The organism is Solirubrobacter soli DSM 22325 (assembly GCF_000423665.1).
GTDB classification, from domain to species: Bacteria; Actinomycetota; Thermoleophilia; order Solirubrobacterales; family Solirubrobacteraceae; genus Solirubrobacter; species Solirubrobacter soli.
Genome location: NZ_AUIK01000021.1, coordinates 1 through 56,519, shown reverse-complemented (window position 1 = coordinate 56,519; position 56,519 = coordinate 1). Strand labels below are relative to the sequence as shown.

Annotated in this window: 51 protein-coding genes and 1 pseudogene (1 of these 52 running past the window's edge); 29 read left to right on the top strand and 23 right to left on the bottom strand. The window is 72.2% G+C overall.

Annotated elements, in window-relative coordinates; genetic code table 11:
* Together G569_RS0115530 and G569_RS0115525 are read left to right on the top strand one after the other, a co-directional pair.
* Positions 1 to 325, top strand: the 3' portion of a protein-coding gene (locus tag G569_RS0115530; RefSeq protein WP_028064071.1) for a pyridoxamine 5'-phosphate oxidase family protein. It extends 323 nt beyond the left edge of the window; 325 of the gene's 648 nt are visible here — the last part of the coding sequence; its start codon lies off the left edge, out of view; the stop codon is at positions 323 to 325.
* Positions 322 to 993 carry an MBL fold metallo-hydrolase gene (locus G569_RS0115525; protein WP_028064070.1) on the top strand — a complete coding sequence of 224 codons (672 nt, stop codon included), beginning with the start codon at positions 322 to 324 and terminating at the stop codon, positions 991 to 993. The genes G569_RS0115530 and G569_RS0115525 overlap by 4 nt, the downstream gene beginning before the upstream one ends.
* Positions 994 to 1,008: 15 nt before the next feature.
* On the opposite strand, the gene G569_RS0115520 is transcribed toward G569_RS0115525, so the two are convergent.
* Positions 1,009 to 2,091, bottom strand: a complete 1,083-nt coding sequence (locus G569_RS0115520) for a zinc-dependent alcohol dehydrogenase (protein WP_028064069.1) — start codon at positions 2,089 to 2,091, stop codon at positions 1,009 to 1,011.
* Complete coding sequence (locus G569_RS0115515) at positions 2,091 to 2,531, bottom strand: MarR family winged helix-turn-helix transcriptional regulator (RefSeq protein WP_028064068.1); 441 nt, start codon at positions 2,529 to 2,531, stop codon at positions 2,091 to 2,093. Before G569_RS0115515 ends, G569_RS0115520 begins: the two co-directional genes overlap by 1 nt.
* A gap of 69 nt (positions 2,532 to 2,600) precedes the next feature.
* On the opposite strand from G569_RS0115515, the gene G569_RS0115510 reads away from it, so the two are divergent.
* Complete coding sequence (locus G569_RS0115510; protein WP_028064067.1) at positions 2,601 to 3,245, top strand: FMN-dependent NADH-azoreductase; 645 nt, start codon at positions 2,601 to 2,603, stop codon at positions 3,243 to 3,245.
* Here G569_RS0115510 and G569_RS48810 read toward each other — a convergent pair.
* Genes G569_RS48810 through G569_RS48800 form a run of 3 tightly spaced genes read right to left on the bottom strand, consistent with a single transcriptional unit; the run spans position 3,235 to position 6,079 of the window.
* Positions 3,235 to 3,924: a hydroxypyruvate isomerase family protein gene (locus G569_RS48810; RefSeq protein WP_053226425.1), complete on the bottom strand. Its 690-nt coding sequence runs from the start codon at positions 3,922 to 3,924 to the stop codon at positions 3,235 to 3,237. The genes G569_RS0115510 and G569_RS48810 overlap by 11 nt on opposite strands.
* Positions 3,924 to 5,156 carry an amidase gene (locus tag G569_RS48805; RefSeq protein WP_053226424.1) on the bottom strand — a complete coding sequence of 411 codons (1,233 nt, stop codon included), beginning with the start codon at positions 5,154 to 5,156 and terminating at the stop codon, positions 3,924 to 3,926. The genes G569_RS48810 and G569_RS48805 overlap by 1 nt, the downstream gene beginning before the upstream one ends.
* Positions 5,153 to 6,079 carry a LysR family transcriptional regulator gene (locus tag G569_RS48800; protein ID WP_037496923.1) on the bottom strand — a complete coding sequence of 309 codons (927 nt, stop codon included), beginning with the start codon at positions 6,077 to 6,079 and terminating at the stop codon, positions 5,153 to 5,155. Before G569_RS48800 ends, G569_RS48805 begins: the two co-directional genes overlap by 4 nt.
* 103 nt (positions 6,080 to 6,182) lie before the next feature.
* Between G569_RS48800 and hisD the strand changes: the two genes are divergently transcribed.
* Positions 6,183 to 7,448, top strand: coding sequence for a histidinol dehydrogenase (hisD, locus tag G569_RS48795; protein WP_037497010.1), 1,266 nt, complete (start codon positions 6,183 to 6,185; stop codon positions 7,446 to 7,448).
* 15 nt (positions 7,449 to 7,463) lie between these two features.
* Positions 7,464 to 8,717 carry a branched-chain amino acid ABC transporter substrate-binding protein gene (locus G569_RS48790; RefSeq protein ID WP_053226423.1) on the top strand — a complete coding sequence of 418 codons (1,254 nt, stop codon included), beginning with the start codon at positions 7,464 to 7,466 and terminating at the stop codon, positions 8,715 to 8,717.
* On the opposite strand, the gene G569_RS48785 is transcribed toward G569_RS48790, so the two are convergent.
* From G569_RS48785 to G569_RS58085, 3 genes are read right to left on the bottom strand one after another with little or no spacing between them, the layout of a single operon-like run.
* Positions 8,660 to 9,718, bottom strand: a complete 1,059-nt coding sequence (locus G569_RS48785; protein WP_053226422.1) for an MBL fold metallo-hydrolase — start codon at positions 9,716 to 9,718, stop codon at positions 8,660 to 8,662. The genes G569_RS48790 and G569_RS48785 overlap by 58 nt on opposite strands.
* Positions 9,715 to 10,965 (bottom strand): nickel-dependent lactate racemase, encoded by a 1,251-nt coding sequence (gene larA, locus G569_RS0115475; RefSeq protein ID WP_028064066.1) that lies wholly within the window; start codon positions 10,963 to 10,965, stop codon positions 9,715 to 9,717. The genes G569_RS48785 and larA overlap by 4 nt, the downstream gene beginning before the upstream one ends.
* A gap of 12 nt (positions 10,966 to 10,977) precedes the next feature.
* Positions 10,978 to 13,170, bottom strand: a complete 2,193-nt coding sequence (locus tag G569_RS58085; protein WP_053226421.1) for a PAS domain-containing hybrid sensor histidine kinase/response regulator — start codon at positions 13,168 to 13,170, stop codon at positions 10,978 to 10,980.
* A gap of 42 nt (positions 13,171 to 13,212) precedes the next feature.
* On the opposite strand from G569_RS58085, the gene G569_RS48775 reads away from it, so the two are divergent.
* Positions 13,213 to 13,629 (top strand): cupin domain-containing protein, encoded by a 417-nt coding sequence (locus G569_RS48775; protein ID WP_169542150.1) that lies wholly within the window; start codon positions 13,213 to 13,215, stop codon positions 13,627 to 13,629.
* On the opposite strand, the gene G569_RS0115460 is transcribed toward G569_RS48775, so the two are convergent.
* Complete coding sequence (locus G569_RS0115460; RefSeq protein ID WP_028064065.1) at positions 13,626 to 14,261, bottom strand: TetR/AcrR family transcriptional regulator; 636 nt, start codon at positions 14,259 to 14,261, stop codon at positions 13,626 to 13,628. The two genes, G569_RS48775 and G569_RS0115460, sit on opposite strands and share 4 nt — an antisense overlap.
* 107 nt (positions 14,262 to 14,368) lie before the next feature.
* Between G569_RS0115460 and G569_RS0115455 the strand changes: the two genes are divergently transcribed.
* The 3 genes from G569_RS0115455 (at position 14,369) to G569_RS0115440 (ending at position 17,894) form a co-directional block, all read left to right on the top strand.
* Positions 14,369 to 15,826 (top strand): MFS transporter, encoded by a 1,458-nt coding sequence (locus tag G569_RS0115455; protein WP_028064064.1) that lies wholly within the window; start codon positions 14,369 to 14,371, stop codon positions 15,824 to 15,826.
* Between the two features lie 9 nt (positions 15,827 to 15,835).
* A complete protein-coding gene (locus G569_RS58080; RefSeq protein ID WP_053226420.1) occupies positions 15,836 to 16,150 on the top strand; it encodes a cupin domain-containing protein in 315 nt (104 codons plus the stop codon).
* Positions 16,151 to 16,361: 211 nt separating this feature from the next.
* Entirely contained in the window at positions 16,362 to 17,894 is a 1,533-nt protein-coding gene (locus tag G569_RS0115440) for a hypothetical protein (protein WP_028064063.1), read from the top strand.
* Here the strand turns inward: G569_RS0115440 and G569_RS0115435 are convergent.
* A complete protein-coding gene (locus G569_RS0115435) occupies positions 17,882 to 19,513 on the bottom strand; it encodes a DEAD/DEAH box helicase (RefSeq protein WP_028064062.1) in 1,632 nt (543 codons plus the stop codon). The two genes, G569_RS0115440 and G569_RS0115435, sit on opposite strands and share 13 nt — an antisense overlap.
* Before the next feature lie 188 nt (positions 19,514 to 19,701).
* On the bottom strand, positions 19,702 to 19,908 hold the full coding sequence (locus G569_RS0115425; protein ID WP_157592068.1) for a hypothetical protein: 207 nt from the start codon (positions 19,906 to 19,908) through the stop codon (positions 19,702 to 19,704).
* 101 nt (positions 19,909 to 20,009) lie between these two features.
* Here G569_RS0115425 and G569_RS0115420 point away from each other — a divergent pair, with 101 nt between their 5' ends.
* The 6 genes from G569_RS0115420 to G569_RS0115395 all read left to right on the top strand — a co-directional run bounded on the left by G569_RS0115420 (position 20,010) and on the right by G569_RS0115395 (position 30,655).
* Positions 20,010 to 21,638 (top strand): ABC-F family ATP-binding cassette domain-containing protein, encoded by a 1,629-nt coding sequence (locus G569_RS0115420; protein ID WP_028064060.1) that lies wholly within the window; start codon positions 20,010 to 20,012, stop codon positions 21,636 to 21,638.
* Entirely contained in the window at positions 21,635 to 23,332 is a 1,698-nt protein-coding gene (locus G569_RS0115415; RefSeq protein ID WP_028064059.1) for a dihydroxy-acid dehydratase, read from the top strand. Before G569_RS0115420 ends, G569_RS0115415 begins: the two co-directional genes overlap by 4 nt.
* A 133-nt stretch (positions 23,333 to 23,465) precedes the next feature.
* Positions 23,466 to 25,220 carry a hypothetical protein gene (locus G569_RS0115410; protein WP_028064058.1) on the top strand — a complete coding sequence of 585 codons (1,755 nt, stop codon included), beginning with the start codon at positions 23,466 to 23,468 and terminating at the stop codon, positions 25,218 to 25,220.
* A complete protein-coding gene (locus tag G569_RS0115405; protein WP_157592067.1) occupies positions 25,217 to 26,206 on the top strand; it encodes a hypothetical protein in 990 nt (329 codons plus the stop codon). Before G569_RS0115410 ends, G569_RS0115405 begins: the two co-directional genes overlap by 4 nt.
* 104 nt (positions 26,207 to 26,310) lie before the next feature.
* Positions 26,311 to 28,464, top strand: coding sequence for an ATP-binding protein (locus G569_RS0115400; RefSeq protein WP_028064056.1), 2,154 nt, complete (start codon positions 26,311 to 26,313; stop codon positions 28,462 to 28,464).
* Positions 28,465 to 28,471: 7 nt separating this feature from the next.
* Positions 28,472 to 30,655 carry a winged helix-turn-helix domain-containing protein gene (locus G569_RS0115395; RefSeq protein WP_028064055.1) on the top strand — a complete coding sequence of 728 codons (2,184 nt, stop codon included), beginning with the start codon at positions 28,472 to 28,474 and terminating at the stop codon, positions 30,653 to 30,655.
* Position 30,656: 1 nt separating this feature from the next.
* Here the strand turns inward: G569_RS0115395 and G569_RS48765 are convergent, their stop codons facing one another.
* Positions 30,657 to 32,519 (bottom strand): MDR family MFS transporter, encoded by a 1,863-nt coding sequence (locus G569_RS48765; protein ID WP_037496915.1) that lies wholly within the window; start codon positions 32,517 to 32,519, stop codon positions 30,657 to 30,659.
* A complete protein-coding gene (locus G569_RS58075; protein ID WP_053226419.1) occupies positions 32,520 to 33,155 on the bottom strand; it encodes a pentapeptide repeat-containing protein in 636 nt (211 codons plus the stop codon).
* A 63-nt stretch (positions 33,156 to 33,218) separates the two neighbouring features.
* On the opposite strand from G569_RS58075, the gene G569_RS0115380 reads away from it, so the two are divergent.
* Genes G569_RS0115380 through G569_RS58070 form a run of 5 tightly spaced genes read left to right on the top strand, consistent with a single transcriptional unit; the run spans position 33,219 to position 37,500 of the window.
* Positions 33,219 to 33,899, top strand: coding sequence for a winged helix-turn-helix domain-containing protein (locus G569_RS0115380; protein WP_028064054.1), 681 nt, complete (start codon positions 33,219 to 33,221; stop codon positions 33,897 to 33,899).
* Positions 33,869 to 34,909, top strand: a complete 1,041-nt coding sequence (locus tag G569_RS48755; protein WP_053226418.1) for a sensor histidine kinase — start codon at positions 33,869 to 33,871, stop codon at positions 34,907 to 34,909. Before G569_RS0115380 ends, G569_RS48755 begins: the two co-directional genes overlap by 31 nt.
* Positions 34,910 to 34,961: 52 nt before the next feature.
* On the top strand, positions 34,962 to 35,300 hold the full coding sequence (locus G569_RS0115370; RefSeq protein ID WP_028064053.1) for a YciI family protein: 339 nt from the start codon (positions 34,962 to 34,964) through the stop codon (positions 35,298 to 35,300).
* Entirely contained in the window at positions 35,297 to 36,499 is a 1,203-nt protein-coding gene (locus G569_RS0115365) for an RNA polymerase sigma factor (protein WP_028064052.1), read from the top strand. The genes G569_RS0115370 and G569_RS0115365 overlap by 4 nt, the downstream gene beginning before the upstream one ends.
* Positions 36,496 to 37,500: a DUF4253 domain-containing protein gene (locus tag G569_RS58070; protein WP_157592066.1), complete on the top strand. Its 1,005-nt coding sequence runs from the start codon at positions 36,496 to 36,498 to the stop codon at positions 37,498 to 37,500. The genes G569_RS0115365 and G569_RS58070 overlap by 4 nt, the downstream gene beginning before the upstream one ends.
* Here G569_RS58070 and G569_RS0115355 read toward each other — a convergent pair.
* Positions 37,497 to 40,430: an ATP-binding protein gene (locus tag G569_RS0115355; protein ID WP_028064050.1), complete on the bottom strand. Its 2,934-nt coding sequence runs from the start codon at positions 40,428 to 40,430 to the stop codon at positions 37,497 to 37,499. The genes G569_RS58070 and G569_RS0115355 overlap by 4 nt on opposite strands.
* A gap of 146 nt (positions 40,431 to 40,576) precedes the next feature.
* Here G569_RS0115355 and G569_RS0115350 point away from each other — a divergent pair, with 146 nt between their 5' ends.
* From G569_RS0115350 to G569_RS62630, 3 genes are all read left to right on the top strand, one after another.
* Positions 40,577 to 40,831: a hypothetical protein gene (locus G569_RS0115350; protein WP_028064049.1), complete on the top strand. Its 255-nt coding sequence runs from the start codon at positions 40,577 to 40,579 to the stop codon at positions 40,829 to 40,831.
* 187 nt (positions 40,832 to 41,018) lie between these two features.
* The gene (locus tag G569_RS62635; RefSeq protein ID WP_064750364.1) at positions 41,019 to 42,539 is read left to right on the top strand and encodes an alkaline phosphatase D family protein; all 1,521 of its coding nucleotides are present in this window, start codon (positions 41,019 to 41,021) and stop codon (positions 42,537 to 42,539) included.
* Positions 42,539 to 43,468 carry a hypothetical protein gene (locus G569_RS62630; protein WP_028064048.1) on the top strand — a complete coding sequence of 310 codons (930 nt, stop codon included), beginning with the start codon at positions 42,539 to 42,541 and terminating at the stop codon, positions 43,466 to 43,468. The genes G569_RS62635 and G569_RS62630 overlap by 1 nt, the downstream gene beginning before the upstream one ends.
* Before the next feature lie 49 nt (positions 43,469 to 43,517).
* Here the strand turns inward: G569_RS62630 and G569_RS0115335 are convergent, their stop codons facing one another.
* The 4 genes from G569_RS0115335 to G569_RS0115320 form a co-directional block, all read right to left on the bottom strand.
* A complete protein-coding gene (locus G569_RS0115335) occupies positions 43,518 to 44,408 on the bottom strand; it encodes a hypothetical protein (protein ID WP_157592064.1) in 891 nt (296 codons plus the stop codon).
* A 122-nt stretch (positions 44,409 to 44,530) separates the two neighbouring features.
* Positions 44,531 to 44,785: a hypothetical protein gene (locus G569_RS0115330; protein ID WP_028064046.1), complete on the bottom strand. Its 255-nt coding sequence runs from the start codon at positions 44,783 to 44,785 to the stop codon at positions 44,531 to 44,533.
* 43 nt (positions 44,786 to 44,828) lie between these two features.
* On the bottom strand, positions 44,829 to 45,713 hold the full coding sequence (locus G569_RS48740; protein WP_053226417.1) for a WD40/YVTN/BNR-like repeat-containing protein: 885 nt from the start codon (positions 45,711 to 45,713) through the stop codon (positions 44,829 to 44,831).
* A 63-nt stretch (positions 45,714 to 45,776) separates the two neighbouring features.
* A complete protein-coding gene (locus tag G569_RS0115320) occupies positions 45,777 to 47,630 on the bottom strand; it encodes an LVIVD repeat-containing protein (RefSeq protein WP_028064044.1) in 1,854 nt (617 codons plus the stop codon).
* A 140-nt stretch (positions 47,631 to 47,770) separates the two neighbouring features.
* On the opposite strand from G569_RS0115320, the gene G569_RS0115315 reads away from it, so the two are divergent.
* The 3 genes from G569_RS0115315 to G569_RS0115305 are packed head-to-tail and all read left to right on the top strand — an operon-like array spanning position 47,771 to position 49,374.
* Positions 47,771 to 48,427 (top strand): Crp/Fnr family transcriptional regulator, encoded by a 657-nt coding sequence (locus G569_RS0115315; protein WP_028064043.1) that lies wholly within the window; start codon positions 47,771 to 47,773, stop codon positions 48,425 to 48,427.
* A gap of 7 nt (positions 48,428 to 48,434) precedes the next feature.
* Entirely contained in the window at positions 48,435 to 48,995 is a 561-nt protein-coding gene (locus tag G569_RS0115310) for a hypothetical protein (protein ID WP_028064042.1), read from the top strand.
* A 1-nt stretch (position 48,996) separates the two neighbouring features.
* On the top strand, positions 48,997 to 49,374 hold the full coding sequence (locus tag G569_RS0115305; RefSeq protein ID WP_037496906.1) for a DUF2203 domain-containing protein: 378 nt from the start codon (positions 48,997 to 48,999) through the stop codon (positions 49,372 to 49,374).
* Here G569_RS0115305 and G569_RS0115300 read toward each other — a convergent pair.
* Complete coding sequence (locus G569_RS0115300) at positions 49,371 to 49,895, bottom strand: TetR/AcrR family transcriptional regulator (protein WP_028064040.1); 525 nt, start codon at positions 49,893 to 49,895, stop codon at positions 49,371 to 49,373. The genes G569_RS0115305 and G569_RS0115300 overlap by 4 nt on opposite strands.
* Before the next feature lie 71 nt (positions 49,896 to 49,966).
* Here G569_RS0115300 and G569_RS0115295 point away from each other — a divergent pair, with 71 nt between their 5' ends.
* Complete coding sequence (locus tag G569_RS0115295) at positions 49,967 to 51,010, top strand: aldo/keto reductase (protein WP_028064039.1); 1,044 nt, start codon at positions 49,967 to 49,969, stop codon at positions 51,008 to 51,010.
* On the opposite strand, the gene G569_RS0115290 is transcribed toward G569_RS0115295, so the two are convergent.
* Positions 50,992 to 51,888 (bottom strand): AraC family transcriptional regulator, encoded by an 897-nt coding sequence (locus G569_RS0115290; protein WP_028064038.1) that lies wholly within the window; start codon positions 51,886 to 51,888, stop codon positions 50,992 to 50,994. The genes G569_RS0115295 and G569_RS0115290 overlap by 19 nt on opposite strands.
* A 60-nt stretch (positions 51,889 to 51,948) precedes the next feature.
* Here G569_RS0115290 and G569_RS0115285 point away from each other — a divergent pair, with 60 nt between their 5' ends.
* Complete coding sequence (locus tag G569_RS0115285; protein WP_028064037.1) at positions 51,949 to 52,599, top strand: SDR family oxidoreductase; 651 nt, start codon at positions 51,949 to 51,951, stop codon at positions 52,597 to 52,599.
* Here the strand turns inward: G569_RS0115285 and G569_RS0115280 are convergent.
* From G569_RS0115280 to G569_RS0115270, 3 genes are read right to left on the bottom strand one after another with little or no spacing between them, the layout of a single operon-like run.
* The gene (locus tag G569_RS0115280; protein WP_028064036.1) at positions 52,584 to 54,008 is read right to left on the bottom strand and encodes a flavin-containing monooxygenase; all 1,425 of its coding nucleotides are present in this window, start codon (positions 54,006 to 54,008) and stop codon (positions 52,584 to 52,586) included. The two genes, G569_RS0115285 and G569_RS0115280, sit on opposite strands and share 16 nt — an antisense overlap.
* Before the next feature lie 9 nt (positions 54,009 to 54,017).
* On the bottom strand, positions 54,018 to 54,725 hold the full coding sequence (locus G569_RS0115275; RefSeq protein WP_028064035.1) for a hypothetical protein: 708 nt from the start codon (positions 54,723 to 54,725) through the stop codon (positions 54,018 to 54,020).
* Positions 54,689 to 55,066: a CBS domain-containing protein gene (locus G569_RS0115270; RefSeq protein ID WP_245602494.1), complete on the bottom strand. Its 378-nt coding sequence runs from the start codon at positions 55,064 to 55,066 to the stop codon at positions 54,689 to 54,691. Before G569_RS0115270 ends, G569_RS0115275 begins: the two co-directional genes overlap by 37 nt.
* A 232-nt stretch (positions 55,067 to 55,298) precedes the next feature.
* Between G569_RS0115270 and G569_RS48730 the strand changes: the two are divergent.
* Positions 55,299 to 56,519 (top strand): annotated as a pseudogene (locus tag G569_RS48730) (hypothetical protein); the annotation flags it as partial.

The window sequence follows — 56,519 nt, the reverse complement described above, 5'->3', positions numbered from 1 at the left end:
CGGCGAGGCGCGGCCGGTCGAGGGCGTCGACGAGCGGCTGACGGCGCTCGAGGCGTTCACCGAACGGCTGGTGCCGGGGCGCTGGGATGAGGTCCGCCCGCCCACGGCGCAGGAGCTCAAGGGCACACGCGTGCTCGCGTTCGACCTCGACGAGGCCTCGGCCAAGGTCCGCTCCGGCCCGCCCGTCGACGATGACGAGGACTACGACCTCGACGTCTGGGCGGGCGTGGTCCCGCTCACGCTCACCCCGGGACCACTGACGCCCGATCCAAAACTGACACCGGGCATCGAGCCGTCGGAGGCCGTGCGAAGCTGGGGGCGGTGAACGCCTGGCTGCTCGGCTGTGGCGGGTGGGTGCCGACGGCGACCCGCGAGACGATGTGCGTGCTCCTGCGCGAGGGCGAACACGCGCTGCTGCTCGACGCGGGTTCCGGAATGCGCCGCGCGCCGGGGTATCTCGACGGGGTCACCCGCATCGACATCGCGCTCACGCACTTCCACCTCGACCACGTCAGCGGGCTGCACTACCTGTCCACGCTCCCCGTCGTGCCGACGATCTGGGCGCCCGGCGCCTGGCTCTACGGCCGCGCGAGCGAGGAGATCCTCGACCCGTTCGTGCCGGCGGAGAAGACGATCGCCGAACTGGGTGAGGCCCAAGACCTCGGTCCGTTCCTCCTGCGCGCCCGCGCCCAGCCACGTCACTGGCATCCGACCGCCGGCCTCCGCGTCGGCGACCGCCTCGCGCTGATCACCGACACCGCCTACGACCCCGGCTCCGCCCCGTTCGCCCGTGGCGTCGACCACCTCCTCCACGAGGCGTATTCGACCGTCGGCGACGAAGGCGACGCGAGCGCCGCGCAGGCGGCGCAAGTCGCGCACGAAGCCGAAATCGCGCGGCTGACGCTCGTCCACATGGCCCCGGACGCCGACGAGGCCGCGCTCCTCGCCCAAGCGCCAGGAGCGACCCTCGGCCGTGACCTCGCCCGAATCTAAAGGGGTCAGGCCCCTTTAGGTTCGGTGGAGGACGAGCTTGGTGGTGCGCGTCGCGTACGCGGTCGGCGCGTCGTCGAACGCGGCGAGGTGGGTGGTGACGCGCTCGGCCGGAAACCCCGTCTCGTGCACCCACGCGAGCAGTTCGGGGAGCACCGCGCGCGGGTGGGAGATGCCGAGGTGCAACGTGATGTCGGTCGCGTACATGTGCATCAGCGGCACGCCGGTGTTGCGGGCGAGGTAGTAGCCGATCGCGGTGCAGATACCGCCCGGGGCGGTCGAGCGGAGCGCGGAGCGTAGGCCGCGCGTGCGGCTCGTCGCCTCGACGACGATGTCATACACGCCGTGCGCTTCCGTCCCGGCGCCGAGCGACGCCGCGATCGCGCGACGATCGCCGCCCGCGTCGACGTAGGCCACTTCGCCCGCCCCGTGCGCGACCGCCAGACCCGCCGCATAGAGACCGATCGACTGCGCCCCGCCGCCGAGGACCAGCACGCGCGCGCCGGGCCGCCGCGACAGGTGGGGGACGACGGTGCGCCAGGCGTCGGCGAGGTTGTCGGACGCCGCCGCGACGCGCAAAGGGTCGAGACCGGCCGGGAGCTTGACGAGCATGTGGTCGGCGAACGGGACGCGCACCAGGTCGCTGACCATGCCGCCGTACGGTCCACACGCGGGCCCGAACCCGTACGCCGCGAGCGTACGTCCCGCGGTCGTCGTCCGGCACTTGGACGTCAGGCCACGACGGCACGCCTCGCACGTCCCGCACGAGACCGACCAGGGAACGACGACGCGGTCGCCCACATCCACAGCGCGCACGCCGGCGCCGACCTCGACGACCTCCGCGATGCACTCGTGACCGATCGCGAACGGGCCGGCGAACGGGACGGCGCCGCAGATGTGGCCGACAGCCGGGTCGATCGCACCCGCCTTCAGCCCCGCCTGCAGCGCCCGCGAGACGCGCCGGTGGACCGGCAGCGTGTCGCCGTCGCAGCGGCTGACGACGATCGGCCGCACGATCGCGTCCGCCGGCGACTCCAGCTCGGGCTCCGGCCGTTCGACCCACTCGAGCCGGCCGGCGGCGATCAGGTTCAGCTCGCGCACTAACAGCCGGCGGCGGTGGCCTTGGCCAGCAGCTCGTACAGCGTGTCGCGCTGCTTGGCGGTGAGGTTCGCCAACACAATGTCCTCGGCGGCGGCGAGGACGAACTCGGCGCGGGCGAGCCGCTCGCGGCCGAGATCGGTCAGCACGACCGTGTGCCGGCGCCGGTCCTGGGGGGAGCGGCGCCGCTCGATCAAGCCGTCGGCCTCCAGCTCGTTCAGCAGTCCGACGAGGTTGGTGCGGTCGAGTTGCAGCGTGCCGGCGAGGTCGGCCTGGCTGCTCTCGCCCCGGTCGCGCAGCACGGTCATGGTCAGCAGGTGCCGGGGGCGCAGGCCGACCGTCGTCAGCCCCGTCTCGCCCGCGGCGCGCATCCGCCGCGACAACAGGTCCAGAAGCGCGCCGGAGCGCCGCGCCGGCTGGGAGATGACGGGGAGCTCGGTGATGAGCGGAATTCTAGGCGCGCGCACAGACGATCAGCATCACACAAACAGTTTGTGCTACACAAATGATCTATGAGCCACCTCCTGCACATCGACTCGAGCCTCCAGGGCGAGCGCTCGGTCAGCCGTCGCCTCACCGCCCGCGCCGCCGCCAACTGGAAGGCCGCACACCCCGGTGGGACCGTCACGTATCGCGACCTCGGCGCCGATCCGGTCCCGCACTTCGACGCCGACACGGGCCTCGCGCGGATGGTCCCGCCGGACCAGCGCACCCCCGCCCAGGCTGCCTCGTTCGCGCTCAGCGCCGGCCTGATCGAGGAGGTCCGCGCCGCGGACACGATCCTGCTCGGCCTGCCCGTCTACAACTTCGGCGCGCCCAGTTCGGTCAAGGCGTGGGTGGACCACCTGGTCGCGCCCGGCCTGTCGGTCGACCCCGAGACGCACGCGGGCCTGCTCGGCGACCGCGAGCTGATCGTCCTCGCCGCCCGCGGGGGCGGCTACGGCCCCGGCACCCCGCGCGAGGGCTGGGATCACGCAGAGGCCTGGCTCCCGCACGGCCTCTCCTACACCGGGCTCGAGCCGAAGGTCTTCATCACCGCCGAGCTCACGCTCGCCGAGGTCAACCCGGCGATGGCCGACCTCCGCGGTCTGGCGGCGGAGAGCCTCGCGTCCGCCGAGCGTCAGATCGACGCGCTGTGGGCGCCGGTCACGGCGTAGGCAGCCATTCCGCGCTGACCCACCCGTCGTAGCCGAGCTCGGCGAGCAGCGCGAACAGCGCGTCGAAGTCGATCGTCCCGGTCCCGGGCTCGCCGCGTCCGGGATGGTCGGCGATCTGGACGTGGGCGATGAGGTCGCGATGCGCGCGCAGCGCGGCCTCGACGTCCTCGCCCATGCGGGTCATGTGGAAGACGTCGAACTGGATCCCGACGTTCGGCTCGCCGACGCGCGCGACGAAGTCGGCCGCGGCGGCCGTGCTCGACACGAGATAGCCGGGGACGTCGTGGGTGTTGATCGCCTCGACGAGCACCGTGATCGGCGCCGCCGCCCGCGCCGCGAACGCCACCTCCTCGGCCGCGCCCGCGAGCTGCGCCTCCAGCGGGCGTCCGTCATCGCGGCCGACGAGCGCGTTCATCCGCCGGCAACCGAGCGACCGCGCGAGCGCGACGGCCTCCGGCACGTGCGCCCGCCAGCGTGGCGGGTCGCTCACGATGCCCCGCTCGCCGGCGGCGAGATCGCCGCCGTCGAAGTTCATCAGCACGACCTCGAACCCCGGCGGCACCGGCTCAGTCGTCCACCAGAACTCGACGCCCTCGAACCCGGAAGCGATCGCTGCCTCGAACCGCGCCGCGAACGGCAGCTCGGTGAAGAGCATCGAGACGTTGGCGGCGAAGCGCATCAGGGCGAGCGCCGGCGATCCGCGAACAGCGTCTCCCACGCCTCTGCGAGCGCCAGCGTCCAGTCGTCACCGCCGCGCGGACCCATGATCTGCAGGCCGATCGGGAGCCCGTCCTCGTCATAGCCGCACGGCACCGACGTCGCCGGGCACCCGGTCAGGTTGGCCGGGATGACCAGGTTGCACCAGTCGTCGAAGAACGGGTCGACGGGGACACCGTCGATCTCCGGCGGGGTCAGCAGGTCCACCGAGAACGCGGTCATCTGCATCGTCGGCAGCAGCAGCACGTCGTAGCGGTCGAAGAAGCGCGCCCACGCCCGCACGTAGTCCTCTCGCTCCTGGAGGGCGTCGAGATACTGCGCCGCGGAGACCTCGGCGCCCGCCGCGATCAGCCGTGCGGTATCGGGCTCGATGAGCTCCGGCCGTTCGAGCAGCGCGCGATCGGCGGCGTAGCCCTCCGGGATCGCGACCGCGTTCCACAGACGCGCGGCGGGGATGGGCTCGGGCGCGGCGTCGTCGATCGCCCACCCCGCGGCCCGCAGCTCGGCCACCGCCGCGTCGAACGCCGCGCGCACCGCGGGCTCGACGGGGAGATGCCCGAGGTCGACGCTCGCCGCCACGCGCAACCGCTCCGGTACCGGTCGGCGCCACACGCCCCAGCTTCCCGGGTCGCTCGCGTCCGGCCCGGCGATGGCGTCGAGCATCCGTCGCGCGTCGGCCACGGACCGCGCCAGCGGCCCGACCACCGACAACGTCTCCCACCCGCGGAACCCGGGGGTCACCGGAACGAGCCCGAACGTCGGCTTGTGCCCGACGACCCCGCAGAACGACGCGGGGATGCGGATCGACCCGCCGCCGTCCGTCCCCAGCGCGGCCGGCACGGCGCCGTAGGTCACCGCCGCGCCCGATCCGCCGCTGGACCCGCCGACGACGCGCCCGAGGTCGAAGGGGTTGCGCGTCACCCCGTGCAGCTCCGACGTCGTCACACCGCGAAAGCAGAGCTCCGGGTTGGTCGTACGGCCGACGATCGAGGCGCCGGAAGCCCGCAGTCGCGCGACGGCGACGGCGTCCGACGGCGCGATGAAGTCCGCGAACGCCCGCGACCCGCGTGTCGCCCGCAGCCCTTCCATCCAGATCGTGTCCTTGACGGCGACCTCGAACCCGGAACCGTCGTGCTCCAAGAGCTCGGTGAACGCGTTGACCCGCGGCTCCCAGGCTTCGATCGCGGCGTTCACGCGCCGTACCCTACGCGCGCGCGGCGACGCTCGAACGCCCGCAGGCGGTCCAACGCGATCGAGAGCAACTCGCGCGTGGCGGGCGACAGCGGCAGCGACCGCTGCTTGACCACCGCGAGCGTGTCGTACAGCGGTTCCGCGAACGGCGTGACGTGCAAGCCGGAGGGAAGGAAGCCGCCGTCGACGGCGGCCTGGGCGACGATCGTGTCTCCCACCCCGAGCGCCGCGAGCCGCAGCGCACCGGCCAGGTACTCGACCTCGATGTGCGGCGCGAGCCGCCCGCCGAGCTGCTGCAGGCGACCGTGGAGCTGGCGACGCGTCGGGTCGGTGTTGCCGTAGTGGGCGTCGTACAGCACCAATGGCGTCTCGAGCAGGTCGCCCGTGGCGACCGGCGCCGACGCTCGCGAAGCGTCCGCCGTCGCGTAGAGGACCTCGTCCCTGAAGATCGGCTCGACCTCGAGCCCGTCATCGTCGACCGGGAGTACCACGAGCCCGGCCTCCAGCGTCCCCTCGCGGATCGCGTCGGCGACCTCGGCCGAGTTCTGCCCGATCAGCCGCATCCCGACCAGCGGGTGCCGTTCGTGCATCTCGGCGGCGAGATCGGTCAGCTCGTAGAGCTCGGCGTTGCGGGGAAGCCCGAAGGAGGCGACGCCGCCACGCAGCGTCCGATGCGCCCGCACCGCGTCGGCGCCGTCCTGGCAGGTGGCGAGCGCCTGCTCGGCGTACGGCCGCAGCGCCGCGCCCGCGGCGGTGAGGATCAAACGCCGCCGCTTGCGGGCGAACAGCGGCACGCCCAGCTCGGCCTCCAGGCGCCGGATCTGCTCGGCCACTGACGGCTGCTTGAGGAGCAGCTCGTCGGCCGCACCGGCGAACGACCCGTGCTGGGCGGTGGCGAGGAAGTAGCGAAGCTGCTGCAGAGTCAAAGGCTCAGCCTGGGTTGAACAGCGGCAAGAAAGGATTGTGCCGCAAGTGATCCAGGCGGACGATGGCGGGGTGATCAATCAGCGACTCCTCGACCATCGGGACCTGCTGTTCCTCAAGCGCCCTGCGGCGCACGCCGTCGAAGCCGACCCGCGGATCGCCGAGCGCGTGAGCGAGATCCTGCTCGACATCGAGCGCGGCGGCGAGAGCGCCCTGCGCCGCTACTCGCGCGACCTGGACGGCTGGGACCCGCCGTCGTTCGAACTCACCCGCGAGCAGATCGAGAGCGCGGGCGACCACGTGGATGAGGACCTCAAGCGCCACCTGCGGCGCTCGCGCGAGCGCACCGAGGCCTTCGCGACGGCCCAGCGCGGCACCCTGCTCGACCTCGAGGTCGAGGTCGCGCCGGGCGTGATCGCCGGCCACCGCCTCGTACCCGTGGGCACCGTCGGCGCGTATCTGCCCGCCGGCCGCGTCCCGCTGCTCGCGTCCCCCTTCATGACCGTGCTCGTCCCGAAGGTCGCGGGCGTGGAGACCGTGATCGCCTGCGCGCCCCCCTCGGGCGACGGGATCTTCCCCTCGCTCGTCTACAGCACCGCGCTCTGCGGCGCCGACCGGATCTTCGCCATCGGTGGCGTCCAGGCATTGGCCGCGATGGCCTTCGGCCTCGCGGGGCTCGAAGCGGTCGACATGATCGTCGGCGCCGGCAACGCCTACGTCGCCGAGGCGAAGCGCCAGCTCTACGGTCGCGTCGGCATCGACCTGCTCGCCGGCCCGTCGGAGATCGCCGTGATCGCCGACGCGACCGCGAACCCCGAGCTCGTCGCCGCCGACCTGCTCGGACAGGCCGAGCATGGGCCGACGTCGCCCGCGGCGCTCGTCACGACCGATGAGGATCTCGGGCGTGCCGTGCGGGCGGAGGTCGAGCGCCAGCTCGAGGACCTGGCCACGGCGGAGGTCGCGGGCGCGGCCTGGCGCGACCACGGCGCCATCGTCGTCGCCCCCGACCGCGAGACCGCCGCGTTCGTGTCCGACGTGCTCGCGCCCGAGCACCTCGAGGTGCACACGGGCGACGACGCGTGGTTCCACGACCGGCTGCGCAACTACGGCTCGATCTTCCTCGGCGAGAACGCCACCGTCGCGTATTCGGACAAGGGCGCGACGGGTACGAACCACGTGTTGCCGACCGCGCACGCGGCCCGCTACACGGGCGGGTTGTCGGTCGCGCGCTTCCTCAAACCGCTGACCTACCAGCGGATCGAGAGCGACGCGGCGGCCACGGAGATCGCGGAGGCGGTCGTGGCGATCAGCGCCGTCGAGGGGTTGGCGGGACACGGTGCCACCGCGGCCAAGCGGCTGGCGCACGTCTAACGGGAGGAGAGAGCGATGAAGAGGACAGCGATTGCGGCCGCGCTCGCACTGACGGTCGCGGCCTGCGGGTCGGATGAGCCGAGCTCCGGCGGCGGCTCCAGCGGCGGCGAGCAGGCCGGCAAACAGCTGACGATCTACTCGAGCCTGCCGCTGCAGGGCGCCGCCCGCGCGCAGTCCGAGGCGGCGGTCAACGGCGCCAAGCTCGCGCTCGAGCAGGCGGGCGGGAAGGCCGGGAAGTACCCGATCAAGTACGTCTCGCTCGACGATTCGACCGCGCAGGCGGCCGGCTGGGAGCCGAACGCGACATCGTCCAACGCCCGCAAGGCGGGCCAGGACGATTCGACGATCGGCTACATCGGCGAGTTCAACTCGGGCGCGACCGCGGTCTCGCTGCCGATCCTCAACGAGGCCGGCGTCGCGCAGGTCAGCCCCGGGAACACCGCGGTCGGCATCACGTCCAACGACCCAGGCGCCAGCCCCGGCGAGCCGGACAAGTACTACCCGACGGGCGTGCGCACCTACGCCCGCGTCCTGCCGAAGGACACCTACCAGGGCGCCGCGCTCGCCGCGCTGGCGAAGGAGAAAGGCTGTGCGTCGGCCTACATCCTCAACGACAAGGAGGTCTACGGCGCGGGCCTGGCCAAGAACGTCGAGCTCGCCGCCAAGAAGGTCGGGCTCGAGATCAAGGGCGACGAGGGCATCGACAAGAACGCCGCCAACTACCGCTCGCTCGCGTCCAAGATCAAGGCGACCGGGGCGCAGTGCTTCATCTACAGCGGCATCACGGCCAACAACGCCGTCCAGATCTTCAAGGACATGGCGGTCGCGCTGCCGGACGCGCCGCTACTCGGGCCCGAGGGCGTGGGGGAGTCCGGGTTCTTCGACCCCAAGGACGGGGGCCTGCCCGCCGACGTCGCCAAGCGCGTGCTGATCACGATTCCGGGCGTCGCGCCCGAGGAGTACCCGCCCGCCGGCAAGGAGTTCCTGAAGGCCTACGAGGCGAAGTTCGGCGAGAAGAACCCGGACCGATACGCCGTCTACGGCTACGAGTCGATGAGCCTCCTGCTCGACGCGATCAAGCGCGCGGGCGACAAGGGCTCAGACCGCGCCGAGGTCGCCAAGCAGCTGCTCGCCACCAAGGACCGCGAGGGCGTGTTCGGCAAGTACTCGATCGACAAGAACGGCGACATCACGCTGACGCCGTACGGCATCTACCGGATCGAGGATGGCGCGCTCGTCTTCGACCACACGGTCAAGGCCGCCGCGTAGCGCACGACGTCATCGTCCTGCTCGCGGGCCACGTCGCCGCGGTCCGCGAGCAGCTCGAGGTGGGTGATCGTCTCGGTCGTCGCGAGCATGCGGTTGAAGAGGTCCATGTCGGCGAACGGGCGCTCGCGCCGCGTCCACGTCAGGCGCGCGGCGACGTCGTGGGCCGTCAGCGGGCCGTCCGCGAGTGCTGCCAGGCATGCGGCGAGGCGCGTGTCGTGGTGCGCGATCAGCTCGTCGACCCGCCCCGCCAGGTCCTCGAACACCGGGCCGTGCCCCGGCAGGACCAACGACACCGGCAGCGAGCGGCACGCGCGCAATGACGCCAGGAACGCCTCCAGCGCGCGGCCGTCGGTGAACGCCTCGAAGCCGAGCGACGGGGTGATGTGGGGGAGGACGTGATCGCCCGCGAAGAGCAGGTCAGCGGACTCGAACATCAGGTGCCCGCGGCTGTGGCCGGGCGTGAGCCGCGCGCGCAGCACCCGCCCGCCGACCTGCAGCTCATCGCCGTCGGCGACCCAGACGTCCGGCCACGACGCGAACCCGCGCCGCTGCACCGATTCGAATGTGAACGGGACCGCGGCCAGCTCGTCCGCCAGCGTCCGCGCGCCGTGGCGCAGCAGCAGGGCGCGCCGGTGCGCGCGGTCGCGCTCGAACTCCTCCCGCACCAGCGCCGCTGCGAGATTCTCCCGCTCGCGCGAGCCCAGATACACGGGGGCGCCCGACAGCTCCCGCAGATATGCGGAGAGCCCGTAGTGGTCGTAGTGCGAGTGGGTGGCGACGATCGCGGTGAGGTCGCGCAGCGCGAAGCCGAGCTCCGCGAACCCGTCCTGCAAAGCGTCGATGATCGCGTCGCTGCGCCAGCCGGTGTCGATCAGCGCGAGCTCGTCGTCGCCCGCCAGCACGTAGACGTTGACCGCCTTCAGCCCGTCCTTGGGAAGCGGGCAGACGATCCGGTGCACGCCGGGCGCGACCGCGTGCGCGCCGGGGTCGGTCCAGGTCAAGACACGTACGCGATCGTCTGCGGACCCTCGGGCAGCACACACACCGACGCGCTCGAGCCCTCGGCGGCGACGGTCGCCGCGATGTCGCGCGTCTGCTCCAGGTGAACGGACCGCAGCTCGGCGTCGGAGAGGTGCTCGGTGTGCATCACGACCCGCGCGTGGTCCTGGATGTTCGCCTGGATCTGCACCTGCCACTGGTCCGGCGTGACGTGATCGGACGCGGCGATCTGCGCCAGGAACGCCCGCGGCCCGCCGCTCGATTCCAACAGCTGCCGGTAGGAGCCATGGCCCGGGAAGCCGTCACGGCACTCGGCCGCGCACACGATCAGCCCGCCCGGCTTGACGACCTTGGCGGCCGCCGACATGCCCTTGACCGCCTGGTAGAGGTTCTGGTCGAGCGGATAACCCGAGTTGCTCGTGACCACGACGTCGAACGGCTCGGGCACCGCCTGCATGGCGAACCGCCGAGCGGCGTCGCACGCCGCGGCGTGCATCTCGTTCAGCGAGCCGGCGAACGCCTCGATCACCCGCTGCTCGCGGTTCAAGATGACGTCGAACGTAAAGTGGGGCGGCGCAGCGCCACATGCGGCGCGGATGTCGGCGTGCACCGGGTTGTCGTCGACGACGCCCCAGGTCGCCCGCGGGTCGCCGATCCGGGCCGCGTTGTGCAGCACGAGCACGGTGTCCAGGCCGGCGAGGCCGGGGGTGACGAGCTTCGGCCCGCCGCTGAAGCCGGCGAAGAAGTGCGGCTCGACGAAGCCGGTGGTGATGCGCAGGTCGGCCTCGACCCACTCGCGGTTGATCCACACCGGCACGCCGTTGCCGTGCTCGCCCAGGTACGCGAGCGTCGACTTGTCGCGCGCGTCATGGTTGACGACCCGGATCCGCGAGACGATGTCGTCGCCGAGCATCGCCCGCAGCTCCTCGTCGGAGTTGCCGCGGTGCGTCCCGGTGGCGACCAGGATCACGACCTGCGAATCCGGCACGCCGAGCTCCTCGAGCACGGCGGGGATCATCTTGTCGCGCGGCTGTGCGCGGGTGCCGTCGCACATCGAGATGGCGACCTTGGCGCCAGGCGACGCGAGCTCGCGAAGCGGCGGGCCGGCGACCGGCCGGCGCAGCGCGCGGCGCAGCACCTCGTCCTCGTCCGGCGCGCCCGCGTGGTACGCCGGCTCGACCACGGTCGTCCGCTCCTGGGGCAGCTCGACCTCGAGCCCGCCCGCTCCATACGCCAGCCGCACCTTCACGTGCCGCGAACTCTAGAAGGACGCCGGGCCGGTGAGCAGCGCGTCCACGGCCGCGAGCAGCCCCCTCGCGTCGAACGGCTTGTCCAGCAACTGGCTGCGCTCGGGCCAGTCGCCGCGCTCGATCACCGACGCCGTCCACCCGGACATGAACAGCACCCGCAGGGCGGGTTGGCGCTCCGACAACCGTCGTGCCAGCTCCGGGCCGGTCATCTCGGGCATCAGGACGTCGGTCACGAGCGCGGCGATCGAGTCGTCGCCCTCGCCGAGCGCGAGCGCCTCGGTCGGACTGGACGTGGCCACGACGGAGTAGCCGGCGTCGGTGAGGATCCGCTCGACCAGCATCCCGACAGCGCGCTCGTCGTCGCAGACGAGGATCCGGGCGGCGCCGCGCGCGGCGAGCGCTGGCGACTGCTCCGGGGGAGCGACCGGGCCCGGGTCGACCGGGAGGTGGACGGCGAAGCGGCTACCGGCGCCGAGCGTCGACTCGACGGTGATGTGCCCGCCCGCCTGCGTCACCGCGCCGTGGACGATCGCGAGGCCGAGCCCGGTGCTCGTACGGGCGCCGCGCACGTGAAAGAACGGCTCGAACAGCCGTGTCCGGGTCTCCTCGTCCATCCCGCGGCCGGTGTCGCGCACGGCGATCCGGACGTACTCGCCGTCGGGCGCGTCGACCGCGATCGCGATCGCCCCGCCGTCCGGCATCGCGTTGCGGGCGTTGACGACGAGGTTCATCACGATCTGCTCGAGCCGCCCGCGATCGCAGCGCACCGGCGCGAGCGGCGCCTCGACGGCGAACGACACGCGCACCGTGTCGCCGGCCAGCGCCCGCAACGCCGGCAGCATCTCCTCGACCACCGCGTCCGCCCGCAGCCGCTGCGGCGTCGCCTCGTGGCTGCGCGCGAACTCCAGGAGCTGGCGGGTGAGGGTCTCGGCCCGCCGCGCGGCGGCGAGCGCCTCGTCCAGCGCTTCGGCGGCGGGGCCGTCGGCGAGCTCCAACCGGGCGAGCCGTCCGAAGCCGGAGATGATCGTCAGCAGGTTGTTGAAGTCGTGCGCGACGCCGCCCGCCAGCCGGCCGAGCGCCTCCAGTCGTTGCGCCAGGCGGAGGTCGTCGGCGAGCCGCTCGCGCTCGGAGACGTCGCGCACGACCGACACCAGGGAGCTGGTCTTACCGGCGTCGTCGCGGATCGGGAACGTCTGGACCTCGAGTTGGACCGTGACGCCATCGGGGCGCTCGTGGCGCACCGGGCCCTCCACCGCCGTCTCGCCGGTCCGCGCGCGCAGCTGCGTCGCGGCCAGCGCGGACACCCGGGCGCCAGGGCCGACGCCGAACACCCGGCGGGCGTTCTCGTTGGCCTCGATGACGCGCCCGTCCAGCGCCGCGACCAGGACCGCTGACGGCGAGCCCTCGACGACCGTGGCGAGCCGCCGGATGCGGGCCTCGGCCGCGCGCTGGGCGGTCAGGTCGCGCGCGGTGGCCGAGACGCCGGCGAGCTCGCCGCGGGCATCGCGGATCGGCGCGAGCGTGATGCCGAGCACCAGCGTCTCGCCGTCCCCGCGCGTCCAGATCGTCTCGAACGTCTCGGCGGCGCCCCCGGCCCGCTGGCGCGCGACGATCGCGACGGCCGCGGGATCGCCGAACAGCGCGTCGAACGAGGAGCCGATCGCCTCGGCCGCGCCGATCCTGAGCAGGCGCTCGGCGGCCGGGTTCCACGACGTGATCGTGCGCTCGGCGGTGAGCGCGGCGATCGCGTCCTCGGCCGCCTCGACGATCGCCGCCAGGTGCAGCGCCTCGGAGGTCGCGGCGGCGCGGGCCAGCGCTGCGCCGGCGGGTCGCGCGATCGAGTGCAGCAGCGCCGCGTCGGGCTCGGCCCCGCCGGGCTCGTGGACCAGCGCCAACGCGCCGACGATCGCCCCGCCGGCGCTGAGCGTCGCCGTGCACACCCGGTTGGCCGCGCCGCGGAGGGCATCCGACAGGTCCGGCGTCAGCCACGGCCGCGACGCGTCGCCGAAGTCCGGGTCCGGCAGCGGCACGGTCGCGAGGCTGCCGAAGGCGCTCATACCGCCCGCGCGCCGCCAAACAGCGGCGCCCTGGGCGCCGGTCGCGCGCGCCGCGCGCTCGGCGATCACCGCCGACACGTCCTCGAGCGTGGCGGCCGTCACCAGCCCCAGGAGCAGGTCCTGCAGCTCGAGCGTCGATCCGTCCACGGCCCGCATGGTCGTTCCGGTGACATCCTCACACGAATGGGCATGAGCGACTACGCGATCGTCGACGCCGACGACGTCAAAGACCACTACGCGGGCACCGACGTGCCGGGCGAGTTCCGGCGGCTGACGCCGGACCTGGGCGCCGAGCAGGTGGCGCTGACGCTGATCCGCGTTCCGCCGCACTCGGACTTCGAGCAGGGGACCGGCCACTATCACGACGAGATCGAGGAGATCTACGTGGTCACCCGCGGGACGCTCACGTTCCGGCTCGGCGACGACATCCATCGCGTGTCCGCCGGGAGCGCGGTGCGGGTGGCGCCGAAGACCCCGCGCTCACACCGAAACGAGGGCGACGAGCCGGTCGACATGTGGGCGATCTCGAAGCAGCTCGGCCGCCACGACGCGACCAAGATCGACGAGTTCTGGGAGGCGTCGCCCGACGCGGCGCAGAAGCGCTAGTTCTTCTGCATCACGGCGTCGAGCTGCTCGAACGTCAGCGCCGCGATCGGGAGCGGGGTCGCGGACTCGGGGCGAAGGCCGTCGAGGATGATCGCCAGGTAGCGGCGCCACAGCTCGGGCTCGACGTCGCGCGAGCGATCCATCACCGCGCCGAGCATGATCGCGATCAGCGGCGAGTCGAACGGCTCGACGTCGTCGCGCAGGACGCGCGCCACCTTGCCGCGGTCATACAGCGCCGTGACCAGGGCGCGCAGCCGCGCCTTGGCCTCCACGACGGGCTCGCCGCCGTGGGTGGAGCACGAGAGCAGCTCCTTCAGGCCGCGGTCGCGCGCCTGGAGTTGCGAGCCCTTCTCGAAGTAGAAGACGAGCGCCTCCCACGCGTCCGGGATCTCCAGCGCCTCCTCGGCGATGTCGCAGAGCGACTCGATGCGCTGGGCGAACAGGGCGTCGATCAGCGAGCTCTTGTCCGGGAAGCGACGGTAGACGGTGCCCACGCCCACGCCCGCCGCGCGGGCGATGTCGTCGAGCGTCACGCCCAGCCCGCGCTCGGCGAAGACCTGGCCGGCGGCGGTGAGGATGCGCTGCCGATTGCGCTCGGCGTCTTTGCGAAGTGGGCGGGCGGTCGTTGCCATCGGTTAGGCAGTGTAGTCGGAAGCGGAGGCAATGTCTCCAGTTCGTGCTACTTTGGCCGATGAAACTAGAGAGACCTCCTCCGCTTCTCCCCAGAAAGCCTCCCCACATGCCTCACCAGAACCCACATCACGCCCGCCGCTGGGCCATCCTCGCGGTCCTGGGCATCGCGCAGCTGATGGTCGTGCTCGACGCGACGATCGTGAACATCGCGCTCCCCAGCGCGCAGCGCGACCTCGGCTTCTCCAACGACTCGCGCCAGTGGATCGTCACCGCCTACGCGCTCGCGTTCGGCTCGCTGCTCCTGCTCGGTGGCCGCATCGGCGACCTCTTCGGCCGCAAGCGCACGTTCATCGCCGGGCTGCTCGGCTTCGCCGCCGCCTCCGCGATCGGTGGTGCTGCCGGCTCGTTCGGCGTCCTCGTCGCCGCCCGCGCCGCCCAGGGCCTCTTCGGCGCGCTGCTCGCGCCCGCCGCGCTCGGCCTGCTGACCACGACCTTCACCGATCCCTCCGAGCGCGCGAAGGCCTTCGGCATCTTCGGCGCGATCGCGGGCGGTGGCGCCGCCGTCGGCCTGCTGCTCGGCGGCCTGCTGACCGAGTACGCCTCCTGGCGCTGGTGCCTCTACGTGAACCTGCTGTTCGCCATCCCGGCCGCGGTCGCCGCGTTCCGCCTGCTGCACACGGTCGTCCCGGCGCACCGCCCGAAGCTCGACATCCCCGGCACGCTGACCGCCACCACCGGCCTGTTTGCGCTCGTCTACGGCTTCTCCCACGCCGAGACCACGAGCTGGAGCGACCCGCTGACCGTCGGCATGCTCGCCGCCTCCGCCGTCCTGCTGGTCTCGTTCGTGCTGATCCAGCTGCGCTCGAAGAACCCGCTGCTCCCGCTCCGGATCGTGCTCGACCGCGGCCGCGGCGGCGCGTACCTCGCCATGGGCCTGGCGGGCGCCGGGATGTTCGGCGTCTTCCTGTTCCTGACCTTCTATCTGCAGAACACGCTCGGCTTCTCGCCGATCCAGTCCGGCCTGGCGTTCCTGCCGATGTCGGCGGCGATCATCGCCACGGCGACGACCGCCACCACCCGCCTGGTCCCGCGCATCGGCGCCAAGCCGCTGGTGATGACCGGCATGACGTTCGCCGCGGGCGCGATGGCGTTCTTCGCCCAGCTGCAGGTCGACTCGACCTACGCCGCCCACATCCTCCCGGGCCTGGTCCTGCTCGGCGTCGGCCTCGGCCTCGTGTTCGCCCCGGCGTTCAGCACCGCGACCGTCGGTGTCGATCACGCCGACGCGGGCGTCGCCTCGGCGATGGTCAACACCAGCCAGCAGGTCGGCGGCTCGATCGGCACCGCGCTGCTCTCCACCCTGGCCGGCAGCGCCGTGACCAGCTACGTCGCCGACCACGGCCCGCAGGCCGCCGCGGCGGCCGCCGTGCACGGCTACACGACCGCGTTCTACTGGTCCGCCGCGATCTTCGCCCTCGGCGCGATCGTCAGCGGCATCGTCCTGCGCTCCGGCGTGCCGGCGATCGCCGCGGCCCCGGCGGCGGAGCCGGTGCTCGCGCACTAACCTCGCGGCATGGAGCCGCGCAAGATCGAGTTCGCCACGCCCGTGTCCCACGACGCGGGCGTGTTCGACTCAGAGGCTGAGGTGGACGGCACGCGCTGGGCGCTGGTGGAGTACTCACCGGGCTCGGGGCGTGCCGACTGGTGTGAGACGCCGCACTCGGGCTACATCGTCAGCGGCGAGCTGACCTACGCCTTCGAGGACGGGCGGGAGGAACTGCGGCTGCGCCCAGGCGACGCCTTCGCGCTGCCGCCGGAGCCGCGCCACCGCGGCCGCAACGAGGGCGACGAGCCCGTCCGGCTGTTCATCATCGACGCGCTGGCGTAAGCAGCGGAAGCTCCGCGAGCGCGTCGCGGACGTGCTCGCGCAGCTCAGGTGGCCTATCGCGTGACCGACGTCACGCGCCGCGACGACCTGCACGCGCTCGTCGCCACGCCGTTGACGCGCACGGCACCAAGCTCGCGGTGAACGTCATCTCCGAAGGCCTGCGCCAGGAGGCGGGCCCGAACCTGCGCGTCAGGCATAGCCGACGGGCGCAGTGGGCACAGGAGTCAGCGTGCTCGCGCTCGCCGTCGCCGCCGCTCTCGCCTGTTCCGTGCCCGGCCCCGAGGCCAAGGCCGAGAAGGAGCTCCAGACGCAGATCCGGCAGCGCAAGCACTACGGCTTTCGCAGCGACCGGGCGTACGTGCTCGAGCTCCGCGCGGCCGGGGAGTCGTTCACGCCCGCCGAGCAGCGGTACCTGAAGCGGCGGGAGGCGCTCAGCCCGGGCGCCGGCGTCACGCGGTACCTGCGCAAGCATCCGGAGATCTCGGGCTGGTGGGACGTGCGCGACGACTGGCCGCGCCGGGCCTACGTCGCGGTCTTCCTGACCGACGACTCGGCGCGCCAGCGCGCGACGATCGAGCGGCTGGCGACGTTCCCGGCCGTCACGCGGGTGGTGCGGATCCGCTACAGCGACCTCGAACGCGATCGGGTCCAGCGGCGGATCGAGCGTGACTACCGGAAGCTGCACAAGGCGGGGTTCGACGCGGTCGAGACCGACGCGGAGACCGGGACGGACCGCGTCGAGGTCTCGCTCGTCAGCAAGCGCAAGGACGCTTCGCGCTATTTCAAGCGCCGCTACGGCGCGATGGTCCGCACCCGCGTGACGCCTGAGGACACGGTGCCGGGGTGCGCGCGGGCGAGCACGTACATGATCGCGCCCGACGGGATGAGCCTGACCGTGAGTTGGAGCGACGCGCCGAAGGCGCAGCGGATCGAGGTGACCGAGCGCGCGGGGTATGTGGCGGTCGGTGTCGCCGTGCGCTACAGCGTGTATCCGTCCGGGTTCGGCGACCCCGGCGGGACCGCGACGGTGAAGCTCGGCGCGCCGCTCGGCAACCGGCCGGTGTACGACGCGTACGATGGCTCGCGCCTGATCCAGACCGGCCCGTCGCCCGGCGATCCGCCATGCCCCGAGCCTCCGCCGGAGCCGACGCCGCTTCAACAGACGATCCGGGAGCGCCGGCAATACGGCATGAACATCGATCCGGCCTTCGTGCAGACGCTGGTCGACGCCGGCCTGACGTACACGCCGGAGGAACAGGCCTGGCTGGAGCGCTATCGGGAGATCACGTACGAGTCCAAGGTCGACGACTACGTCGAGCACTGGCGGCAGGACTGGGGCGGGAACGCGGTCTACGCGCAGTACCCGGACCCGCCGATCGTGGTGATCCGCTTCCTCCGCCGGCTGGCGTACCACACCGAGCGGGTGAAGGCGCTCTCGAAGTACCCCGACCAGATCCGGACGGTCGCCTCGAAGATCCAGCGCGACCTCTTCTACGAGCTGCCGTACACGATCGGCGACGAGGCCCGCTCGGGCGGCGGCTTCCTCGACGGCTACGGCCGCGACGGGTTCTACGTGAACCCGAGCGAGACCGACGGCGACGAGGGCTCGCAGACCGTCGACATCGACGTGATCACCGCCCGCCCCGACGCCGCCGCGTACTTCACCCGCCGCTTCGGCCCGATCGTGCGCGTGAACGTGATCGGCGACCGCTTCGAGTGCCGCGGCTCGTACTACCGGCGCTGACGCTTCGGCGCGGTCCGGTCACGCCGGACCGCCACCTTCTTGCCCTTGATCGTGCTGGCGCGCAGGGCGCCGATGATCTCCTGCGCGTGCTCGTCGGGGACCTCGACGATCGAGAAGCGGTCCGAGACCTCGATCGAGCCGATCGCCTGCCCGCTCACGCCTGACTCGCCCGCGATCGCGCCCACGAGGTCCTTCGGGCGCACGCCGGCGGTGCGGCCCGCGCCGATGAAGATCCGGGTCATGTTGCGCCGGGAGGCGCGCGCGTTGGGCGTCTTCGGCCGCGGCTCGCGGACCTCGGGGATCTCGGCCTCGTCGTCGTCGGGCTGGCCGGAGGCCTCGTGCGCGAGCTTGATCGCGGCCAGCGCGATCTCGACCACGTCGTGCTCGTCGGCGAGCGAGTCCAGGACCACGCGGTAGCGCTCCAGGTCACCCTCGACCAACAGCTCCTCGACGGCGGAGCGCGTCATCTCCAGCCGCCGGGCTCGCAGGTCGGCGACCGTCGGCAGCTTCTCGACCGTGATCTTCGAGCGCGTGACCCGCTCGATCGTCTTGAGCATCCGGTGCTCGCGCGGCTCGGCCAGCGTGATCGCGACGCCTTCCCGGCCCGCCCGCCCGACGCGGCCGATGCGGTGTGTGTAGGCGTCGGGATCGGACGGCACGTCGTAGTTGACGACGTGGGTGAGCTGCTCGATGTCGAGCCCGCGGGCGGCGACGTCGGTGGCGACGATCAGGTCGGAGATCTCGTTGCGCAGGCGCGCCATCACGCGGTCGCGCTGGTCCTGCGTCATACCGCCGTGGAGCGCTTCGGCGCGGTAGCCGCGGCCGTTCAACGTCTCCGAGAGCTGGTCGACCTCGGCGCGGGTGCGACAGAAGACGATCGCGGCCGTCGGGGACTCGACGTCGAGCACGCGGCCCAGCGCGGCCGGCTTGTGGGCGCGCGCGACGACGTACGCGGACTGGCGGACCAGCGCCCCGCCCTCCGCGGCGGGAGCGCGGTCGATGGTCACCCGCTCGGGGTCGCGCAGCCGCGAGCGCACCATCTGCTCGATCCGCGGCGGCATCGTCGCGCTGAAGAGGACGGTCTGGCGCTCGTCGGGGGTCGCGTCGAAGATCGACTCGAGGTCCTCCGCGAAGCCCATGTCGAGCATCTCGTCGGCCTCGTCGAGGACGACGGTCTGCAGGGCGCCGAGATCGAGGCTGCCGCGGGCGATGTGGTCCAGCGCGCGGCCGGGCGTGGCCACGACGATGTCCACCCCGCGCGACAGCGCGCCGAGCTGGCGGGTGATCGGCTGGCCGCCGTAGATCGGCGTCACGCGTGCGCCGATGGCGCGGCCGTAGCGGTGCAGGGCCTGGGAGACCTGGACGGCGAGCTCGCGGGTGGGCACGAGCACGAGGGCGACCGGCGTCCGGCCGCGGTCCTCCCCGAGGCGCGCCAGCAGCGGCAGCGCGAAGGCCGCGGTCTTGCCCGTCCCGGTCGCCGCCTGCCCGAGCAGGTCGCGGCCGGCGATCAGCGGCGGGATCGCTTCGCGCTGGATCGGCGTGGGTTCCTCGTAGCCGAGCGAAGCGAGCGCCTCGAGCAGCTCCGGGCGCAGGTTCAGATCGGCGAACGTCGTCGTCATGGTGCCCCTAGGGATAGAACACCGGGCAGCCGCACCCGCTTCCGGGTGATTCCCCCGTGGGATCCGAGTGCCCGTGCAGCAACCATATGAGCCATGACCAAGCTCATCCAGCGCATGCGCAATCGACGCAACGACCACGACCGCTGGCCGCCCGGCAGCGCCGGTGCGACCCTGCGAGTGGCGTTCGCCTAAAGCCCGTTGTGAGCGGCCCGCCGCTTGGGCACGAAGCCCGAGCGGTCGGGGCACGCCAGCAGCGACGCGGCGACGAGATCGCGCTGCGACAGGGCGCGGCGCGTCTCGGCGACGGTCGGAGGCGGCTCGATCGCGGGCGCTGCGAGCTCGCGAACCTGGGGGACCCGATATTCGTGATGCGAGGTGACCAACCTTGCTTCCATGTTGGTCCGACGGTAGACGAGCTAGATGTGCACGTCAAGCAAAAGTCTGTGGGCTTCAGTTAGACATTCGTCCAAAGCCCGCCGTCTAGGCTCCATGTCCCATGGCTGGAACGCTGATCGCGCGCGATGTCCACAAGGCCCACGGTGCCGGAACCATCCTGGCAGGCGTGTCGGTCACCGTCGCGCCGGGTGACGTCCTCGGCGTCATCGGTCCCAACGGCGCCGGCAAGTCGACGCTGCTGCGCCTGCTCGCGGGCGTCGACCAGCCCGATCAAGGCACCGTCCAGCTGACCGCCGGCACGGCGGGCTATCTCCCGCAGGAGCCCGACCGCGCGCCCGGCGAGACGCTCCAGCACTACCTCGCCCGCCGCACCGGCGTCGCCGCGGCCGACGCGCGCGTCCAGGACGCCACCGCGCGGATGGCGACCGACCCCGAGGCCTTCGACGACTACTCGTCCGCCTTCGAGGCCTGGCTGGAGCTCGGCGGCGCCGACCTCGACCCGCGGGCCGAGACCGTCCTGCGCGACCTGGGGCTGGACCCGAAGCTGCTCGACCTCGAGACCGTCGCGCTCTCCGGCGGCCAGGCGGCCCGTGCCTCGCTGGCGGCGATCCTGCTCAGCCGCTTCGACGTCCTGCTGCTCGACGAGCCGACCAACGACCTCGACTTCGACGGTCTGGCGCGCTTGGAGCGCTTCGTCGCCGAGCGCCCCGGCGGTGCGGTGATCGTCTCCCACGACCGCGCCTTCCTCGCCCGGACGGTCACGCGCGTGCTCGAGATCGACGAGATCGCCCACACGGCGGCCGAGTACGGCGGCGGCTGGGCGGGGTACCTCGAGCTGCGCGCGACCGCGGCCCGCCACGCGGAGACCCGCTTCGAGAACTACACGGCCCAGCGCGAACGGCTGACCGATCGCGTGAACACGCAACGCCAGTGGTCGGCCGTCGGCGTCAAGAAGGCCAAGAACGCCAAGGGCTCGGAGCCCGACAAGGCGGTCCGCCGCCACATGGCCGAGCGCTCGGAGAAGCAGGCGGGCAAGGTGCGCGCGTCCGAGAAGGCGATCGAGCGGCTCGAGGTGGTCGAGAAGCCGTGGAAGCGGTGGGAGCTGCAGCTGCGCTTCGGCGGCGGCGAGCGCTCCGGCGACGTCACCGTTCGGCTGGACGACGCGGTGATGCGGCGGGGGAGCTTCGTGCTCGGACCGCTCGACCTCGAGCTGGCGTGGGGGGAACGGGTCGCGCTCGTCGGTCCCAACGGCGCGGGCAAGACGACCCTCGTCGACGCGCTGACCGGCCGGCTGCCGCTCGCCGGCGGAAGGCGCTGGATCGGCCCCGGCGTCCGCATCGGCACGCTCGACCAGGCGCGGGCGGGCTTCGACGGCGCCGGCACGCTGCTCGACGCGTTCGTCACCCAGAGCCAGATGACCGTGCAGGACGCCCGCTCGCTGCTGGCCAAGTTCGGCCTCGAGAGCGACGAGGTCGGCCGCGACTCGCGCAGCCTGTCGCCGGGCGAGCGCACCCGCGCATCGCTCGCGCTCCTGATGGCGAGCGGGGCGAACTGGCTCGTGCTCGACGAGCCCACGAACCACCTCGACCTGCCCGCGATCGAGCAGCTCGAGTCAGGCCTGGACGCCTACGACGGCACGCTGCTGCTCGTCACCCACGACCGCGAGCTGCTCGAGGCCGTCAAGCTCGACCGCACGATCGACCTCGGGGCGTCAATGTCCCGGGCATGAGCTCCGACTCCGAGAAGACCGCCGCGGCACGCAAGCGGGCGCGCGCCGAGCTGGCACACGGTGACGAGCGCGCCGGCGCTCGCTCGCACTTCCGCGCGATGGGGATCGATCCCGAGCGGCTCGACGGGCCGATCGTCGGGATCTCCTCGATGTGGACCCAGACGATGCCGTGCAACCTCAACCATCGCGACCTCGCGGCGGCGGTGGAGGAGGGCGTGACGGTGGCGGGCGGGGTCGCGCTGCAGTTCAACACGATCGCGGTGTCCGACAACCAGACGCAGGCGACGCCGGGCATGCGGGCGTCGTTGGTCTCGCGCGAGCTGATGGCGGACTCGATCGAGCTGATGGACATCGCGCACGACTTCGACGCGCTGGTCTGCATCGTCGGCTGCGACAAGACCGTGCCCGCGGCGCTGATGGCGCTCGCGCGGCTGGACAAGCCGGCGTACGTGATCTACAGCGGGCCGATGCGCGCCGGGCACTGGCGCGGCGAGCGGGCGACGATCCAGGAGGTCTGGGAGGCGGTCGGCGCGCGCCGGCAGGGCAAGCTCGAGCGGGCGGAGCTCGACGTGCTGGAGCGCAGCGCCTGCCCGGGGCCGGGGACGTGCGCTGGGCACTTCACCGCCAACACGATGGGGCTGGCGCTGGAGTTCCTCGGCCTGGCCGTGGCGGGGAGCACGATGGTCGCGGCCGATGAGCTGGACGCGCGTCGCGGCGCCGCCGCCGACGTCGGCGAGCGCGCGGTGCAATTGGTCAAGGACGGCGCGCCCGGCGCCAAGACGTTCCTCACCCGCGGCGCGCTGCTGAACGCGATGACCGGCATCGCCGCGTCCGGCGGGTCGACCAACGGCATCCTGCACCTGCTGGCGATCGCTCGCGAGGCGGGCGTCGAGCTGAGCCTCGACGACCTCTCCGAACGCGCGCGGACGACGCCCGTGATCGCGAACCTCACGCCGGGCGGCCGGTACGTCGCGACCGAGCTGCAGGAGGTCGGCGGGATCCCGGTCCTGATGCGCGAGCTGGCGCGGGCGGGCCTGGTCGACGGCGCCGCACCGGTGGCCGGCGGGGGGACGCTGGCCGAGGCGGTCGCCGAAGCCCCCGCCCCCGACGGCACGGTGACGTTCTCCGCCGATGACCCGTACAAGACGGCGAGCGGGCTTCGCGGCCTGCGCGGCAACCTCGCGCCGGACGGCGCGGTGGCGAAGATCTCCGGCGTCGAACAGCGCCGCCACACCGGTCCCGCGCGCGTCTTCGAGCGCGAGGACGACTGCATCGAAGCGCTCGGCGCGGGCGCGATCGTGCCCGGCGACGTGCTGATCATCCGCAACGAAGGCCCGTCCGGCGGCCCCGGCATGCGGGAGATGCTCGCCGTCACCGCCGCCGTCGTCGGTTCCGGCCTGGGCGAGTCCGTCGTGCTCGTCACCGACGGTCGCTTCTCCGGCGCCACTCGCGGCCTGATGGTCGGCCACGTGGCGCCCGAGGCGGTGCGCGGCGGGCCGCTGGCGGTGGTGCGCGAGGGCGAGCTGGTCACGGTCGATGTGGACGCCGGCGAGCTCAGCGTGGCGATCGACGACGAGGAGCTCGCAGCGCGGCTCGCGGCCTTCGAGGCTCCCGAGCCACGCGTGAAGACCGGCGTCCTCGGCCGCTACAGCCGCCTCGTCGGCTCGGCGTCCGACGGCGCGACGCTGCGCTGAGTCACCCCGGGGTGATTCTCCTGCCGGGGTGAGATCACCCCGGTGATCCGGCCTGGGAAGGGTTGACCCACCCCACTACCGGACCCCAGCATCGCCGCCCCATGAAGAGCATTCCGATTGACGGGTGGGGGCCATGAGACGGGCGGCGAAGCGCTTCGCCCTCGCGGCGACCGTGGTGGTGATCTGGGCCGCGGCCGGCTCGGCCTCGCCCGCGGCGGCGACCGGCGGTGTCGGCGACAACGGCAGCATGTGGGGGCAGATCAACAACCTCACGCCATACACGTGGACGTTCGTGCGTCGCACCTCGCTGAACTGCGACCAGGCTCAGCCCGGCCAGGCGTGCGGGTTCACCGGCGAGGGCGGCGGATTCCCGCAGACGGTCAAGCCGGGCCAGTTCTTCGTGTACGTATTGCGGCCGTACAGCATCACCGGGGGCGGCCTCGCCGCATGGGTGTTCACGGACTACTACGACGGCTATTTCACGTACCGCGTCGACGCGGCGAACGGGCCCGAGTACGTCACGTTCGCGCTGTCACAGACCTACGCGGAGGACTTCTGGGGAAACGTGACGGGGCCTGTGGCGCAGGTCTACAACACGGTCGCGCCGCCGGAGGACTCCTACGACCCGCGCGTGCAGCTGTCGTCCGGACCGTCGGTCGCGCGCACGCCGAACAACGAGGTCAACTGGGTGCACGCCGACCAGTACAACCTCGATGTCACCTTCGGAGTCAACGGCGGCGACTACATTCTCGACGCGACGCAGGCCCCGAACCTGGCCGACATGCTCAACGCGCTCTGCTCGAACGCGCCCGGCACGACCTGCAGCTTCAAGGGCGACGGACCCGCGACGTGGCGCAACGGCCAGGCGGTCAAGGCGGGCGAGTCGCTGAACTGCGCGGGGGTCACGGAACCCGGTGAGGACAAGTCGGAGCCGAACTGGTTCGAGGTCTCATACAAGGCGGCGCAGTCGGCCACGCTGACCGTCGGCGGCGGCCTGACCGTCAGCGCGGAGTTCGAGTTGTTCGACATCGTCGGCAACGAGGTCTCGTTCGGGGTCGAGGCCGACCACGACTGGGGGCAGACGAAGACCGAGACGCGGACGACCAGGATCTACGTCCCCGACAACAGCGTCGGCGACGTGTGGGTGGCGCCGACCGAAGCCGCGATCACCGGCACGCTCACCGTCACGTTCGGCGGCGCGAAGTACACGATCTACAACTTCAGCCAGACGCAGAGCGGCATCAGCCGCGACGCGCTCACGCCCGCGTTCAACGTGACGACCCGGACGCGCGCCATGACCGCGGACGAGATCGCGGACAACTGCAACCCGAGCCGCGCGCTCAAGGCGACCGCGACCACGGCGGCGCCGAAGGCCAAGGCGGCGAGCGTCGCCCCGGCCGAGCCGGCTCCCGTCGCCGCAGCCGCGGCCCGCCTGAACCTGGGTCACGGCGTCCGCGAGATCGAACTCGGCCAGACCGAGGCGCAGATCGCCAAGCGACTCGGCAAGCCGCGCTTCAAGTCTCCCCAAGCGGTCGATTGCCGGATCATGGATCCGGCCTGCAGCGCCCGCGAGGGACGCCGCGGGACCTGGTGGTACCCGCAGGTGACGGTCGTCTTCGGCGGCAACCGTCGCGCCCACACGCTGATCTACCGCGGCCGCGAGGTCACGAGCAAGGGCGTCGGCGTCGGCTCGAGTTACGCGAAGGTCCGCGCCGCGTACCCGAACGCCAAGTGCGTCCGCTACGTCGCGCAGTCGACGTGCTCGGTGCGCTCGATGAACGGTCCGCGAGCGGTCAAGACCGTCTTCCACTTCACCCACGAAGGCGGCGACCGCCGCAAGGTCGACCGCGTCCTCATCCACTACCACGTGAGCCGGGGGAAGGCATGAAGCAGCACATTGCGATGGCCGCGCTCGCCGCGGTGCTGACGGTGGCGGCCGCGCCCGCCGCGTTCGCCCAGCCCGCGCCGTCCAAGACGATCGACTCCAAGGCCAGCCCGGGCGCAGCGGCCGACATCCTCACGACCTTCTGCGGGGACGACATCAAGAACTGCCAATGGGTGACCAACGGCAAGTTCACGGGCGACTACGGACCTGAGCGCATCATCGGCGACGCCGCGTACAACTGCACCGATCCCGGCATCGCCAACGCCAACATCGAGGCGGCGACGGGATTCGAGGAGGAGCGCGAGGAGTCCACGAGCGTCCAGGAGACGCTCAAGCTCAAGCTCTCGCTCGGCCTCATCGGCCTGGCCGACAGCTCGGCCGAGTTCGAGGCCTTCAGCAAGCAGGCGGGGTCGACGTCGACCGCCGCCGAGGTCACCAACGAGGTCACGGTCGTCCCGGGGTGGAAGGGCTACACCACCTATCGCGTGCCGAGCGCCAACGCGAACGGCAGCGTCTATGTCACCGACGGGATCAGCGTCATCGCGGTCTCGAACATCGACGTCTCCTTCCCGGGCTACGTGCTGCCCAACCAGGACTCCACGATCCGCTACATCTCCAACAAGAAGCCGATGACCGATCAGGAGTACACCGACCATTGCAAGGCGGTGGTCCCGACCGCCGCGGCGGCGAGCCGCGCGCTGGTGCCCAATCCGGTGACCCGGGCGACGTTCGGCCTCGAGCTGTGCACCGGTGAGACCTGCACGACCCGCAAGGTGACGGGCGCTCGGCCGGCCGCCCGGCGGGGAACGGCGACGCTCCTGCGCGAGGGCCGCGCCGTCGCCAAGGGCCGCGTCGGCGACGGACGGATCCGCCTCCGCGCCGGCACGCTCGCGGCGGGCACGTACCAACTGGTGATCGCTGAACCGGAGACGGTCACGAAGCGCTCCCGCACCCATGAGGAGACCCGCGTCAACATCACCGTTCGCTGAACATCCCGCCAACGATCTGCGCCGGCCCGTCACTTCGGGCCGGCGCATCGTTCGACCAACCGCCGTCGCGATGTTAGGCTCGCTTCACACCGGTAGGGGCGGCGATGAGCGCGGAGCACAAACTGCTGACGGTCGGGGAGCTGGCTGACGTGCGGCTCCCGTGCCCCGCGAACCCTACGATCGGCCGTGGGCGGGAGCTCGCCGAGATCGGTGAGCTGCTCGAGCGGCCGGGCGTGCGGCTGATCACGCTCGTCGGTCCCGGCGGCGTCGGCAAGACGCGGCTGGCGCAGGAGGCGGCGCAGGCCGCCGTGCCGCACTTCCCCGGCGGCGCCGTCCACGTCACCCTCGACGGCGCCGACGACGCCGGCGTGCTCGTCGCCGAGGCGGCCGCCGCGCTGGACGTCGTCGCGGCGACCGCGGAGCAGCTGGCCGAGCAACTGCGGCTCGCCACCCGCGGCGCCGCGGCGCTGCTCGTGCTCGACGGTTTCGAGCGCTTCGTCGACGACGCCGGCCAGGTCGGGCGCCTGCTGACCGCGGTGCCGAACCTGAAGGTGCTGGTCTCGAGTCGCGCGCCGCTGCGGGTGACCGCCGAGCACGTCTACCCGGTCCAGCCGCTCCCGCCGCACGATGCCGCGGCCCTGTTCGTCGCGCGCGTCGGCGCGGCCCGCCCCGGCTGGGACCCCGCGATGGAGCGACCGGAGGTCGTGGACAGGATCTGCGCGCGTCTCGACCGTCTGCCGCTGGCGCTCGAATTGGCCGCCGACCGCGCCCGGCTGTTGTCGCTGCCCGCATTGCTGACCGCGCTCGACGACCGGCTCGCGGTGCTGACCAGCGGCCCGCGGGACCTGCCCGCCCGCCAGCGCTCGCTGCGGGCGACGCTCGACTGGTCGTGGGACGTGCTGGACGTGCGCGAGCGGACGCTGCTGACGCGGTTGACCGTCTTCGAGGGTGGCGCGTCGCTGGAGGCGGTCGACGCCATCTGCAACCCCGGCCGCCTGTTGGGGACCGGCGTCCAGGCGGTGCTGAGCTCGATCCTCGACAAGGCGTCGCTCGTCCAGGTGAGCGTCGGCCCCGACGGGCAGCCCCGGTACGCGCTGCTGGACACGATCCGCGAGTACGCCGCCGAACGCCTCCAGCTGCGCGACGTCGAGCGCCGCCACGCGCAGTGGTTCCTCGCCTACTGCGAGCAGACGGCGGCCGACCGCGACCACCGGCGCGACCGCCTCGAGCGGTTCGCGCTCGAGCGCGGCAACATCCGTCTCGCGTTCGAATGGCTGCTGCGCGACGGCGCACCCGCGGACGCGCTGCGCGTGGCGGTGGCGTTCGCCCGTGCGCTGCCGTGGGACGCGCACGTCCACGAGGTCCGCGGGTGGCTCGCCGACGCCATGCAGGCGCTCGAAGCCGAGCCGGCGGCGGTCGGGCTCTACTGGGACGGGCGGCTCGCGCTCTCGCAGGCGAGCTTCGCGGAGGCGGAGGACCGCCTGGGCACCGCTGTGGCGGTCGCCCGCGAGACCGGCGACCGTCAGACGGAGGCGGCCGCGATGGCGGCGCTCGGCCTGCGCGCGGCGCTGGTCGGCGAGCCGGATGCGACACGCCTGTGCGAGGCGGCGGTGGCGGCCGCGCACGACGCGGGCGATCCGGCGCTGATCCCGGACGCGCTGTTGTGCCTGGCAGGTGCGTGCGAGCGCTCGCGCGACTGGACGCGGGCCGAGGCCGTCGCGGCGGAGGCCCTCGAGCGCTTCCGCGACGCCGACGACCCGTACGGGATGGCCGCGGCGTTGGCGGAGCTCGGCTGGTACGCGCTCGTGCACCGCCGCTTCGACGAGGCCGACGCGCGGCTCGTGGAGGCGATCGAGCTGCGCCGCCGGCACGGCGACGACCGCCGGCTCGTCCAGCCGCTCATCGACCACGCGTGGCTCGCGCTCGCCCGCCGCGTCGCGGACGCGGCCCGCCGGCAGTTCCTCGAATGCGTCTCGCTGTCGCGCCAGTTCGACGATCGCTTCACGCTCGCCGAGGCGCTCGCCGGGCTGTCGGCCGTGTTCGCGCTCGAGGCGCGCTGGGAGGACGCCGCCCGCCTCGCGGGCGCGTCGGCGGCGGTCCACCAGCGGATCGGCGCGCCCGCGTGGGCGTCGGTCACCGACATGCACGAGCGCGAGCTGTCCGAGGCGCGCGCGGCGCTCGGCGACGCGGCGTTCGCGGCGCAGTACGCGCGCGGCTTCGCGCTCGGCGAGGACGAGGCGATGGGCGATGGGGTGTAGGCGCGGCATGCCCACGGACCAGTTCGCCGCGCCGCGGACCAAGCTGCTGATCCCCGAGCCCCGCCGCGGCCAGGCGGTCCGGCGTCGGGTGCTGCGCGCGCTGGAGGCCGGCCGCCGGCGGCGGCTGACCCTCGTCTCGGCCCCGACCGGATTCGGCAAGACGAGCGCGCTCGCGGCGTGGGGCCTGACCGGCACGGCGCGGTTCGCGTGGGTGTCACTGGACGAAGGCGATGACGAGCCGACGCGCTTCTGGGCGTACGTCGTCGCCGCGATCGAGGGGGCCGCGCCGGAGTTCGCCGGGACCGCCGCACGCCGTCTGCGCGCCCCGGGCGTCTCGGTGGCGGACGAGGTGCTGCCCGTGCTCGCCGACGCGCTCAGCCCGGTGAACGCGCCGCTCGTGCTGGTCCTCGACGACTACCACCAGATCACCCACGAGGCGGTCCACGCCGGCATGACCTACCTGCTCGAGCGCCTCGATCCGGACGTGCACGTGGTGCTCTCGTGCCGCCATGACCCGCCGCTCGAGCTCGGCCGCCTGCGCGCCCGGGGCGAGCTCAACGAGGTGCGGGCACCGCAACTGCGCTTCAGCGACGAGGAGGCCGCCGCGCTGCTCAACGGCGCGAACGGGCTCAACCTCGACCCGGAGCAGCTCGCGTCCGTACAGGCCCGCGCGGAAGGCTGGGTGGCGGGCCTGAATCTCGTCGCGCAATCGCCGCGCGACGCCGGCGACCGCCTCGTGAGCGACTACCTCTGGGACGAGGTCGCGGCCCGGCAGGCTCCCGGGACGCGCGAGTTCCTGATGCGGACCTCGGTGCTCGAGCGCCTTTCGGGGCCGTTGTGCGACGCCGTGGCCGAGCGGGCCGACAGCGCGGCGATCCTGGCCGAGCTGGAACGCCGCAACCTCTTCCTGGTCCCGCTGGACGCCGAGGGGCGCTGGTACCGCTACCACCACATGTTCCGGGAGATGCTCGTGCGCAGGCTCCAGCGCCACGCGCCGGAGCTCGTGGGCGACCTGCACCAGCGCGCGAGCGCGTGGTTCGCCGGCCACGACGACCTCGGCGGTGAGATCGACCACGCGGTGCTCGCGGGCCACGTCCATCTCGCGGCCGACGCGCTCCAGCGCAACTGGCTCGCGCTCTACAGCGGCGGCCTCGGCGACCGGGCGCTCGGGTGGATCGACCGGCTGCCGGCGGCGACGCTCGCCGAGTACCCGGAGCTGCTGCTGGCACGCAGCGCGATGGCGCGCGCGGTGGGACGCATCGACGAGGTCGAGCCCTGGCTCCGCCGCGCCGAGCAGGCGGCCGACGCCGAGCCTGACGCGCCACGGCGCGCGGAGCTGCGGGCCGGCATCGCCCGCCAGCGCGCGATGCTCGCGCTCGGCGAGGCGCGTGTGGGCGAGGCCGTGCGGCTGGGGCGCCTGGCGCTCGACCTGCGCCCGGACGGGTCGCGCCACGCCGTGCCGGACTCATTGTTCCTCGGCGTCTCCCTGTTCTTCAGCGCCGCGACCGCCGAGGCGGAGCGACGCCTGCGCGCCTACCTCGACGTCACGGCGGCGGGCGAAGAGGACGTGCGCCGCGTGTTGGCGATGGCGCTGCTGGCCGAGCTGCACGCGGGCCGCGGTGAGCTGGACGAGGCCGAGCGGCTCGCGGAGCAGTCACTGGAGATCGCGACCACGCGCGGTCTCGAGGGCCACGCGCATGTGCCGGCGGCGATCGTCCTGCTGGGGCGTGGGCAGGTCGAGCGAGCTGAGGAGCGTCTGGAGCGAGCGGCCGCACTGGCACGGATCGGCGGCGACCGCATCGAGATCGCCCACGCGCTGCTGTGGCTGGGCATCGCCCGTGCCCGCGCCGGTGATCCCGGCGGCGCCGAGGACGCGCTGGAGGCCGCGCGGGAACAGCTCGCGGGGGCGCGTGTCCCGAGCCTGGTCGAGCTGATCCGCGATCTCGAGCTCGAGATCCGCGACACGCCCGCCGCGCCCGCGCTCGATCCAGGGGACGGGGAGACGCTCAGCACCGCCGAGCTGCGGGTGCTCGAGCTGCTTCCGAGCGATCTGACCTACCGCGAGATCGCGGACCGGCTCTACCTGTCGCTGAACACCGTCCGCACGCACGGACAACGGATCCGGCGCAAGCTCGGCGCCTCCACGCGCGACGAAGCGGTCAGCGCCGCCCGCCGGCTCGAGCTGCTGTGAGTCAGGCCGGGACCGGCACGAGCTCGTCGGCCAGGCGTCGCACCAGACCGTCCAGCTCCGGGAACTTGTCCGGCTCCCACTCCGCGACGAGCTCGCGGAGTCCGTCGGTGCGCGCCGCGACCAACCGCGTGCGCAGCGCCGTGCCCTCCGCGGTGACGTGGTCTCCGGCGAGCAGTCCGCCGTCGCGCAACTCGCCCAGGGCCGCGGCGAGGCGGTCGGCGCGGACGTGTGGCAGCGCCGCGAGCTCGGCGACCGAGGGCGCCTCCGGGGCGCCGAGGCGCAGCAGCGCCCACGAGGCGCCGGGGGAGAGGTCGACGCCGGCGCGCTCGACCACGCCGCGCATGAACGCCAGTGTCCGGTCGCGGCCCGCCTCGCGGCTCAGGCAGCGGGTGAGCTCGCGCAACGAGTCCGTGTCGACCGGGCCCCCGATCGTGTCGCCGACGACGGTGGCGTCGACGGTCTTGCGCAGGCGCTGCTCGGGGATCAGCCAGCTCAGCGCGAACGCGATCACGACGACGCCGGCGGCGACGAGGAAGACGACGTGCAGCGCGTCGGTGAACGCGTGCACCTGGGTGTCCCCGCTCGCGACCTCGGCCGCCAGCCGGCCCGAGAAGATCGCGCCCAGGATCGCCGTGCCGAGCGAGCCGCCGATCGAGCGGAACAGGGTCGAACCCGACGTGGCGACGCCGAGCATGTCGTAGGGCACGGAGTTCTGGACCACGAGCACGAGCACCTGCATGACCATCCCGAGGCCCAGGCCGAGGATCAGCATGTGGAAGGCGGCGACGCCCGTCGACGTGGTCTCGTCCAGCGACGAGAGCAGATACATGCCGAGGGCGGCGACCGCCGTGCCGAGGATCGGGAAGACCTTGTAGCGGCCGGTGCGCGCGATCACCTGCCCGCTCACGATCGACGTGACCAGCAGCCCGCCCATCACCGGGAGCAGCTGCAGGCCCGACGCGGTCGGCGAGAGCCCGCGCACCGTCTGCTGGAACAGCGGGAGGAACGTGAGCGCGCCGAACAGCGCGAAGCCGACGACGAAGCCGACCGCGCTGGTCACGACGAACACCCGGTTCTTGAACAGGGCCGGCGGCAGGATCGGCTCAGAGGCGCGGCGCTCGACGAACGTGAGGGCCACGATGCAGGCGACGCCGAAGACGCCCATGCCGACGATCGCGGGCGAGTTCCAGTCGTACGTGTTCCCGCCCAGCGTCGTCAGCAGGATGATCGAGCTGAGGCCCAGAGCCAGCAGCAGCGTGCCCAGGTAGTCGATCTTGTGCGAGCGGCGCTCGGTCATGCTCGGCAGCGTGACCGCCAGCACCGCCAGGGCGGCCACGCCCAGCGGCAGGTTCACGTAGAAGATCGAGCGCCACGAGATGTGCGTGGTCATGAACCCGCCGATCAGCGGCCCCGCCACCGACGAGACGCCGAAGACGGCGCCGAACAGCCCGGTGTAGCGCCCGCGGTCGGCGGGCGCCACGACATCCCCGACCGCCGCCTGGGCACTGACCATCAGCCCGCCGCCGCCGAGCCCCTGGATGAAGCGGAACGCGATCAGCTCCGTCATCCCCTGCGCCAGCCCGCACAGCGCGGAGCCGACGAGGAACAGCACGAGCGCGCCCTGCAGCACGATCTTGCGCCCGAACAGGTCGCCGAGCTTGCCGTACAGCGGCGTCACCGCGGTCACCGCCAGCAGGTACGCGGTCACCACCCACGAGAGGTGCTCGAGGCCTCCGAGTTCCTTCACGATGGTCGGCAGCGCGGTCGAGACGATCGTCTGGTCCAGCGACGCCAGCAGCATCACCAGCATCAGCCCGCTGATCACCACCAGGACGCGGCGGTGATCGAGGTTCTCTGTGGGCATTCAGTCGTCTGTGACGGTGATGCCGGCCGCCCGGGCCAGATGGCCCGCGAGGCCGGCGAGTTGCACGCCGTCGATGATCGCACCGCGCAGGCCGCTCACGTCGCCCGCCGGGTCGAGCTCTGACCCGCGCAGGTCCACCCGCGCGAGCGACGCGCCGGTGAAGTCGGCGCGGCGCAGGCGGCAGTCGTCGAAGCGGACGGCGCGCATCGTGCCGCGGCCGAGGAACGCCTCGTCGAGCTCGCACCCCTCGAAGACGACCTCGCGCAGCCGCGCGGAATTGAAGCTCGCCAGCGTCAGCTTGCAGTTGCGGAAGACGACGTCGTCGAGCTCGGCGTCGGCGAACAGCGCCCCCGCCATCCGCGAACCCTCGAACACGACGCGGCGCAGACGCGCGCTCGTCCAGTCCGCGCCCGAGAGCTCACAGCCGCTCCCGATCACGTCGATCAACGCCACCGACCGCAGCCGCGAGCCGGTGAACACCGCGCGGTCCAGCCGCGAGCGCATGAACCGCCCGCCGGCCGCGCGGACCTCGGTGAAGTCGCCGCCGACGAGCGCGTCCTCGAGTTCGAACTGCGACGTCAGCTCCCCGGCGAAGGGCTCGAGGTCCTCGTCGATCACGTCGGGGCGCGCGGGCATCGGGTCTGAACATTCCCTGAACTGCGCGTAACGTGTCGCCCGGCCACGCGACAATGGAGCCAGATGCACGTCCGCGGATCCGTCCTGGTGGTCGACGACGAGCCCACGATCGGGGAGGTCGTCTCGGCCTACCTGCAGCGCGCCGGCTACGAGACCCGCGTCGCGTCCGACGGCTTCGCCGCGCTCGACGCCGTCAACGAGCGCGTCCCGGACCTGATCGTGCTCGACCTGATGCTGCCGGGCCTCGACGGCCTCGAGGTGATGCGGCGTGTGCGCGAGAAGAGCGCCGTGATCCTGCTCACCGCCAAGGGCGCGGAGGCCGACCGCGTGATCGGGCTGCGGCTCGGCGCCGACGACTACGTGGTCAAGCCGTTCTCGCCCGCCGAGCTGGTCGCGCGGGTGGATGCCGTGCTGCGGCGGGTGCCCCACGTCGCCGAGGGCGCGCCGCCGCTGCGCTTCGAGAACCTCGAGATCGACCCCGCCGCCCGCGCCGTGCGCCGCGACGGGGAGGACGTGCAGCTCACCGCCCGCGAGTTCGACCTGCTGCTCTTCTTCGCCCGCCACCCGCAGCAGGCGTTCACCCGCGAGCAGCTGATGGACCACGTGTGGCAGTACGCGTTCTACACGGACACCTCGACCGTGACCGTGCACATCCGGCGGCTGCGGACCAAGCTCGAGGCCGATCCGGAGCATCCGCGCTGGATCGAGACGGTATGGGGCGTCGGATACCGCTTCGCTCCCTGAGCCTCGCGCTCGCGCTCGCGGCGGCCGTCGCGCTGGTCGTGCTGGTCGCCTACGACGCCCACGGCGCGTGGATCACGTTCGCGATCGTCGCCCCGGTCGGCGTGCTCACGGTGCTCGCCGGCGCGGCGATCGGCGGCAGCCTGCGACGTCAGTTCGCCGCCATCGCCGCGCTCGGCCTGGCCGCGCTGGCCGCCACGGTGGCGCTGTTCGTGGACCTGATGTTCGTCTCCGGCCACGACGCGCTGATGACGATCCTGCTCGTCAGCTTCAGCGCCGCGCTCGTCTACCTGATCGCCCGCCCGGTCGTCCAGCGCGCGCTCGACGACGTCGCGCGCGAGGAGCGCATGCGGCGGGAGCTCTTCGCCGCCGTCAGCCACGACCTGCGCACGCCGATCACCGCGCTCCGCCTGCTCGCCACGGCGATCGACGACGAGGTCGTCGAGGACGCCAAGCGGCGCGAGTACGCCGCCCGCATGAACACCCACGTGCGCGCGCTCGGCGCGCTGATCGACGACCTCTTCGACCTGACCCGCCTGGAGGCGAAGGAGCTCGCGTGGACGATGGAGGACGTGCGCCTGGACCTGCTCGTCCACGATGCCGTCGAGGCGATGCAGCCGACGGCGCAGGCGGGCAGCGTGGCCGTCCAGGCCGACCTGCAGGCGCCGCTCCCCAGCGTCGGCAACCACGAGCAGCTGCAGCGGGTGCTCTTCAACCTGATCCAGAACGCGATCCATCACACGCCGCCCGACGGCAGCGTGACGGTGCGCGCCGAAGGCGTGGACGGCGGCGTCGAGGTCGAGGTCGCCGACACGGGCCTCGGCATCTCCGCCGATCAGCGCGAGCGCGTGTTCGAGCCGTTCTTCCGCGGCGACGCCGCCCGCACCGATCCGGGGGCCGGGCTCGGCCTGGCGATCTCGCGCGCCATCGTCGAGGCCCACGGCGGCCGGATCTGGCTCGAGGACGCCGACATCGGCACCCGCGTCCGCTTCCGGCTGCCCGTGTCGATCTAGGGGATCCTCGTTCGTGTAGAGGGTGCAAGCCTTCTACGACAAGGAGCGAACGATGCCCCAGTATCTGCTCAACGTGATCCAGCCCGACGGCGAGCCGCCCGCGCCGGAGATCCTCGACCCGATCATCGCGGCCGTCGACGCGTTGCAGGACGAGATGAAGGCCGCCGGCGTGTGGGTCTTCTCGGCCGGGCTGCATCCGGCGAGCTCGGCCACGGTCGTGCGCCGGCAGGACGGTGAGACGCTGCTGACCGACGGCCCGTACGTGGAAGCGAGCGAGCACATCGGCGGCTTCACGCTGATCGAGGCGGGAGATCTCGACGCCGCGCTCGTGTGGGCGGGCAAGGTGGCCGATGCGACGACGCTGCCGATCGAGGTGCGCCCGGTCGCGTGAACATCGACCGTGTCTTCCGCGAGGAGTACGGCCGCGCGGTGGCGGTCCTGGTCCGCGTCTTCGGTGACATCGACGCCGCCGAGGAAGCGGTCCAGGACGCGTTCGCCGAAGCCGTGCGGCGCTGGCCTCAGACCGGGCTTCCGCCGAGCCCGGCCGGCTGGATCATCACCACGGCGCGCAACCGCGGGATCGACCGGTTCCGGCGCGAGGCGGCGCGCGAGGACAAGCAACGCGCGGCGGCGGACCTTGCGGCCGGCGAGCCGGCGACGGAGGAGGAAGGTCCAGTGCGCGACGACCGCCTGCGGCTGATCTTCACCTGCTGCCACCCGTCACTCGCCGCGCCCGCGCAGGTCGCCCTGACCCTGCGGCTGCTCGGCGGGCTGACGACGCCCGAGATCGCGCACGCGTTCCTCGTGCCGGAGGCCACCATGGCCCAGCGGATCGTGCGCGCCAAGCGCAAGATCCGCGACGCGAGCATCCCGTACCGCGTGCCCTGCGAGGCCGACCTGCCGGCGCGCCTGACCACCGTCCTGGCCGTCGTCTACCTGATCTTCAACGAGGGGTACGCGGCCAGCGAGGGCGAAGCGCTCGTGCGCGGCGAGCTGTGCGACGAGGCGCTGCGGCTCGGCCGCCTGCTGGCGGAGCTGATGCCCGACGAGCCGGAGGTCCTCGGCCTGCTCGCCCTCATGCTGCTGATCGACGCGCGCCGGGCCGCCCGCACCACCGCGGGCGGCGCGCTCGTGCGGCTCGGGGATCAGGACCGCTCCCTGTGGGACGCGGTCAAGCTCGAGGAGGGGCGCGCGATCCTCCGCCGTCTGCTGCGTCGCGACCAGCCCGGCCCGTACCAGCTGCAGGCCGCGATCAACGCCGTCCACAACGACCCGCCGCCCACCGACTGGGACCAGATCCTGGGGCTCTACGACCTGCTGCTGACGTTCACGCCCACGCCGGTCGTCCGCCTCAACCGCGCGATCGCCCTCGCCGAGACCGCCGGGCCGGCCGTCGCACTGGCGGAGATCGACGCGCTCGACCTCGACGGCTACCACCGCTTCCACGCCGTGCGCGCCGATCTGCTGACCCGGCTCGGCCGCGACGCCGATGCCACCGCCGCCTACGACGCCGCACTCGAGCAGACCGCCAACACCATTGAGCAAAGCTTCCTCAAGTCGCGCCGGGCCGCGTCGATGAAAGGGGCGTGAACGCCAAGCAGGTTGGATTTGTGCTGGGCGGTGCCGGGGTCGCCGCCTTTCTCGCTTTTGCGCCCACACCCCAGGGCAGCTCCAAGCCCGATTGCGACCGGATGGTCCACGAGGGCGAGCAGGCCGCCAACCAGGTCGGCGGAGAGTTCCCGGAGGAGGCGTTCCGCGACGTGTGCGCGAGCGCGACCTGGCACATGGTGCCGGACTCGACGCCGCAGCCGATGCCGCCCTCGCCGGGATGCGAGAGCGCCGAGCACCCGAAGCCCCCGCCCCGGCGCAAGGCCGCGGCGCCCGCCGCGCCGATCCCGTACTTCGCCCCCAGGACGGGCGAGCTGCCCGCGGACGGCGCGGCCGTCGTCGGCGGCGTCAAGCTGCCGCACGGCAGCCGCTGTGCCTCCTACTGGGCGACCGACAACGCCGTCGAGGAGCCGTACGTCCTCGCCGGCCGGCTCGCGGCGCAGTTCCCGCGCACCGGGTTGTGGCCGATCCTCTGGGCGGGCCAGGGCGAGTCGCCGGACGGCTACTTCAGGCGCGTCACCGATCCCGACGCGGCCGCCCGGGTCGACGTGATGGCGACGCTCAGCGCCGACAACGACGAGGTGAAACGGCTCGCGCCCGGCTCGGGCTCGGTCGCCCGCACCGACGCCGACCCGTTCGCGGGCGTGCACGCCCCGGCGTCCGCGGTGATCATGCTCGTCCCGGTCAACCGCCCGGCCGACGTCCTGTCCGTGCTGGGCGGGCTGATCGACACCGAGTACTACACCGACACGCAGCTGGCCGCCGTGGCGCGTTCCTGGGAGGAGCGCTTCGGCGCCGTGCCGGTCACGCTCGAGCCCGGCGGCCTTGTGATGCACGTCCAGGCGCCGCCGCGCGACCCCGACGACGCGGCGCTGCTCGCCCACGAGCTCAGAGTCTTCGCCCCCGACGAGCCGTACGCCCTCGGAACGCTCACCTCCATGATCATGCACGGCGACCCGTGGGCGTTCAGCTGGCCTGACTAGCGGCGCAGGCTCATCAGGAGCTGGCGGGTGGTCGTGCTCGGCACGGCGCCGATCTCGGCGAGCGCCCGCTCGCACTCCTGGTAGGCCCGGATGACGCCGTCCTCGTCGCCGAGACCGCTGAGCAGGCGCATGCTCAGCCGCCAGGCGGTCTCCCGGAAGCGGTCGGCGCGCAGCACGCTCTCCACCAGCGCACGTGCCTGCGCGAGCCGGCCGGCGGCGAACGCGAGCTCGGCCGCCTCGTAGCGCGCGTCCGTCGCGAGCTCCGCGAGCCGCCGCCGGCGCTCCTCCGCCCACTCGGAACGGACGCCCGGCAGGTACTCGCCGCGGGCGATGACCTCCAGCGCGAGCAGCGTGGCCGTCCGGCGGTCGTCCCCGCGCAACCGCGCGGCCTCGGCGAGCGCGGCCTCGAAGCGCAGCGACTCGGTGGCGATCGCGTCGCCGCCGAGCACCCGCACCACGCCGTCCTGGACGGTCACACGCTCCTCGCCGAGCGCGTGTCGCAGCCACCGCACCGCTTGCCGCAGATAGGCGCGCGCCGCGTCGTCGGCCCGGCCCTCGAAGAGCGCGTCGAGCAGCGCCTCGCGCTCGGCGCGCCAGGGCGGACGCCTGGTCGCGAGGTAGGCGAGCAGCTCGTAGGACTTGGCGATCCGCGGACGTTGCTCCTCGCCGTCGACGAGCAGCCCGCAGCGCCCGAACTCGATCAGCAGCGTCGACGTCGCCACCGAGGCGCCGATCGCGATGCCCTGCGCGATCAGCGACCGGCCGAGCTCGTGCCAGGGCGAATCGGCCGCCGGCTCGGCGTCCAGGCGGCGCGTCACGACCGCGGGGAAGTCGGCCAGCGCCTGCAGGAGCATGTGATTGGAGCCCTGGAGCCGCGACGCCTCGAGCGCCACGTCCGCGGCGCGGTCGGCCGCGTCCTCGTCTCCCGCGCGCCATTCGGCCTCCGCGAGGTAGACGGCGGCCGTCGGCAGCTCGTGGACGCGCTCGCTGCGGAGCATGCTCGCGACCGCCCGCCGCAGCCGCAGCAGCGCCGCGTCGGTCGAGTTCTGGAGCAGGAGCGCGTAGCCGTACCAGCTGTCGACCTGCTCGGCGAGGTACCCGAGCCGGCTCGTCGGCTCACGCCGCCGCAGCCGGTCGAGCACGGCGCGGGCGGTCGCCGGGTCGCGGTCCAGGCGCAGGGCGAGCCGCGCCTCCGACATGCTCGCCAGCTCCTCGTACACGATCGACCCGCCGGCGCGGGCGGCGCGGCGCCCCCGCTCGATCGCGGCGAGCGCGTCCTCGCGCCGGCCGACGTTGACCAGGACGTGTGGGCCGACCGACGCGTCCAGCGACGCGCTCGTCAGCCCGCGGGCGCGCATCGTGTCGTAGAGCTCGAGCGCCTGCTCGGTGTGGCCGATGTTCGCCAGCGCGGCGATCGTCCACGGCTGCGCCCACGCGCTCACCCACCCGCCGGCGCGCCCGGCGACCAGCTCGGCGAAGCGCCCGAACCCGTAGTCGACGGCGAGCACCAGCGCGTCGAGCGGACCGCCGGTCAGCGGAGGGCGCGGCGCCGGCGCGTCCGAGCCGTAGATCGTCATGTAGTACCGCAGCACCTCGGCCTCGGGCCCGGGTTCGGTCTCGGCGAGCACCGCCGCCATGGCGTCCAGCCGGCCGACGTGCGCGTAACAGAGCATCATCAGGACCGCGGCGGCGGGGGCGACGGTGGCGCGCAGCCCTCGCTCGGCCAGCTCGTCGGCGAGCGCGGCGCCGCGGCGGAAGTCCTCGACTCCGAGGGCGAGCATCAGCTCGGCGATCACGAGCGGCGAGATCCCGCTGGGGATGACGTCGCGGATCTGCCGGATCCAGCGCTCGGCGACGGCGAAGTCGAGCCGGTCGATCACGGGGAAGATCGCCCGCTCGGCCAGCGGGAGCGCGTCCTCGGGAGCGCCGGCGGCGAGCAACTGCTCGATCGCCTCCTCGACACGCCCCTCCTCGGCGAGCAGGTGGCCGTAGCTCAGGCGCCGGCTCGCGACCTCCTCGACCCCGTGGCGCTCGAGCAGCTCCAGGAGGTACTCGCGAAAGCGCGGGTGACAGCGCAGCACGCGGCCGTCGTCGCGCCAGACGGCGGGGAGGTGCTGGGCGCGCAGCGACGCGAGCCGCGCGGCGGCGTCGCGGCGCCCGAGCGCGCGGGCGCGGGCCGCGGTCACTTCGTCGAGCACCGATGTGGCCACGAGGAACGCGCGGTCCTCCGGCACCAGCGTCTCGATGATGTGGTCGGACAGGTACCCGTGCAGCGGGTCGGCCTCGCCGCCGGCGCCCGCGACGTGCTCGTCCACGCGCCAGGCTTCGAAGAGCACACCGGTCACCCAGCCGCCGGTCGCCTCGACGGCCATCGCCGGATCGATGTCGTCCGCCCCGGTCGCCGCGAGCGCTTCGGCCGCCTCCGCCCTGGTGAACGCGAGGGCCGACTCGGGGAGCATCGGCAGGCGCAGCGGCCGGCGCAGCGTGAGCGAGACGGCGCGGCGGCTGATCAGCACGACGCGCAGGCCGTCGCCGGCGTACCGCAGCAGGGCCTCGATCACCGCCCACGCCTCGGGGGAGGAGTCCAGCCGTTCGAGCTCGTCGAGCACCAGGAGCACGCGCTCGGAGCCGATCGCCTCGGCCAGCACGCCCGCGGCTTCGGGGTGCGGGATCCGCGCCGCGAGGGCGTCGGTCGCGACGCCTTCCAGGTGCGGCAGCCGCGCCGCGAGCGCCGCCTCGAGGTAACCGACGAGCCGGCCCGGCGCGGCATCCGTGGCGTCGAGCGTCAGCCACGCCAGCTCGCGGTCGAGCGTCGCCGCCGCGGCGGCGACGGCGGTCGTCTTGCCGGCCCCGGCCGTCGCGGCCACCACGAGCGCCGGATGGCGCTCGATCAGGCCGGCGAGCTGGGCCTCGAGGCGGGGACGGCGCACACACCGCTGCGGCGCCGGGGGAGGCCGCAGCTTGGCCCGTATGACCTCGACATGCACGTCTCGTCCTTTCAGCTTCCGCTCATCCGAGCATATTCCGGTGCGGGCCGTTTCGCTCGGGTTCACACCGATTTCGGACACTGCCGGGCATGAGCGAGGAGGACGCGACCTCGGTGCTGTATCGCGAGATCGAGGAGATGCGCCGCCGGCTGGCTGGAGCCGGTGTGCCGAGCACCTGGATCCACGACGAACTCCGCTACGCGTGGCGCGACGCGCAGGCCGAGGCCGCGGCGGCCTACGCGTGCTGGCGTGACGAGCCGGGCGCCGAGGGCTACGCCGTGTACCGAGCCGCTCAGGATCGCGCCGACGCCGCGCAGGACATGCTCCGCCGCCAACGGGCGTGATCCGGGAGGGGGACACGCGGACCGGCGCCGGTGGTCGCGGCGCCGGTCCGCGGAAGTCACCGGTTCTTCACGTTCAGATTACGTTCAGGCAACGTCGGAGATGAGCGGAATCTAAAGGCTCCCGGGCATGGATAAACCCGGAGGGGGTCGGCAGGGTCATTCCCTGTCCCGACGCAAGTTCCTGACCGTGGCAGGCTCGGCAGGGGTCGCCGTAGCCGCCACGCAGTTCCCGTTCGCCAAGGCACGCACCGCGCCCGCGCGGTTCACGGGCTACCCGTTCACGCTCGGTGTAGCGTCGGGCGACCCGACGTCGGACAGCGTCGTTTTATGGACGCGTCTCGCGCCGTCGCCGCTGGCCGGCAACGGCGGCATGCCCGACAAGGCCATCCCGGTCCAGTGGGAAGTGGCCAAGGACGAGAACTTCTCCAACGTCGTCGCGCGCGGCGAGGAGATCGCAACGTACGGTGACGCGCACTCGGTGCACGCCGAGCCGCAGGGCCTCGAGGCCGGCTACGAGTACTTCTACCGCTTCAAGGCGGGCGGCGAGATCAGCCCGACCGGCCGCACCAAGACCGCCCCGAGCGGCGCGGCGAGCGCGCTGGCCTTCGCGTTCGCGAGCTGCCAGCAGTACGAGCACGGCTACTACACGGCCTACAAGCACATGTCGCAGGAGGACCTGGATCTCGTGATCCACGTCGGCGACTACATCTACGAGTACGACTCGAACTCGTACACGGCCACCGGCGGCAACGTGCGGGCGAACTCCAACCACGAGATCGTCAACCTGCAGGACTACCGCGAGCGCCACGCGCAGTACAAGACCGACCCGGACCTGCAGGCCGCGCACGCGAACTTCGCGTGGCTCGTGACCTTCGACGACCACGAGGTCGACAACAACTGGGCCGAGAACACGCCCGAGGAGGGCATGCCGCTCGACCTCTTCGCCCGCCGCCGCCGCGCGGCGTTCAAGGCCTACTGGGAGCACATGCCGCTGCGCAAGGCGGCGCGCCCGTCGGGCAACGCGATCCAGATCTTCCGCCGCGCCCAGTACGGCAACCTGGCGACGTTCCACGTCATGGACACGCGTCAGTTCCGCTCCGACCAGGCGTGCGGCGACGGCAACCGCGCGGGCTGCGACGACCGTTCCAACCCGGCGCGCACGATCACCGGCGCCGCCCAGGAGCAGTGGCTCTACGACGGTCTGCAGGCCTCGCCGGCGAAGTGGCAGATCCTCGCCCAGCAGGTCTTCATGGCCCAGATGGACAACACCAACGGGGCGGGCGAGTCCTACAACATGGACGCCTGGGACGGCTACAAGGTCTCGCGCGACAAGTTGCTGGACTTCATCGACACGCGCAACATCGCGAACCCGATCGTCATCACCGGCGACGTGCACCAGAACTGGGCCGCGAACCTGCTGCGCGACTTCCGCAACGCCGACTCGAAGATCCTCGGCTCGGAGTTCATCGGCACCTCGATCTCGACCACGGGCGACGGCAGCGACACGTCCAACGCCGCCCGCCTGACCGAGAACCCCTGGATCAAGTTCAACAACCAGCAGCGCGGCTACGTGAAGGTCTCCCTGGACCAGCAGAAGTGCCAGGCGGACTACAAGGTCGTGCCCTACGTCAAGCGTCCGGGCGCCCCGATCACCACCAAGAAGTCGTTCGTCGTCGAAGCCGGCAACCCGGGCCTTAAGGACGCGTGATGTACAAGACCATCGCCGGCCTGGCGGCCGCTGCCGCCGTCTTCGTCGCCTTCCACAACGCCCGCGCGGTCGAGGACCCGCCGCAGGCGCACCTGCAGCTCATCGAGGTCGAGCAGCAGACCCCGTACCTGGAGTCCTTCGCCGGCGTCACGGCCGGCACGGCGACCGTCTCGATCATCCGCCGCGTCTCGCAGGCGGGCACGTCGAGCCAGTCCTACGCCCAGTTCGACAACCACAACGGCGACGGCAGCCGCGCGTCGTTCCCGCTCGACGTCGAGGACGGCGACACGTACGGCGTCTCCGCGTCGCTCGTGAAGGGCCCGAACTTCGGCATCGTGCAGCTGTTCGTCGACGGCCGCCAGATCGGCGGCACCTACGACCTCTACGCGCCGGCGATCACCGTCGCGCAGCCGATGCTCCTCGGCCCACTCGCCCTGTCCGAGGGCAAGCACGTCCTCACGATGAAGGTCGTCGGCAAGAACGAGGCGTCGACCGACTTCCTCGGCGGCATCGACCTGCTCGTCCTCGACTCGGCCGCCGCCCCGCAGCCGACGCCGACCGCGGTCGCCACGGCCGAGGTGGGCGCCGAGGTCCCGGCCACGCTCGCACTGACGCTGGGCACCAACCCGACGTTCGGCGCGTTCGTCCCGGGCGTCGCCAAGGAGTACACGGCGTCCGCGACGGCCAACGTCGTCTCCAGCGCCGCCGACGCCGCCCTCACGGTCTCTGACCCGGGCAAGCTGGCCAACGGCACCCGCACCCTGCGCAACCCGCTGCAGGTCGCGATCGCGCCGAACACCTGGAGCGACCCGGTCTCCAACGGCAAGTCGACGATCACCTTCAAGCAGGCCATCGACGCCGACGAGCCGCTGCGCACCGGCAGCTACACGAAGACCCTGACGTTCACCCTCGGGACCACCAACCCCTAAGTCGCTGTGCGGAGCCTGAAGGGCTGATCCCTTCAGGCTCCGCATCGGTTCAATCCGGGGCCTCCGGGTATCCCAACCAGCGCTCTGGACCGCGACGCTGCACCAAACGATTGTTGTCGAAAGCTGTGTACCAGTGTTGGTCATGGGGTCCGTCGAAGATCTCCGGGGATACCGCAACGGCCTGGCCTGTCTGTGCCGCGGCCGTATGGAAGACCTGGACGAAGAATTCGTCCCGTTGGACGAGATAACCCTCGATCCCGGTCGCGTGGTCTCGTCGCCAGGGCCCGTACACCGCCTGCCAGCTTGGGTGCCGTCGCAGTAACACGATCGCGCTGAGGTATGAGTGCTGCGCGCTCAGTTCGCCGTTGCGCCCCGTCACAGCTCCCGGACTCGGATCTCCGTACATCGCCCAGAGCACCTGAGTGGGCCACAGAACGCCGCTGATATCGAGTCCGCGCGGGTTCACGAGCAGGACGACGAGCGGTCGTCCGTACTCCTTGAGCTTGACGAGCTTCTTCGCCGCCCTGTTGATCTTCCGACGTACGAGGTTGAGAGCGTCGGTTCCGGAGGATTCGTACACGGATTCGCCCGCGGCGAACGCCGCGTTCTGCGCGTGTAGATAGTCGGAGCCGACGAACTCCTTCACCTCGACCACGGCGGAGTGTCCGGCCTTCTCGACCAGGTAGTCCGGTCGAACAGGGACGCCGAGGTCTGGCTCGTGCCGATCCCACCCACCGTGTCCCGTCTGCCGCAGGTACGCCTCAAACCAGCGTTCGCTCTCATTCCGCCTCACACGCCGGCCCAGGCGCGCAACGTGCTCTGCGCTGAGCTGAGACGCAGCCACGACTGCGGTCTGCGAGAAGCCCGCCACGAGGGCTCGAGTGGCACCGTCCTCGACCGCCTCCGGCGAACGCGCTTGCTGCAGATCGCGAAGGATCATCGACTCAGTCGGGCCAAGCGGTGCAGGCGGGAGGCTGTGGAGCGGTGTCCCCGACGAGGGGGTCCGACCCTCGTCGTAGACCGGCACGAGGTGGTCGGCGAGGCGGTGTCGCCGGGGCGGGGTCACTGCAACTTGAAACCTCGTAGGCGGATCTCGACGCGCGCCGGGCGCGTCGGGGCCGCCAGCGAGAGGAAGTCGCGCACGCGGCCGAACGCGCCGCAGTACGGGCACTCGATCGACTGCGTGATGCGGAGCGGCGTGTTGCCGGGGGCGACCGGGGCGTCGCAGCGCGGGCAGGCGAGCGTGCCGACGGCCACGATGCCGGCGTGACCGGGCCTGATCTCCTCATGCCCGATCCCGTCGCGCTCGAAGGCCATCGCCTTCGAGTCTAGGGGTTCGGCTTCGCCGGGCCCCGAGGCGTTAGCCCAGCTTCACCACCTCGGTCCAGGTCTTGCCGCCGTCGGAGGAGCGTTTGATCGCGCCGCCCGCGACCGACGCGTAGAGGTCGCCCTTGGCACTGAACGTCAGCTCCTTCGGGCCGGCGCCGATCGCGCCGGCGTCGTTCCAGGTCTTCCCGGCGTCGGGCGAGACCTTGACCTTGCCGTCCTTGCCGGCGAGGTAGAGGGCGTCGGGCTTGACCCAGGCGATCCGGGGGCCGAAGGTCGTGTCCCACTGGCGCCAGGACTTGCCGCCGTTGGCGGAGATGAACGTGCCCTGGTCGGTCGACACCGCCCACTGGTCCTTGTTGCCCGGGTTGACGGCGATGTCGATCGGCGCGGCCACCGAGGGCGCCTCGCGGGTGTCCCACGTCTTCCCGCCGTCGCTGGAGATCTGGATCATCCCCGGGTCCTCGTAGCGCAGGGCGAGGATCCGGTTCCCGTCGATCTCGATCTCGTGGTAGTCGGCCTCGCCCAGGCCGGAGATCGGCTGCCAGGTCTCGCCCTCGTCGGTCGACCGGACGAGCCCGAGCACGGCCGGCAGCGACGCCTCGCCCGAGTGGCCGGACGCGATGATCGCCCCGTCGGGCGTGAAGCGCGCCACGACGTCCTTGGTCAGCGTCCCCGACCCCTTGTCGGTCTTGATGTTCCCCGTGGCGGCCTCCGGCGCCTTCGCGCCCGGCTTGAGGCGGTAGAAGGCCGGGCCGCCGCCGGCGAGCAGCGTGCCGTCGGCGGGGTCGATCGCGATCGAGAGCACGTCGGTGCCGGAACCCGGCGCGGTGGTCGACGCGGTCTCGGCGTCAGAGCCGCCGCACGCTGCGGCAAGCATGGCGACGAGCAGGAGCGAGGCGAGAGATGATCGCTGCATGAGAGGAAGGCGAAGGTAGCGGGAGGACCGGCGTGTCGCACCGGCCCTCCCGTTGATTTGTCTCTACGGGTTGGTCGTCGACAGCGTGAACGTCAGTGTCTTGCTGTAGGCGCCGGTGCGCAACGCGTCGGTGGCCTCGATGCGCTGCTTGAACGTGATCGTGACCGGGTCGTTGGAGACCGGGCCGGTCCATGCGGCCTTGCTCAGCGAGACCTGCAGCGGCTGCGGCAGCGCGAACGTCCCGTTCATCAGGTGGCCCGGATCGGAGTACGTCAGCGCCGCGTCACCGGCGGAGGAGATCACGTTCGCGGTCGTCGAGGTCGTGTAGTCCTTCGCCACGCCCGGGGTGAACGCGCCGAACGTCGCGTTGGTGCCGAGCGCCAGCGACAATGTCGCCGGCACCGACCCGCCCGCGCCCGCCGGCGTGTCCACGTGCGCGGAGCAGTCGACGTTCACCTGGCCGGGAACCGGCTCGTAGCAGAGCGCGTCGCCCTGGTTGGAGTTGCCCTCGAGGAAGCCGATCGAGTCGACCTCGTGCTGGTACGGGCCGTTGTACTTGAGGATGTAGAGGCCGTTGCGCAGGTCGACCGTGTAGATCAGGCCGTCCTGGATGACCGGGTAGCTCCACATCACGACCTTGTTGTCCGTGCGGCCCGGGATGTCATCCGAGCTCAGCCGCGGGTCCTCGAGCGAGACCATCGGCAGCGGGTCCGGCTTGAACTGCGCCAGCTGCGTCGGGGTGTTCGGGTTGGTGATGTCGATCGCCTGGAAGCCGCCCGAGTGCCAGGTGCTGAAGGCGATGCTCGGCGTCAGCGTCGGGTTGTGGGCCGAGTAGGACGTGCGCGGCGGGTTGAAGGACGAGCACAGGCCCGGCTGGTTCTCGGGCAGCCGGAACTCGCTGCGCACCACCGGCCGGGTCTCGTCGGCGACGTCGATGAACCTCGCCCAGCCCCACGGGCAGCCGTGGCCCGCCGCGGTGATCGTGCCGTAGACCTCGTCGGAGACGTAGACCCAGTCCTTGTTCCAGAGCTTGACCGCGCTGTGCGCGCCCGGGCCGGGCCACTGCACGCGGTTGGCCTGCGGCGTGATCAGCCGGTACGTGTTCGTGGTCGGGTCGGTGTCCGTGAACGCCGACACGTCGGTGATGCCGAACCCGCGGGTGAGCAGCGCGAAGTACGCCTTCTTGCCGTCGTTGGAGACGCTGAAGGAGTGGATGCCCGAGCCGCTGGAGTTGCCGAACCCGTGGTTGCCGCTGAAGAGCTGGACCGGCGCCTCCTTGTTGAGCACCGGCGAGATGTCGTAGATCTGGAACTGCGAGCCGGCGCTCGCGGCGAACATCAGCGCCCGCTTCGGGTTCTTCGGGTCCTCCCAGATGAAGAACTCGTGCGTGTCGCGGGTGTTCTGGTAGAGCAGCTCCGGGTTCGCGGCCTTGTCGCCGGAGATGTCATAGAAGCGCATGCTCGAGCGGCTCGCGATCGAGCACTGGTGCGCGCCGTTGCCGCCGCAGTTGGTGTGCAGGACGACCAGCACGTTCTGCGACCGCCACACGCGCAGCTCGCGCGAGGACTCGCCCGGGAGGCCCTCGTAGGGCGGGCCCATCTCCTTGACGATCTGCGGGTGCGCCGGATCCTGCGCGTCGACGATGAAGATGCCGGCGTGGTTGGCGTTGTTGTTCTTGCCGTCGGTGCGGCTGCCGACGTACACGTAGCGCTTGTGGACCGCGATCGCGGCGTTCATGCCGCGGCCCATCAGCGGCTCGTGCCCGATCTGCGTGAACGACCCCGGCGTGTCGACCTCACGCTGCAGGAACGTCCCGACCCCGTCGTCCGGGTTGCCGATCTCGCGCACGTACTCGCCCCCCGGCGTGTACATGTAGTCGGCCGGGTGCGCGGATGCGCTCGCGACCGGTACGGCCATGGCTGCTACCGCCATCCCTGCGACCAGGCGTGACCTCATATCCCTCTCCTTGTCCCCTCCGCGCCCTCTCCCCAGAGGGTCACAGTTGGCGGGAAGTCAACCACAAGTGGAGGCGACCGGAGTAGTTTGGATCCGGACCGATGCCTGACTTCCTCGCGATGCTGGCAGAGGAGGAGGAGCGCGCCCTGCGCGCGCGTGGGATCACGCGGCAATTCCGCCGCGGCGCGATCATGCTGCGCGAGGGCGAGGAGGCGACGCGGGTCCTCGTGCTGACCGAGGGACGCACCAAGGCGGTCACCTTCACCGAGGACGGCAAGGAGGTCATCCTCGGCGTCATGGGTCCGGGCTCGCTGCTCGGCGAGGTCGCGACGATCCAGAACCGACCGCGGTCGGCGACCGTCACCGCTCTGGAGCCCTGCACCGCGATCGCGCTCGCCGCGCGGGACTTCTGGGGCCTGCTCGAGGAGTACCCGCGGATCTGGATCGCGGTCCACGAGGTCGTGATCGGGCGGCTGCGGCTCGCCGACCTCCAGCGCAAGGAGTTCTCGGGCTCGAACACCCTGAGCCGGGTGTCCCGCCGCCTGGTCGAGTTGACCAACGAGCACGGCCGCGAGGACGGGGACGGCGTGACGATCACGCTGCCGCTGACCCAGGAGGAGCTCGCCGGGTGGACCGGCGCCTCGCGCGAGGCGGTCGCGAAGTCGCTGCGCACGCTGCGCGATCTGGGCTGGATCGAGACCGGCCGGCGCTCGATCTCCGTCCGCGACAGCGACGCCCTGCGCCGCTTCGCGCGATGATCAGCGGGTGCTCACCGCTGTCGCCCTCACCGCCGCCCTGCTCGCACCGTCGACCACGATCGAGGTTCCGGACTCCGGCCAGATCGTCCGCGTCGGAGACTTCCACCCCAAGCAACGCCTCGGCGAGCACTCGTTCCCGGGTGGCGTGACGCCGAACCGGCGCAACGCGATCAAGGCCTACGGCAAGCCCGACGGCAAGAGCCCTTCCGGGTGCCCGAACAAGTGGAAGCAACTCGGCGTGCGGATCGTCACCGCCGACTTCGGCGGCGGCCCGCCCTGCGCGTCGACCACGCCCGTGCAGCAGATCGTCATCACCGGCCGGCAGTGGACCACCGAGCGCGGGCTGAAGATCGGCGACTCGCTCGACCGCGTCCGCGAGCTCTATCCCGAGCTCAAGCGCTTCAACGAGCTGTACGGCAAGAACAAGCTCTGGCAGTACCAGTGGGCGCTCGTGCTGGAGGAGTCCCAGGTCGGCGGGCCGCCCAACGTCATCGACCGGTTGTCAGCGGTGATCCGCGGACGCACGGTGCGGTCGTTCACCGTTTCCCCGTACGGTGCCGGGGACTGACATGCGCCATTCCCGCCACTTCACGCTCGAGGAAGCCAACGCCCAGATCCCCTGGGTGGTGGACAAGCTCGCCGCGCTGCGCGACGCCCGCGCGCGCCTGACCGACCAGGAGGCGCGCCAGGCGCTGACCGAGGGCTCGCCCACCAACGGCGGCGGCCACCCCGGCAAGCAGGTGGGGGAGGCGTTCGTCGAGCTTCAGAACGGCATCGCGGCCTTCGACCACCGTGGCATCGTCCTGCGTGACCTCGACAGCGGACTGATCGACTTCCCGTCGTTCCGCGAGGAGGAAGAGGTCTACCTCTGCTGGATCGACGGCGAGAGCGAGATCGGGTTCTGGCACTCGCTCGACGCGGGTTACGCGGGCCGCCAGCCGCTCTAGCGGGCGCGCACGCCGTCGATCGCGAGCTCGAGCGTGCGCGCCGCCTGCTCGGGTGAGCCCGCGCGCCAGAGGAAGCTCATCAGCAGCACGACGTCCGCGGGCTCGAGATCAGGCCGGACGAGACCGTCGCAGGCCTCGAGCAGCGTGCCGACGGCGGCGTTGACCGGCGCGTAGGACTCGGCGATGACGGCCTGCGCCGCGGCGGTGTTCAAGGCCTCGCCGAGCCCGTGTTTGATGCGCACGTACTCGGCCAGGCGTTCGAACCAGACTCGCAGGGCGTCGAGCGGTTCGTGCTCCTCCAGGACCTCCTCGACGGAAGCCGAGAGGCGCTGCACGTCGCGCGCGTAGACCGCGAGGATCAGGTCCTCGCGCGTCGGGAAGTGCCGGTAGAGCGTGCCCGCGCCCACACCCGCCCGCTTGGCGATCGAGTTCAGCGACGCCGCGGCGTCCTCGGCGAGGGCGTCGTGGGCGACCTGGAGGATGCGGTCGCGATTGAGCTGGGCGTCGCTTCGAGGCGTCATGCGTTGATAAACGGAGAGTTCTCCGGTACCTTGTGGAGAGTTCTCCGCTTACGAAGACTCTAGGAGCATCGATGGACTACATCAAGCTGGGCCGCACCGGCCTGGACGTCTCGCCGATCGCGATCGGCGCCATGACCTACGGCGAACCGGACCGCGGGCATCCGGTCTGGTCGCTGGACGAGGAGGCGAGCCGCCCGCTCATCAAGCACGCGCTCGACGCGGGCATCAACTTCTTCGACACGGCGAACATGTACTCGCAGGGCTCGAGCGAGGAGATCCTCGGGCGGGCGCTGCGCGACTTCGCCGATCGCGACGACGTCGTGATCGCCACCAAGGTCCGCCATCCGATGCGCCCCGGGCCGAACGGCAAGGGCCTGTCGCGCAAGGCGATCATGACCGAGATCGACCACAGCCTCCGGCGGCTGGGGACGGACTACGTCGACCTCTACCAGGTCCACCGCCTCGACCAGTCGACGCCGCTGGAGGAGACGCTCGAGGCGCTGCACGACCTCGTGAAGGCCGGCAAGGTCCGCTACCTCGGCGCCTCCTCGATGCACGCGTGGGAGTTCGCCAAGGCGCTGCATCTGCAGGAGCGCAACGGCTGGGCGCGCTTCGTCTCGATGCAGGACCACTACAACCTGCTCGCCCGCGAGGAGGAGCGCGAGATGCTCCCGTTGTGCGCCGACGAGGGCGTCGGCACGATCGTCTGGAGCCCGCTCGCCCGCGGTCGCCTCGCCCGCCCGTGGGGTGAGGACACGGCGCGCGCGGAGACCGACGGCTGGTACGCCGACCTGCTCTACCGCGAGGTCGAGGCCGATCGAGCGATCGTCGACGCGGTCGGCGAGATCGCGGCCGACCGCGGGGTGTCGCGCGCGCAGATCGCGCTGGCGTGGCTGCGGGCGAACCCGGTGGTCGTCGCGCCGCTGGTCGGCGCGGGGCGGACGTCGCACGTCGACGACGCGGTCGCCTCGCTCGCGATCGACCTGACCGCCGACGAGATCGAGCGGTTGGAGCGCCCGTACACGCCCCGCCACGACTTCCAGGGCGTTTCGGAGGAGGCCGAGTTGCAGCGCCTCATGGCGCGGATCCCCGGCTTTCAGGCGGCCGCGCGGTAGCGACCCGGCGGGAGGCCGCGGGTGCGGCTGAACGCCCGGCTGAAGGCGTAGACCGACGTGTAGCCGACCGAGCGGGCGACCGCGGCGAGCGGGTCGTCGGTGTCGCGCAGGCGGCGGGCGGCGAGGTCCATCCGCCAGCGGGTCAGGTAGGCGGCGGGCGTCTCGCCCAGCGCGGTGGCGAAGCGGCGGCCGAGGGTCGCGGGGGAGACCGCGAGCTCGCGCGCCAACGCGGCGTTGGTCCAGTCGCGGTCGGGCGCGGCATGCAGGAGTGACACCGCGTCGCCGACGACCGGGTCGCGCAGCGCGCCGAGCCACGAGGGCACGGCGACGGGCGCGGTCGCCAGCCACGCCCGGAGGAGCTGGACGAGCAGGATGTCGACGAGCCGGTCGAGCACGACGCCGGTCGCGAGGCCGGGGGAGGCGAGCTCGCGGCCGAGGAGGCGGACGGTGTCGTCGAGCTCGTAGGCGCCCTGGATGTGGATCACGTCGGGCAGCGGCGCGAAGAGCGAGATCGCCGGGTCGTGCTCGTAGTGCGCGCAGAGGATGTGGGTGCGGGTGTCGCCGGAGCCGATCCGGACGACGGCGCCGCCGGCGCGCTCGTAGCCGCTCGAGTTGTCCGGGCCGGTGGCGGCGACGGTCGCCTCGTCGGCGCCGATCGCGTGCTCGGTGCCGTGGGGGAGAAGGACGACGTCGCCGGGCAGCAGCTGCCGCGGGGCCTGCCCGCGCGGCGCGAGCCAGGCCGTGCCCGAGGTCACCGCGTGAAACGCGGCGCCCCTGATGCCGGTCGCCCACCAGCCCCAGCGCGCACCCGCCTCGATCCGCGCTCCGAGCGTTCCGTGGACCCGGGCGAGCGAGAGCACATCGGCGAGCACATCCATGACGCATATAGATATCAATCAGCGCAGATCAGGTATCGATACACGCATAGCCTGCGGAACATGGACATCGACGGAACGATCGCGCTGGTCACCGGCGCGAACCGCGGCATCGGCCGCCACTTCGCCATGCAGCTCCTCGACCGCGGTGCCGCGAAGGTCTACGCCGCGGCGCGTGACCCGCGCGGCATCGACCTCGACGGCGTCATCCCCATCCAGCTCGACATCACGGACCCGGCCCAGGTGGCGGCGGCCGCGCAGGCCGCGCCTGACGTGCGGCTGCTGATCAACAACGCGGGCGTCTCGACCGGCACCGACCTCGTCAGCGGCGACCTCGACCGCATTCGGGTTGAGCTCGAGACGAACCTGTTCGGCACGCTGAACATGGTCCGCGCCTTCGCCCCGCGCCTCGACGCCATCCTGAACGTGCTGAGCCGCCTGTCGTGGCTCTCGTTCCAGGGCGCGAACGCGTACGCGGTCTCCAAGGCCGCGGCCTGGAGCCTGACCAACGGCATCCGGCTCGAGCTGCCGGACACGCTCGTCACCGGCCTGTTCCTGAGCAGCACGGACACCGACATGATGGCCGGCTGGGACATCCCCAAGAACGACCCGGCGGACGTCGTCCGGCAGGCGCTGGACGGCATCGAGGCGGGGCTGACCGAGGTGATCGCCGACGCCGACACCGCGGCGGCCAAGCTTCAGCTCAGCGCGTAGGCGTTCGGGTCCAGCGTGGCGGTGCGGCGGCGGTACTCGAGCCACGTCCACGGCCACTGCGACGGGTCGTTGCCGTGCTCGTCGACGTACCAGTTCGTGCAGCCGGAGTGCCAGACGGTGCCGGCCAGCGCCTCGCGCAGGTCGGCGTTGAACGCGTCGGCGGCCTCGCGCCGGACCTCGATGGTCGAGGCGCCGCGGCGGTCGAGCTCGCGCAACGCCGCGAGCACGTGCGCGATCGAGGACTCGATGGTCGAGACGACCGAGCCGGTGCCGCCGTTGGTGTTCGGGCCATACAGCAGGAACAGGTTCGGGAAGCCGGGGACGGTGACGCCGAGATAGGCGCGGGCGACGCCCGCCCACGCCTCGGCGAGCGTCGCGTGCGGGCCGGCGATCTCCATCGGCGCGACGAACTCGTGGCTCTTGAAGCCGGTGGCGAGCACGATCACGTCGGCCTCGCGCTCACGCCCGCCGGCGCGGATCCCGGTCGGCGTGATCGTCTCGAGCCCGTCCGTGACGAGCTCGACGTCCGGCCGCGCGAGCGTGGGATACCAGTCGTCGGTGAGCATGATCCGCTTGCAGCCGACCTCGTCGGTGGGGGTCACGCGGCGGCGCAGCGCGGGGTCCTTGATGCCCTTGCGGATGTTCAGCCGTCCGGCGCCCTCGAGCAGCTTCAGCAACGGGCGGTGGCGGGTCATGCCGTAGGTGAAGAACTCGTGGAAGTAGAAGATCGAGGCGCGGTCGAGCCTCTGGAGCGCCGGGAAGCGCTCGAACAAGGCCTGCATGCGGTCCGAGTAGGCGAAGTCGAGCTTCGGGATCGTCCAGGCGGGTGAGCGCTGGTAGACCGTGAGCGAGGCGACCTCGTCCGCGATCGCCGGGGCGACCTGGACCGCGCTGCAGCCGCTGCCGATCACCGCGACGCGCTTGCCGGCCAGCGGCACGTCGTGGCGCCACTGCGCGGTGTGGAAGGCGTCTCCCTCGAAGTCTTTGAGGCCCGGCAGAGGCGGGATGCTCGGCTGCGAGAGCTGCCCGCACGCGGTCAGCAGCACGTCGGCGGCGAACGGTCCGCCGCTCGTCTGCAACTGCCAGCGTGCGCCGTCCCAGCGGGCGGCGGTGACCTCGGTCTCCGTCCGCGCCTCGACGCCCGAGCGCCGCGCGACGTCCTCGACGTAGGCCTGGATCTCGGCCTGCGGCGCGTAGCGGCGCGACCAGTGCGGGTTCGGCGCGAACGAAAACTCGTACAGGTGCGACGGGATGTCGCACGCGGCGCCCGGGTACGTGTTGTGGTGCCAAACGCCGCCGAGGCGCTCGCCGCGTTCGAACAGCGTCACGTCGGCGTATCCGGCGCGGCGCAGCAGCGCCGCCGCGCCGACGCCGCCGAACCCGCCACCCACGATCGCGACTGAAGGCATGTGCGAACGCTATCCCTCGCGCGGCGTCAGCAGGTGAATGAAGAGCGGGACCCGGCGCGCGTCCGGCCAGTCGCCCTCGATCTGGCGCAGCAACTGCTCGGCGCCGTTGATGCAGCCCGCCTGCGAGCGCTCGATGTGCCACTGGTCGATCTCGTTGTCGGGGTCGTCGCGATGCTGGCGCTCGACCCGCAGGCCGGGCTCGTCGACGACGTCCCAGACCCACGCCCAGAGCTCCGACGGGCGTCCGCCGAAGACGTTCATGCGGTTGAACTCGCCGCGGACGATCGCGTGCAGCGCCACGGCGAGATGGTCGGCGTGCGGCGCCGAGGCGGGCGGCACGTCGTCCTCGGGCACGCCGCGGCCCGGGTATCCCGGCTCGACCTCGTCCGCCGCGAGTCCGTGCGCGCCCGCCAGCGTCTCGATCCAGCGCTCGGCGACCTCCTCGTCCGGCGTCGCCGCGTCGAACGGCAGCACCCAGCAGTCATAGGCCTTGGTGAACCCGTGCTCGATCAGCCAGTTGAGCTCCGGCCCTTCGTTGCGCCAGAACCGGCGCTTCCGCGGCTCGGAGACGCGCAGCTCGAGCGAGCCGTCGATCGCGGAGACGATCGCGCTCCAGCGACGCCCGTCCGCGGGATCGAGGTTGACCGACCCGCGGACGCGGCGCGCCTCCGCGACGGCGGCTACGTGGACACTGTCGGACGTGCGCTCGGTCGCCACACCCGCATGATGTCGCGCATCGAGATGATCCCGACGAGTGCCCCATGGTCGACGACCACGAGGTGGCGGAAACCGCCCTTGGCCATCGTGTCGGCGGCCTCTTCGAGGTCCCACTCGCAATCGGCGAACGCGGCGTTGGACGTGAGGTGCTCGGCGACGTGCTCCGTCTCGGGATCCTCGCCCTTGCCGATGGACCGTACGAGGTCACGCTCGGTGAAGATCCCGGGCCCGGGCTGTTCCGGATCCTCGATCACCACGGCGCCCACGTTGTGGTCCGCCATGAACTTCGCCGCCTCCCGCAGGCTGCGTCCGGGCGTCATCGTCAGGACGTCGCCTGTCATTGCGTCTCGGACCTTCACGACCGCTCCTCTCCGAACAGGTGGCTGTCCTCACAAACCATACTGTGTCATTTGCCACAAGGAACCCCTCGTCTGTGTCAAACGACACATTCGCCGCGGGCGATCTGACGCAGAACGCCTCGCCGGGCGGGCTTAGCCTCCCACTCAACCTCAGCTGACCGGCAGCGGGCCAGATGCCCGCCGCGGACCGGCAGCTCACACCGAGGAGCACCCAATGCTCGCGCGTACCCTCGCGTTGCTCGTCGCCGCGCTCGCGGCCGGCGGCGCGTCCGCCTCGGCGGCGTTCGCCGGAACCGTGGACGTCACGATGGAGATCCAGGGCGCCGGAACGATCCCGGCCCGCGGCTCGGTCGCCGAATGCAGCCAATCGGCGCCGGTCACGAACACGACCCGCAAGACGTGCCCGAACTGGAAGCAGTCCGTCGCCGCCGGGATCGTGTTCTGGGCCGTCCCCGCGCCTGGGTGGGAGTTCACCGGCTGGGTCGGCTGTGACGGCGACATGGGGATGTACTGCGAGGTCACCGCGCCCGGCGACTCGACCAAGGTGTGGGCCCCGGTCGCCCACTTCGTCGATCGCAAGCCTCCGGCGGTGACCGGCGCGACGGCGACGCCGGTCGCCGGCAACGAGGGCTACTTCAAGCTCGACTGGACCGACAGCGAGCCCGGCGTGACCTACCGCTGCTCGCTCGACGGCGGCAGCTACGCGCCGTGCAAGGCGGGCCAGCGGCTGCACCTCGGCGAGGGCGCGCACAACGTGTGGGTCTACGGGACCGACCCGAGCGGCAACTCGAGCCCGATCGTGAAGCTGCCGCTGCCGGTGGTCGACACGACGCTGCCGGTCGCCCCGCCGGAGGGCGCCCACCGCCGCTCGGTCGACTTCGAGGCGCGCTCGCTGGTCGCCGACCGCTTCGAGTGCTCGCTCGACGGCGCCGCGTTCGCGGGCTGCGGGTTCGGCACGGCGGGCGTCAGCACGCCGCTCTCGCTGCCCGACCTCACCGAAGGCCGGCACACGTTGCGGGTCCGCGGCGTGGGCGCGGGCACCGTCGACCTCTTCCCGGCGGAGCGGACGTTCACGATCGACACGACCGCCCCGGAGACGACGATCCGCGCCACCGACGGTGGCTTCGCCCTCGGCGCCGACGAGGCGGGCGTGACGTACCGCTGCCGGATCGACGCGCAGCCGTACGGGCCGTGCGACGCGAACGTGGCGCTCGCCCCGGGCGCCCACGACGTCGAGGCGTTCGCGACCGACGAGGCCGGCAACGCCGACGCGACGCCCGCGACGCTGAAGTGGACCGTCGCCGCGCCGCCCGCGGGTGGCGGCGGCACGGCCGGCGGGAGCGGCGGCCCGGCGGGCGCGGGCGGCGGCCCGGCGGGCGCGGGCGGCGGCCCGGCGGGCGCGGGCGGCGGCCCGGCGGGCGCGGGCGGCGGCCCG

Bases quoted from the DNA above. Each gene is read 5' to 3' on its own strand.
- G569_RS0115510 (WP_028064067.1), top strand. From the start codon at position 2,601: ATGAGCCACCTCCTGCACATCGACTCGAGCCTCCAGGGCGAGCGCTCG.
- G569_RS48810 (WP_053226425.1), bottom strand. From the start codon at position 3,924: ATGCGCTTCGCCGCCAACGTCTCGATGCTCTTCACCGAGCTGCCGTTC.
- G569_RS48790 (WP_053226423.1), top strand. From the start codon at position 7,464: ATGAAGAGGACAGCGATTGCGGCCGCGCTCGCACTGACGGTCGCGGCC.
- G569_RS48775 (WP_169542150.1), top strand. From the start codon at position 13,213: ATGAGCGACTACGCGATCGTCGACGCCGACGACGTCAAAGACCACTAC.
- G569_RS0115460 (WP_028064065.1), bottom strand. From the start codon at position 14,261: ATGGCAACGACCGCCCGCCCACTTCGCAAAGACGCCGAGCGCAATCGG.
- G569_RS0115455 (WP_028064064.1), top strand. From the start codon at position 14,369: ATGCCTCACCAGAACCCACATCACGCCCGCCGCTGGGCCATCCTCGCG.
- G569_RS58080 (WP_053226420.1), top strand. From the start codon at position 15,836: ATGGAGCCGCGCAAGATCGAGTTCGCCACGCCCGTGTCCCACGACGCG.
- G569_RS0115435 (WP_028064062.1), bottom strand. From the start codon at position 19,513: ATGACGACGACGTTCGCCGATCTGAACCTGCGCCCGGAGCTGCTCGAG.
- G569_RS0115425 (WP_157592068.1), bottom strand. From the start codon at position 19,908: ATGGAAGCAAGGTTGGTCACCTCGCATCACGAATATCGGGTCCCCCAG.
- G569_RS0115420 (WP_028064060.1), top strand. From the start codon at position 20,010: ATGGCTGGAACGCTGATCGCGCGCGATGTCCACAAGGCCCACGGTGCC.
- G569_RS0115415 (WP_028064059.1), top strand. From the start codon at position 21,635: ATGAGCTCCGACTCCGAGAAGACCGCCGCGGCACGCAAGCGGGCGCGC.
- G569_RS0115410 (WP_028064058.1), top strand. From the start codon at position 23,466: ATGAGACGGGCGGCGAAGCGCTTCGCCCTCGCGGCGACCGTGGTGGTG.
- G569_RS0115405 (WP_157592067.1), top strand. From the start codon at position 25,217: ATGAAGCAGCACATTGCGATGGCCGCGCTCGCCGCGGTGCTGACGGTG.
- G569_RS0115400 (WP_028064056.1), top strand. From the start codon at position 26,311: ATGAGCGCGGAGCACAAACTGCTGACGGTCGGGGAGCTGGCTGACGTG.
- G569_RS0115395 (WP_028064055.1), top strand. From the start codon at position 28,472: ATGCCCACGGACCAGTTCGCCGCGCCGCGGACCAAGCTGCTGATCCCC.
- G569_RS48765 (WP_037496915.1), bottom strand. From the start codon at position 32,519: ATGCCCACAGAGAACCTCGATCACCGCCGCGTCCTGGTGGTGATCAGC.
- G569_RS58075 (WP_053226419.1), bottom strand. From the start codon at position 33,155: ATGCCCGCGCGCCCCGACGTGATCGACGAGGACCTCGAGCCCTTCGCC.
- G569_RS0115380 (WP_028064054.1), top strand. From the start codon at position 33,219: ATGCACGTCCGCGGATCCGTCCTGGTGGTCGACGACGAGCCCACGATC.
- G569_RS48755 (WP_053226418.1), top strand. From the start codon at position 33,869: ATGGGGCGTCGGATACCGCTTCGCTCCCTGAGCCTCGCGCTCGCGCTC.
- G569_RS0115370 (WP_028064053.1), top strand. From the start codon at position 34,962: ATGCCCCAGTATCTGCTCAACGTGATCCAGCCCGACGGCGAGCCGCCC.
- G569_RS0115350 (WP_028064049.1), top strand. From the start codon at position 40,577: ATGAGCGAGGAGGACGCGACCTCGGTGCTGTATCGCGAGATCGAGGAG.
- G569_RS62630 (WP_028064048.1), top strand. From the start codon at position 42,539: ATGTACAAGACCATCGCCGGCCTGGCGGCCGCTGCCGCCGTCTTCGTC.
- G569_RS0115335 (WP_157592064.1), bottom strand. From the start codon at position 44,408: ATGATCCTTCGCGATCTGCAGCAAGCGCGTTCGCCGGAGGCGGTCGAG.
- G569_RS0115330 (WP_028064046.1), bottom strand. From the start codon at position 44,785: ATGGCCTTCGAGCGCGACGGGATCGGGCATGAGGAGATCAGGCCCGGT.
- G569_RS48740 (WP_053226417.1), bottom strand. From the start codon at position 45,713: ATGCAGCGATCATCTCTCGCCTCGCTCCTGCTCGTCGCCATGCTTGCC.
- G569_RS0115320 (WP_028064044.1), bottom strand. From the start codon at position 47,630: ATGGCCGTACCGGTCGCGAGCGCATCCGCGCACCCGGCCGACTACATG.
- G569_RS0115315 (WP_028064043.1), top strand. From the start codon at position 47,771: ATGCCTGACTTCCTCGCGATGCTGGCAGAGGAGGAGGAGCGCGCCCTG.
- G569_RS0115305 (WP_037496906.1), top strand. From the start codon at position 48,997: ATGCGCCATTCCCGCCACTTCACGCTCGAGGAAGCCAACGCCCAGATC.
- G569_RS0115300 (WP_028064040.1), bottom strand. From the start codon at position 49,895: ATGACGCCTCGAAGCGACGCCCAGCTCAATCGCGACCGCATCCTCCAG.
- G569_RS0115295 (WP_028064039.1), top strand. From the start codon at position 49,967: ATGGACTACATCAAGCTGGGCCGCACCGGCCTGGACGTCTCGCCGATC.
- G569_RS0115290 (WP_028064038.1), bottom strand. From the start codon at position 51,888: ATGGATGTGCTCGCCGATGTGCTCTCGCTCGCCCGGGTCCACGGAACG.
- G569_RS0115285 (WP_028064037.1), top strand. From the start codon at position 51,949: ATGGACATCGACGGAACGATCGCGCTGGTCACCGGCGCGAACCGCGGC.
- G569_RS0115280 (WP_028064036.1), bottom strand. From the start codon at position 54,008: ATGCCTTCAGTCGCGATCGTGGGTGGCGGGTTCGGCGGCGTCGGCGCG.
- G569_RS0115270 (WP_245602494.1), bottom strand. From the start codon at position 55,066: ATGACAGGCGACGTCCTGACGATGACGCCCGGACGCAGCCTGCGGGAG.